The organism is Streptomyces armeniacus, assembly GCF_003355155.1.
Lineage (GTDB): Bacteria > Actinomycetota > Actinomycetes > Streptomycetales > Streptomycetaceae > Streptomyces > Streptomyces armeniacus.
In genome coordinates this window covers 6,064,516-6,121,799 of the sequence record NZ_CP031320.1, presented here as the reverse complement: position 1 = coordinate 6,121,799, position 57,284 = coordinate 6,064,516, and the positions used below count along the sequence as shown (strand labels likewise).

Annotated in this window: 47 protein-coding genes (2 of these 47 only partly in view); 26 read left to right on the top strand and 21 right to left on the bottom strand. The window is 73.1% G+C overall.

What is annotated here, in order from left to right; all coding sequences use genetic code 11:
• Both DVA86_RS26520 and DVA86_RS26515 read right to left on the bottom strand, forming a co-directional pair.
• On the bottom strand, positions 1–361 hold the 5' portion of the coding sequence (locus DVA86_RS26520; protein WP_208882025.1) for an RNA polymerase sigma factor. 194 nt of this gene lie to the left of the window's left edge; 361 of the gene's 555 nt are visible here — the first part of the coding sequence; it begins with the start codon at positions 359–361; its stop codon lies beyond the left edge, outside the window.
• A 29-nt stretch (positions 362–390) separates the two neighbouring features.
• Positions 391–558, bottom strand: a complete 168-nt coding sequence (locus DVA86_RS26515) for a hypothetical protein (protein ID WP_208882023.1) — start codon at positions 556–558, stop codon at positions 391–393.
• A gap of 670 nt (positions 559–1,228) precedes the next feature.
• Between DVA86_RS26515 and DVA86_RS26510 the strand changes: the two genes are divergently transcribed.
• The 6 genes from DVA86_RS26510 to DVA86_RS26485 all read left to right on the top strand — a co-directional run bounded on the left by DVA86_RS26510 (position 1,229) and on the right by DVA86_RS26485 (position 7,658).
• Positions 1,229–2,101: a S1 family peptidase gene (locus tag DVA86_RS26510; RefSeq protein ID WP_222623368.1), complete on the top strand. Its 873-nt coding sequence runs from the start codon at positions 1,229–1,231 to the stop codon at positions 2,099–2,101.
• Between the two features lie 236 nt (positions 2,102–2,337).
• A complete protein-coding gene (locus tag DVA86_RS26505; protein WP_208882021.1) occupies positions 2,338–2,979 on the top strand; it encodes an ATP-dependent Clp protease proteolytic subunit in 642 nt (213 codons plus the stop codon).
• Between the two features lie 166 nt (positions 2,980–3,145).
• The gene (locus tag DVA86_RS26500) at positions 3,146–4,135 is read left to right on the top strand and encodes a Ppx/GppA family phosphatase (protein WP_208882020.1); all 990 of its coding nucleotides are present in this window, start codon (positions 3,146–3,148) and stop codon (positions 4,133–4,135) included.
• A 114-nt stretch (positions 4,136–4,249) separates the two neighbouring features.
• Positions 4,250–4,795 (top strand): cysteine hydrolase family protein, encoded by a 546-nt coding sequence (locus DVA86_RS26495; protein ID WP_208882018.1) that lies wholly within the window; start codon positions 4,250–4,252, stop codon positions 4,793–4,795.
• Positions 4,796–4,883: 88 nt separating this feature from the next.
• Positions 4,884–6,539 carry an MGH1-like glycoside hydrolase domain-containing protein gene (locus DVA86_RS26490; RefSeq protein WP_208882016.1) on the top strand — a complete coding sequence of 552 codons (1,656 nt, stop codon included), beginning with the start codon at positions 4,884–4,886 and terminating at the stop codon, positions 6,537–6,539.
• 435 nt (positions 6,540–6,974) lie between these two features.
• Positions 6,975–7,658 carry a nuclease-related domain-containing protein gene (locus DVA86_RS26485; protein ID WP_245997200.1) on the top strand — a complete coding sequence of 228 codons (684 nt, stop codon included), beginning with the start codon at positions 6,975–6,977 and terminating at the stop codon, positions 7,656–7,658.
• 26 nt (positions 7,659–7,684) lie between these two features.
• Here the strand turns inward: DVA86_RS26485 and DVA86_RS26480 are convergent, their stop codons facing one another.
• A complete protein-coding gene (locus DVA86_RS26480; protein ID WP_208882012.1) occupies positions 7,685–7,900 on the bottom strand; it encodes a tautomerase family protein in 216 nt (71 codons plus the stop codon).
• Positions 7,901–7,971: 71 nt separating this feature from the next.
• Entirely contained in the window at positions 7,972–8,763 is a 792-nt protein-coding gene (locus tag DVA86_RS26475) for an SDR family oxidoreductase (protein WP_208882010.1), read from the bottom strand.
• Between the two features lie 167 nt (positions 8,764–8,930).
• Between DVA86_RS26475 and DVA86_RS26470 the strand changes: the two genes are divergently transcribed.
• Positions 8,931–9,800: a helix-turn-helix domain-containing protein gene (locus DVA86_RS26470; RefSeq protein ID WP_208882008.1), complete on the top strand. Its 870-nt coding sequence runs from the start codon at positions 8,931–8,933 to the stop codon at positions 9,798–9,800.
• A 768-nt stretch (positions 9,801–10,568) separates the two neighbouring features.
• Here the strand turns inward: DVA86_RS26470 and DVA86_RS35550 are convergent.
• Positions 10,569–12,977, bottom strand: coding sequence for an ATP-binding protein (locus DVA86_RS35550; RefSeq protein WP_245997197.1), 2,409 nt, complete (start codon positions 12,975–12,977; stop codon positions 10,569–10,571).
• A 204-nt stretch (positions 12,978–13,181) separates the two neighbouring features.
• Positions 13,182–13,736: a DinB family protein gene (locus DVA86_RS26455; protein ID WP_208882006.1), complete on the bottom strand. Its 555-nt coding sequence runs from the start codon at positions 13,734–13,736 to the stop codon at positions 13,182–13,184.
• Between the two features lie 170 nt (positions 13,737–13,906).
• On the opposite strand from DVA86_RS26455, the gene DVA86_RS26450 reads away from it, so the two are divergent.
• Complete coding sequence (locus DVA86_RS26450) at positions 13,907–15,388, top strand: hypothetical protein (protein WP_208882004.1); 1,482 nt, start codon at positions 13,907–13,909, stop codon at positions 15,386–15,388.
• A 189-nt stretch (positions 15,389–15,577) separates the two neighbouring features.
• Here the strand turns inward: DVA86_RS26450 and DVA86_RS26445 are convergent, their stop codons facing one another.
• A complete protein-coding gene (locus DVA86_RS26445; RefSeq protein ID WP_208882003.1) occupies positions 15,578–16,912 on the bottom strand; it encodes an SGNH/GDSL hydrolase family protein in 1,335 nt (444 codons plus the stop codon).
• A 747-nt stretch (positions 16,913–17,659) separates the two neighbouring features.
• Complete coding sequence (locus tag DVA86_RS35015) at positions 17,660–18,160, bottom strand: DUF6083 domain-containing protein (RefSeq protein ID WP_222623367.1); 501 nt, start codon at positions 18,158–18,160, stop codon at positions 17,660–17,662.
• A gap of 359 nt (positions 18,161–18,519) precedes the next feature.
• Here DVA86_RS35015 and DVA86_RS26435 point away from each other — a divergent pair, with 359 nt between their 5' ends.
• From DVA86_RS26435 to DVA86_RS26425, 3 genes are all read left to right on the top strand, one after another.
• Positions 18,520–19,080: an RNA polymerase sigma factor gene (locus DVA86_RS26435; RefSeq protein ID WP_208882001.1), complete on the top strand. Its 561-nt coding sequence runs from the start codon at positions 18,520–18,522 to the stop codon at positions 19,078–19,080.
• Complete coding sequence (locus tag DVA86_RS26430) at positions 19,077–19,937, top strand: zf-HC2 domain-containing protein (RefSeq protein WP_208882000.1); 861 nt, start codon at positions 19,077–19,079, stop codon at positions 19,935–19,937. The genes DVA86_RS26435 and DVA86_RS26430 overlap by 4 nt, the downstream gene beginning before the upstream one ends.
• Positions 19,938–20,438: 501 nt before the next feature.
• Positions 20,439–21,344 (top strand): sigma-70 family RNA polymerase sigma factor, encoded by a 906-nt coding sequence (locus tag DVA86_RS26425; RefSeq protein ID WP_208881999.1) that lies wholly within the window; start codon positions 20,439–20,441, stop codon positions 21,342–21,344.
• Positions 21,345–21,436: 92 nt separating this feature from the next.
• Here the strand turns inward: DVA86_RS26425 and DVA86_RS26420 are convergent, their stop codons facing one another.
• Positions 21,437–23,425 carry a SpoIIE family protein phosphatase gene (locus DVA86_RS26420; RefSeq protein ID WP_425470931.1) on the bottom strand — a complete coding sequence of 663 codons (1,989 nt, stop codon included), beginning with the start codon at positions 23,423–23,425 and terminating at the stop codon, positions 21,437–21,439.
• Between the two features lie 89 nt (positions 23,426–23,514).
• Between DVA86_RS26420 and DVA86_RS26415 the strand changes: the two genes are divergently transcribed.
• Positions 23,515–27,900 (top strand): HAMP domain-containing protein, encoded by a 4,386-nt coding sequence (locus DVA86_RS26415; protein ID WP_208881997.1) that lies wholly within the window; start codon positions 23,515–23,517, stop codon positions 27,898–27,900.
• A gap of 68 nt (positions 27,901–27,968) precedes the next feature.
• The gene (locus DVA86_RS26410) at positions 27,969–28,613 is read left to right on the top strand and encodes a response regulator (protein WP_208885196.1); all 645 of its coding nucleotides are present in this window, start codon (positions 27,969–27,971) and stop codon (positions 28,611–28,613) included.
• A 44-nt stretch (positions 28,614–28,657) separates the two neighbouring features.
• Here DVA86_RS26410 and DVA86_RS26405 read toward each other — a convergent pair whose 3' ends face one another.
• Positions 28,658–29,329 (bottom strand): pentapeptide repeat-containing protein, encoded by a 672-nt coding sequence (locus DVA86_RS26405; RefSeq protein ID WP_208881995.1) that lies wholly within the window; start codon positions 29,327–29,329, stop codon positions 28,658–28,660.
• 172 nt (positions 29,330–29,501) lie between these two features.
• Here DVA86_RS26405 and DVA86_RS26400 point away from each other — a divergent pair, with 172 nt between their 5' ends.
• The gene (locus tag DVA86_RS26400) at positions 29,502–30,491 is read left to right on the top strand and encodes a zinc-binding dehydrogenase (RefSeq protein WP_208881994.1); all 990 of its coding nucleotides are present in this window, start codon (positions 29,502–29,504) and stop codon (positions 30,489–30,491) included.
• Positions 30,492–30,563: 72 nt separating this feature from the next.
• Here DVA86_RS26400 and DVA86_RS26395 read toward each other — a convergent pair whose 3' ends face one another.
• Positions 30,564–31,121, bottom strand: coding sequence for a flavin reductase family protein (locus DVA86_RS26395; protein ID WP_245997195.1), 558 nt, complete (start codon positions 31,119–31,121; stop codon positions 30,564–30,566).
• 311 nt (positions 31,122–31,432) lie between these two features.
• On the opposite strand from DVA86_RS26395, the gene cdgB reads away from it, so the two are divergent.
• The 6 genes from cdgB (at position 31,433) to DVA86_RS26365 (ending at position 40,501) form a co-directional block, all read left to right on the top strand.
• Positions 31,433–33,115, top strand: a complete 1,683-nt coding sequence (cdgB, locus tag DVA86_RS26390; protein WP_208881992.1) for a diguanylate cyclase CdgB — start codon at positions 31,433–31,435, stop codon at positions 33,113–33,115.
• Between the two features lie 209 nt (positions 33,116–33,324).
• The gene (locus DVA86_RS26385) at positions 33,325–34,314 is read left to right on the top strand and encodes a carbohydrate-binding protein (RefSeq protein ID WP_208881990.1); all 990 of its coding nucleotides are present in this window, start codon (positions 33,325–33,327) and stop codon (positions 34,312–34,314) included.
• A 151-nt stretch (positions 34,315–34,465) separates the two neighbouring features.
• The gene (locus DVA86_RS26380; RefSeq protein ID WP_208881989.1) at positions 34,466–35,272 is read left to right on the top strand and encodes a response regulator transcription factor; all 807 of its coding nucleotides are present in this window, start codon (positions 34,466–34,468) and stop codon (positions 35,270–35,272) included.
• Between the two features lie 83 nt (positions 35,273–35,355).
• Positions 35,356–36,990 carry a sensor histidine kinase gene (locus tag DVA86_RS26375; RefSeq protein WP_245997192.1) on the top strand — a complete coding sequence of 545 codons (1,635 nt, stop codon included), beginning with the start codon at positions 35,356–35,358 and terminating at the stop codon, positions 36,988–36,990.
• A gap of 44 nt (positions 36,991–37,034) precedes the next feature.
• Positions 37,035–38,360 carry a bifunctional glycosyltransferase family 2/GtrA family protein gene (locus tag DVA86_RS26370; protein ID WP_208881987.1) on the top strand — a complete coding sequence of 442 codons (1,326 nt, stop codon included), beginning with the start codon at positions 37,035–37,037 and terminating at the stop codon, positions 38,358–38,360.
• On the top strand, positions 38,357–40,501 hold the full coding sequence (locus tag DVA86_RS26365) for a glycosyltransferase family 39 protein (protein WP_208881986.1): 2,145 nt from the start codon (positions 38,357–38,359) through the stop codon (positions 40,499–40,501). Before DVA86_RS26370 ends, DVA86_RS26365 begins: the two co-directional genes overlap by 4 nt.
• A gap of 190 nt (positions 40,502–40,691) precedes the next feature.
• On the opposite strand, the gene DVA86_RS26360 is transcribed toward DVA86_RS26365, so the two are convergent.
• From DVA86_RS26360 to DVA86_RS26350, 3 genes are all read right to left on the bottom strand, one after another.
• The gene (locus DVA86_RS26360; RefSeq protein WP_208881984.1) at positions 40,692–41,630 is read right to left on the bottom strand and encodes a 1-phosphofructokinase family hexose kinase; all 939 of its coding nucleotides are present in this window, start codon (positions 41,628–41,630) and stop codon (positions 40,692–40,694) included.
• A gap of 302 nt (positions 41,631–41,932) precedes the next feature.
• Positions 41,933–43,072: an N-acetylglucosamine-6-phosphate deacetylase gene (nagA, locus tag DVA86_RS26355; protein WP_208885189.1), complete on the bottom strand. Its 1,140-nt coding sequence runs from the start codon at positions 43,070–43,072 to the stop codon at positions 41,933–41,935.
• 5 nt (positions 43,073–43,077) lie between these two features.
• Positions 43,078–44,091 carry an ROK family protein gene (locus tag DVA86_RS26350; RefSeq protein ID WP_208885190.1) on the bottom strand — a complete coding sequence of 338 codons (1,014 nt, stop codon included), beginning with the start codon at positions 44,089–44,091 and terminating at the stop codon, positions 43,078–43,080.
• 383 nt (positions 44,092–44,474) lie between these two features.
• Between DVA86_RS26350 and DVA86_RS26345 the strand changes: the two genes are divergently transcribed.
• Positions 44,475–45,767 carry an extracellular solute-binding protein gene (locus DVA86_RS26345; protein ID WP_208881983.1) on the top strand — a complete coding sequence of 431 codons (1,293 nt, stop codon included), beginning with the start codon at positions 44,475–44,477 and terminating at the stop codon, positions 45,765–45,767.
• Positions 45,768–45,860: 93 nt separating this feature from the next.
• Positions 45,861–46,121 (top strand): DUF3263 domain-containing protein, encoded by a 261-nt coding sequence (locus tag DVA86_RS26340; RefSeq protein WP_208881981.1) that lies wholly within the window; start codon positions 45,861–45,863, stop codon positions 46,119–46,121.
• Positions 46,122–46,352: 231 nt separating this feature from the next.
• On the opposite strand, the gene DVA86_RS26335 is transcribed toward DVA86_RS26340, so the two are convergent.
• From DVA86_RS26335 to DVA86_RS26315, 5 genes are all read right to left on the bottom strand, one after another.
• Positions 46,353–48,308 carry an alkyl/aryl-sulfatase gene (locus DVA86_RS26335; RefSeq protein ID WP_208881980.1) on the bottom strand — a complete coding sequence of 652 codons (1,956 nt, stop codon included), beginning with the start codon at positions 48,306–48,308 and terminating at the stop codon, positions 46,353–46,355.
• A gap of 532 nt (positions 48,309–48,840) precedes the next feature.
• Positions 48,841–49,089, bottom strand: a complete 249-nt coding sequence (locus tag DVA86_RS26330) for a hypothetical protein (protein WP_208881978.1) — start codon at positions 49,087–49,089, stop codon at positions 48,841–48,843.
• 33 nt (positions 49,090–49,122) lie between these two features.
• Positions 49,123–49,902, bottom strand: coding sequence for a thioesterase II family protein (locus DVA86_RS26325; protein WP_208881977.1), 780 nt, complete (start codon positions 49,900–49,902; stop codon positions 49,123–49,125).
• 385 nt (positions 49,903–50,287) lie between these two features.
• On the bottom strand, positions 50,288–51,127 hold the full coding sequence (locus DVA86_RS26320) for a DUF4097 family beta strand repeat-containing protein (RefSeq protein WP_208881975.1): 840 nt from the start codon (positions 51,125–51,127) through the stop codon (positions 50,288–50,290).
• Positions 51,128–51,201: 74 nt separating this feature from the next.
• On the bottom strand, positions 51,202–51,735 hold the full coding sequence (locus tag DVA86_RS26315; RefSeq protein ID WP_208881974.1) for a hypothetical protein: 534 nt from the start codon (positions 51,733–51,735) through the stop codon (positions 51,202–51,204).
• Positions 51,736–52,251: 516 nt separating this feature from the next.
• Here DVA86_RS26315 and DVA86_RS26310 point away from each other — a divergent pair.
• The 4 genes from DVA86_RS26310 (at position 52,252) to DVA86_RS26295 (ending at position 55,499) form a co-directional block, all read left to right on the top strand.
• Positions 52,252–52,974 carry an LmbU family transcriptional regulator gene (locus DVA86_RS26310; RefSeq protein WP_208881972.1) on the top strand — a complete coding sequence of 241 codons (723 nt, stop codon included), beginning with the start codon at positions 52,252–52,254 and terminating at the stop codon, positions 52,972–52,974.
• A gap of 60 nt (positions 52,975–53,034) precedes the next feature.
• Positions 53,035–53,847, top strand: a complete 813-nt coding sequence (locus DVA86_RS26305; protein ID WP_208881970.1) for a dimethylarginine dimethylaminohydrolase family protein — start codon at positions 53,035–53,037, stop codon at positions 53,845–53,847.
• 175 nt (positions 53,848–54,022) lie between these two features.
• A complete protein-coding gene (locus DVA86_RS26300; RefSeq protein ID WP_208881968.1) occupies positions 54,023–54,793 on the top strand; it encodes an aminotransferase class I/II-fold pyridoxal phosphate-dependent enzyme in 771 nt (256 codons plus the stop codon).
• Between the two features lie 43 nt (positions 54,794–54,836).
• Positions 54,837–55,499 carry an aminotransferase class I/II-fold pyridoxal phosphate-dependent enzyme gene (locus tag DVA86_RS26295; RefSeq protein ID WP_208881966.1) on the top strand — a complete coding sequence of 221 codons (663 nt, stop codon included), beginning with the start codon at positions 54,837–54,839 and terminating at the stop codon, positions 55,497–55,499.
• On the opposite strand, the gene DVA86_RS26290 is transcribed toward DVA86_RS26295, so the two are convergent.
• Positions 55,472–56,128 carry a response regulator transcription factor gene (locus DVA86_RS26290; protein WP_208881965.1) on the bottom strand — a complete coding sequence of 219 codons (657 nt, stop codon included), beginning with the start codon at positions 56,126–56,128 and terminating at the stop codon, positions 55,472–55,474. The two genes, DVA86_RS26295 and DVA86_RS26290, sit on opposite strands and share 28 nt — an antisense overlap.
• On the bottom strand, positions 56,116–57,284 hold the 3' portion of the coding sequence (locus tag DVA86_RS26285; protein ID WP_208881963.1) for a sensor histidine kinase. The gene runs 106 nt beyond the window's last position; the window shows 1,169 of its 1,275 coding nt (coding positions 107–1,275); its start codon lies off the right edge, out of view; the stop codon is at positions 56,116–56,118. The genes DVA86_RS26290 and DVA86_RS26285 overlap by 13 nt, the downstream gene beginning before the upstream one ends.

The window sequence follows — 57,284 nt, the reverse complement described above, 5'->3', positions numbered from 1 at the left end:
GTTCGGGCAGCGCGCGGATGGCTTCGTAGAGGGCGAGGCTGACCTCGAGTTCGCCGATCGGGTCGACGGCGTGCCGCACCGCACGGGTCTCGAAGGCGGCGCAGTCGATCGTGGACTCCCTGCCCCGGCGGGCCCGTTCGTAGTCCTTGGTGCGATGCTTGGCGATCAGCCAGGCGTACGCGGTGGGGTTCTCGTGCCGTAGCAGCTTGTCCCACTTCAGATAGATCTCTTCGAAGGCCGCGTCCACGGCCTCCTCGGCGTCGCGGCGGTTGCGCAGATACAGCTCCGCCCAGGCTAGGTACTTCCTGCGGTAGTGCTCGTGGAACGCGCGGAAGTCGGCGGGGAGTTCGAGTTCTGTCATAGGGAGCACACCGGTGCGGTCGGGCCGCTTCACCTTCTCCCCCCTCGGCTTCGTCGGGCAGGGTCGTGCAGTTCGTTCACGCCGACGCGTACGCCCGCGGCGGCGGCACGGCGCAGCAGTGCCAGCGCGTCCCTGCCGAGGACGCGTACGGACACCGCGGCGATCAGCAGGTCTCTGGCGAGTTCATGGCTGGTCATCGGGACGTGGGATTTCCCCTCGGGTGTGCGGCAGGCACCTCCCCGATGGCGCCTCGGAGACCGCGGTGGTGCGCTCTCTGCCCCATACAGCGTGTGGCGGGACCGATTCGTGCAACCGACGGACCGAAAATCTTACGAATACGGGCTGTCGGGGGCGAGTTGATCTCCTGATCCGGCCAACACCTGCCGCAAGATGACCGGTTGGGACTGGCCGGCGGGTGATCGCGTACGCCGGTGCCGGTGCCGGTGCCGGTGCCGGTGCCGGTGCCGTCGGCGCGGGGGCCCGCCACCCGCGCGCGTACGTGCCCGCCCCCGCGCTCGGCGGTCCGGCGGCCCGGCTGTCCGGCTGTCCGGCGCCCGGATATGGCTGCGGCCGGCGCTCCGGGATGATGCCAACCGGCAATAGCGCGGCCGTATTACCCGTGCCCGGAATACGTCCGCCACCCACCCCGTACACCGGCCGTTTCGAGCGTCACCGCGCCAAGTGTCCGCAATGTCAGCGCGATTGTCCGGGGAGTTTTCCATAACGCCCGCGGGCATAGCCGGTTGTTATGCCGGTCCGGCATGCCCCGGCGCGTCCGGCGGCCGTTCATAGTGGGGTTTCCGGCCGGGCCGAGTACCGCCGGGCCGGAACACCCCCACCCCTCTCCCTCAAGGAGGGAAATACGGCATGAGATCACGTACCAGAATGCGTGCCTGGATAGGCGCGACCCTCACCGGACTGGTCGCGGCCGCGGCCGTGCTGGTGGCCCCCGCCGCGCAGGCGGCGCCACCGCCGGACGTACACCGGTCGGCAGAGAAGCCTTCCGCCGACCGGCCTTCCGCCGACCGGCCGCCGGCCGGAGCGCCCGCCGGGGCGCCCGGCACGAAGATCGTGGGCGGCCGTCCGGCCTCCGAGCCCTACCCGTACACCTCGTCGCTCCAGGTCGGCGGGCGGCACGGGTGCGGCGCCTCGCTGATCAGCGACCAGTGGCTGGTCACCGCGGCGCACTGCGTCCAGGGCCAGTCGCGGCTCAACGTGCGGATCGGCTCCCCGAACCGCTCCAGCGGCGGCACCCTCGCCACCAGCGCCCGGCTCATCCCGCACCCCTCGTACCGCGGGCTGCCCGGCAGTTACGACGTCGCCCTGGTGCAGCTGAGCCGGCCGGTGGCCGGGACGCCCGTCGCCATCGCCGACGCCTCGCCCGCGCAGGGCAGCGACGTACGGCTGCTCGGCTGGGGCCAGACCTGCCCGCAGCGGGGCTGTGACCAGGGCTCGGAGCAGCTCAAGGAGCTCGACACCCGCATCAACCCGGACAGCATGTGCTCGGGCGGCTTCGACCCGTCCAACGAGCTGTGCGTCTACAGCACTTCGCAGGCCACCGCCTGCTACGGCGACTCCGGCGGCCCGCTGCTCGTGCGGGCCGGCGGCGAGTGGCGGCTCGCCGGAGCCACAAGCCGCGCCGGGGCTAACAGCCCGACCTGCGGCGGCGGCAACTCGACCATCTACACCGACGTCACCGCGCACCGGGAGTGGATCGAGTCGACCGCGGGACTCCGCTAGCCGGTGTGGGGCCGGGCGCGCGGCAGGAGGGGCCGCCGCCCGGCTTCTCCATGCTCAACAAGCCGTGTTTCGGGGCCATCTGCTGTCAGCGAACGAGAAGCCTTTCCCGGTTCCGTTCCCGTGAATGCGTGTTAGCTTCGCAAAGAGTGAGAGTGGGAAGGCTGTTCACTCTCCCGCTGCGCGACCGGAATGACACTGACCCGGTTTTCCGGGATTCATGGAGGAGCAGGAGAACAATGGCCGACCTGACGCTTTCCCATGCCCGAACGCTGCCCCGCGCATACGGCGACTCCGTGCCCGCCGCCTCCGCCGACCCGGTATTCAACCGGCTGCTGAACGACCGCATCATATTCCTCGGCAAGGAAATCGACGACGACATCGCCAACCGCGTTACGGCACAACTCCTCATGCTGGCCGCCGACTCGACCGACGACATCTACCTCTACATCAACTCGCCCGGCGGCTCGGTCATGGCGGGCATGGCGGTGTACGACACGCTGAACTACATCGAGAACGACGTCGTCACCATCGCCATGGGGTTCTGCGCCTCCATGGGCCAGTTCCTGCTGACGTCGGGCACGCGGGGGAAGCGCTTCGCGCTGCCGCACACCCGCATCCTGATGCACCAGCCCTCCGCCGGACTCGCCGGCTCCGCCTCGGACATCAAGATCTACGCGCAGCAGCTGGTGCAGACGAAGCGGGAGGTGGCCGAGCTGACCGCGCAGCACTCCGGGCAGCCCGTCGAGAACATCATCCGTGACTCGGACCGCGACCGCTGGTTCACGCCGGAGGAGGCCCGGGAGTACGGGCTGATCGACGCCGTGATGAGCAGGGCCACGGGCACGATCGGCGGCAGGATGACCGAGCCCGCGGCCTGAGGCGGCGCAGCCTCCCCTTGCACGGTGCGCCGTGCAACGTTGCGCAGAATCGAATCCCTCTCCGGCAACGTTGCACGGCGCTGATTTTCCGAAACGCGTGTCCGAATCGGGCGGGTCGCCGGGAGCCGGGTGTTTCCGTACGACTCTGGTGGGGGACCGGGGAGGGATGCGACTTGCTGTGGTGGATGTGGGCTCGCACACGGTGCGGCTGGAGATCGCGGACAGCGGGGAAGCGGCGACGCTTCCGGTGCACACCGCGAAGTGGCGCCTGCGCCTGGCCCGCCGTGTGAAGGCCGACGGGCACATACCCGCAGGTGAGGTGGACCGCGTGTGCCAGGCGGTCGCCGCCGCCCGCGACGAGGCCCAGGAGTGGGGCGCACAGGAGGTGTTCGCGGTGGCCACGGCGGTCGTACGGGCCGCCCCGAACCGGCGCGAGGTGCTCGACGCCGTGCACGACCGCTCCGGGGTGCCGCTGCGCGTGCTGTCCGGGAAGCGGGAGGCCGAACTGGCCTTTCTGGCCGCACGCCGCTGGATGGGGTGGCAGGCCGGGCCGCTGGCCCTGGTGGACATCGGCGGCGGCTCCCTCGAGGTGGCCTTCGGCCGTACCGGCCTGCCGGACTTCGCGGCGTCCGCGCCGCTGGGCGCGGGCCTGGTGACACGTGAGTTCTTCGCCGGGCAGGACCCGCCCCGGCCGCGCCAGATCAAGGCCGTACGCCGCGAGGTGCGGCGGCAGCTGCGGGAGCCCGCCGCGCGGGTGCGCTGGGAGGCGCCGCGTACGGCGGTGGCCACCTCCCGCACCTTCGAGCAGCTGGCTCGGCTGTGCGGGTCCGCGCCCAAGTGCGAGGGCCCGTTCGTGCCGCGCCGCCTGGAACGGGGCGACCTGCGGCGCGCGGTGAAGCAGCTCGCGAGCATGCCGGCGGCGCAGCGCGCGAAGCTGCCGGGCATCTCGCGCGCCCGCGCCGAGCAGTCGCTGGCGGGCGCGGTCGTCGCGGACGTCACCATGGAGCTGCTCGGACTGGAGTCGGTCACGATCTGCCCGTGGGCGCTGCGGGAGGGCGTCTTGCTGCACCGTCTGGAGAGCGGCGACGCCGCCGGCTGGACGCCGCTGGAGCGGGTCGGCCGGGGCACGGAAGTGGGGGCGGGCAGACACGGCTGACACAGGTGACGTACGCGGTCACGCACGTACGCGATCACGCCGCATGCAACGTTGCGGCGGACGCCGTTGCGTACGGCACCGGTCACCGGAAGCGCGTACGGGAAGGGGCGAGCGATGGCGGACCGCACCGCGCTGGTCATCACCGACATGGTCAACACCTACGAGCACGAGGACGCCCACCTCCTCCTGCCCTCCGTACGGGAGGCACTGCCCGGCGTACGGCGGCTCATCGAGCGGGCCCGCGCCGGAGGCACCGAAGTCATCTACGTCAACGACAACTTCGGGCGCTGGCGCTCGCACCACGACGAGCTGCTCGACACCGTGCTGAGCGGCCCGTACGCCGACCTGGTCGAGCCGATCCGACCGGACGACGACTCGCTGTTCGTCGTGAAGGCCCGCCACTCGGCGTTCTACGAGACGCCGCTCGAATACCTGCTGCGGCAGCACGGCATCGGCCGGATCGTCCTCAGCGGCCAGGTCACCGAGCAATGCATCCTCTACTCCGCGCTCGACGCCCACATCCGCCATGTGGAGGTGAGCGTCGTGAAGGACGCGGTGGCGCACATCCATCCCGACCTGGCGTCGGCGGCGCTGCGCATGATGGAGCGCAACATGGGCGCGCACCTGGCCACTTCGGGGGACCCGGAGCTGCGGCTCTGATCCGCCGCAATCTGTTGACAGCGTCACGGGCCGTGGGAAGTATCCCTGTACCGACGGGAGTTGACAACGTTGTCGAATCGGAGTCCGCATGAGCCTGCCCGAACAGCGCCCGGCAACGCCCCGACGACGGCTGCTGCGCGCGGGCGCCGCCGCCGGACTGACCGTGGCGGGACTGGTCGCCGCCGGTTCGCGCGCACACGCCGCACCGCACCGTACGGCGGCCCCGGGCACACCCCTCGGGGCACCGTCCGCAGCACCGTACGGTGCGCCGCGCCGAACGGGGGCCGCGCGCCCCAGCGTTGAGTTCGGCGGCTCCCACGGCGCGCTGCTGAGCGGCGCGTACCAGGCGGCGCTGGAGAACCTGCTCGACATCAACACCGTCCCGTACGACCCCGACGAGTACAACCAGACCGGCCTGATGACCGATCCGCCCGGCACCTTCATCCGGGCCGGCGGCGGATACGAGCAGCCGTGGACCCGTGACGCGTCGGTCAACTCGTGGAACGCCGCCAGCCTCCTGTCGCCCGACGTGGCACGCAACACCCTGTGGTCCGTGTGCCGCCGCCAGGAGGACGGCGGCGGGGACGGAACCGGTGGCGGGCTGATCGTGCAGCAGGACAACCAGTGGTGGGACCAGATCATCTGGGCCGTCGCCGCCTGGCAGCACTGGCTGGTCACCGGCGACCGCGCGTTCGTCAACGACGCGTACGAAGCCGCCGTCAACACCCTCCGTGTGGACAAGGCCGAGCACTTCAACGCGGACTACGGGCTGTTCGAGGGTCCCTCCTTCATGCAGGACGGCATCGCCGGCTATCCGAGCCCGCCGTACGACCCGGGCAACGACTCCTCGTTCGTGCTCGACCACCCCGGCGCGGGCAAGCTCATGTGCCTGTCCACCAACTGCCTCTTCCACGCCGCCTGTCTGGCCTGCGCGGGCATGGCCGCCGTGACGGGTGACCGGCGGGCGGCGCGTGGGTTCCGCGCCGCCGCTGCCCGTCTGCGCGCCGCGATCAACCGCCACCTGTGGCGGCCCGAGGCGGGCTCGTACGGCTACCTCATCCACGGCAGCGGCGAACGCGCCGGCCGACTCGAGCCACACCAGGAAGGCAACGGGCTGGCGTTCGCCATCCTGTGCGGCGTGGCGTCCCGGCGGCAGACGGCCGCGATACTCGACAGCACGCACCGTGAGCCGCACGGTGTCGTCAACGTGTGGCCGCACTTCGAGCGCTTCGACGACGCGCACCCGGGGCGGCACAACGCGATCGTGTGGCCCATGACGGTCGGCATGTGGGGGCACGCGGCGGCGGTCGGCGGCCGCGTCGGCACGTTCGCCCAGGCGGTCACCGACATCGCCGGACTGCAGCGACAGGACGGCCACTTCTGGGAGCTGTACCACGCCAGGACGGGCGCCGTGGACGGCGGCTGGCAGAACGGCCGGCAGTGGCCGTCGCAGCCGGACCAGACGTGGTCGGCCACCGCGTACCTGCGGCTGGTCCACCAGGGGCTGTTCGGCCTCCGCCACGAACGGGACGGCCTGCGGTTCGCCCCGAGCCTGCCCGCGGGCTGGGGCCCGGTGACCCTGCGCGGCCTCACCTGCCGGGGAATGACGCTGGACATCACGCTCACCGGCAAGGGCAACCGGATGGCGTCCTGCACGGTGGACGGCCACCGCCGCAGCGGCACCCGTACGGTGCTGCCGGCCGGCCTGCGCGGACGGCACGAGGTGCGCGTCGAGCTGGTGTGAACGGCCCGGCGGCGTACGCCCCCGGCGTTCTTGTGCCCCGCTGCACCGGCTGCTCCCATGGGAGGAGAGACGGTCGGCGCGACACTCGGCATGGGGCGGTTGATGAGCGGTTTACGGGTCTCCCGGTGGAAACGGTACGGACACGACCGGCTGTATGTGAGTACGGCCGAAGGCGCCGCCGTCGCCTGGCTCGACTGCCGGAACGGCGAGGTGACCGTCCTTGCCGAGAGCCATCGGGAGGGCGCTCTGGAGGCGCTCAGGCCGTACCTCGCCGCCCGGAGACCGGAGCCGCCGCCGACGGAGTCCGGACCGGCCGCGGAACGCCCTACGGGTGAGCCTCCCGCTCCGTCCGCATCTGCCGAGCCGCCTGCACCTGCCGCGCCGCGTTCCCCCGACGCGCGGGCCGCACCCGGCAGATCGCCCGCACCCGACGGTGTGCGCCTGCCGTCCGCGCCGGAACGGGCGCGCGGGTCCGCCACCGCCGCGCCGCCGCTGAGTCCCGACGACGACCTTGCCCGCAACCGCCCCGGCGAGTCGTCGCAGCGGAAGCTGGACGAGCTCGGCGTGCACCCTGCGGCGCACCTCTTCCGTCGGCTGCTCCGGCTGCTCCGGCTGCGCAGCGACGCGGAATCATGGCACAGGGGCCTCCAGGGCGAACGCGCCGTCGCCGCCGAACTGCGCCGCCGCTGCCCGGACGGCTGGCGCGTCCTGCATTCGATACCGCTGCCCGGCGACGTGGCCCTCGACCACCTGCTGATCGGCCCTGGCGGCGTCTTCTGCGTCAGCACCGAGAGCCACCCCAAGGCGCAGATCCAGGTGGGCGACGACGTCGTGAAGATCGGCGGGCAGGACTATCCGTACGTGCGCGAGAGCCGCGGCGAAGCCGCCGGTGCCGCACGGGTCCTCTCCCGCGCCTGCGGCTTCACCGTGGAGGTCACGCCGCTCCTGGTCTTCGTGGGCGCGGCGAGCGTGACCGTGGAGCCGGCGCTGCTCGACGTACGGGCCGTGGAGCGGCGCCAGCTCGCCGCGCTCGTCGCCGCGAGCGGCGTGCTCGCACCGCAGCGTGTGGAGGAGGTCTACGCGGCGGCCCGCGACCGCCGTACGTGGGCGGACGCGTGACTCCGGCTCCGCCGCGCGCGCGGCGGTCATTCTTCCGGCAGCTCCCGGAGACGGGCGAGCGTCAGGACGTCGCCGCCGATGCCCCAGCCGCCGTCGGTGACCTCCTCGACGAGCACCAGGGTGGTGGCGCGGGCGCGTTCGCCGTACAGCTCGGCGTACAGGTCGGTGGTGCGCGTGATGAGCTGCTCCTTCTGCTCGGTGGTGAGGGTGTCGGCGGGGATCTTGAAGTTCGCGAACGGCATGGTCGTCCTCTGCGTGTGTGGTGGGTGCGGAGTGTCCGGTGGATGCGGAGTGGTGGTGCGGGGGCCCGCGGTCAGACGATGCCGCCGTTGGCGCGGACGACCTGGCCGTTGACCCAGTGCCCGGCCGGGGAGGCGAGGAACGCGACGACCTCGGCGATGTCCTCGGGCGTGCCGAGCCGTTCCAGCGGGGGCTGGGCGGCGAGGCGGGCGACGGTCTCCTCGTCCTTGCCGTCGAGGAACAGATCCGTGGCGGTCGGGCCGGGGGCGACGGCGTTCACGGTGACGTCCCGGCCGCGCAGTTCGCGGGCGAGGATCAGGGTGAGCGCCTCCACCGCGCCCTTGCTCGCGCTGTAGGCGCCGTAGCCGGGGAGGGCGAGGCCCACCACGGACGTCGAGAACGTGACGATCGCCCCGCCGCCGCGCACCGTACGGGCGGCCTGCCGGGCGACGACGAACGTCCCGCGGATATTCGTACGGTGCAGCGCGTCCAGGTCGGCGAGGTCCAGATCGGCGACAGGTGTCGTCAGCATCCGGCCGGCGGCGTGCACGACGACGTCGACGCCTCCGTACTCGGACTCGGCGGTGCCGAACAGGCCGGCCACCTCCTGCTCGTCCGCGACGTCGGCCCGGACGGCGACCGCACGGCCGCCCGCCGCGGTGACGTCCTTGACGGCGGCCTCGGCCAGGTCGCGGTTTCCGGCGTAACCGGCCACGACGGCGAAGCCGTCGGCGGCCAGCCGCAGCACCGCCTGGCGGCCGATGCCGCGCGAGCCGCCGGTGACGACGGCCACACGGGGGCGCCCGGACGCGCTGCCGGAGGAGGGTGCGGCGCCGCTGCCGGGCGCCGGGTCGGAGAGTGACATGAGGGCTCCTGTACGGGGGTGGTACGGGGATGGGCTGTCGGTCGGCTGGCTCCGGACCGGCGTCTCCTGCCACCATCGGCCGTTCCCGCGCCGTCAGCCACGGCTGCGGCCACCCAGGGGCCGGCAACCCCTGGCTACGGGCAGCCGCACGCGTGACGATGGGAGGCGTGAACCTTCCCGCGCTCGCCGCGTACCTCAAGTCCCGGCGCGACCGCGTCCGCCCGGACGACGTCGGTCTGCCCACCGGCCCCCGGCGCCGGGTGCCCGGACTGCGGCGGGAGGAGGTCGCGCAGCTGGCCGGGCTGTCCGCGGACTACTACACGGAGCTGGAGCGCGGCCGCAGCGCCCAGCCCTCGGCCCAGGTGCTGGCCGCCCTGGCCCGTGCGCTGCGCCTGGGCGGCGACGAGCGCGACCACCTGTTCCACCTCGCCGAGCGGCCCCTGCCGACAGCGGCGTACGGGCTCACCGCGCACGCGCAGCCCGCGCTGCTCGGCCTGCTGGACCGGCTCGGCACGACCCCCGCGCAGGTCATCACCGACCTGCACGAGACCCTCGCGCAGAACGAGCTGGCCGCGGCGCTCGTCGGCCGCCCTCCGGCGGTGAGCGGCCCGGCGGCGAGCCTCGTCTACCGCTGGTTCACCGATCCCGCCGCACGCGCGATCTATCCCTCCGGCGAGCACCCGCAGCACTCCCGCGCGTTCGTCGCGGACCTGCAGGCGGTCGCCGCCCGGCGCGGCCGTGACACCTTCGTGGCCAGGATGGTCACCTCCCTGCGGCGCCGCAGCGAGGAGTTCGCCGCCCTGTGGGACACCCACGACGTGGCGCTGCGCCGGAACGACCACAAGCGCATCGTCCACCCGGCGCTGGGCGTCATCGAGGTGGACTGCCACAGCCTGTTCAGCGAGGACGGACGCCAGCGCCTGCTGTGGTTCACGGCGCCGCCCGGCACCCGGGGCGCCGCTCAGCTGGAACTGCTCTCCGTCATCGGCACACAGGACATGGCCGCCGAGAACGCGCCCCGCGAGGAGCGGACCTGAGCACCACCTGAAGGCGCGCCCGCCTCGAAGTCCGCCGGGAAGTCCGCCCAGGGGGAAATCCGCCTCCCTAGGGGAGCCTCCGCGGTGGTCTCCGTACGGCAGCCGCGCGCGTACGCCCTCCCGGCCCGGAGGACGCACACGGCGGTGAGCGGGTGCCGTACGAGGCAGGCGCACAGGGGGGTTGTACGCAGCAGGCGGCTGCCCCTCCTCGGGGCAGCGGCCCGCTCCCACACCGCCCGAGGGGCAGGACAGCACGGGCGCCTCGCCATGACAGCCGTGGGGTTGACCAACAGGTGCCGGTGCCCGCCTGCCTCGGTCCCCCGGGCGGCGATTCCAGCCTGCCGTGCGGGCGGGCCGCACACATCGGTAAGCAGGGAAGATCGGTATACGGCTGCCGGGCGGACGCGCGTGTCCGTATACGTACACGGCCGGATCTCGTGGCAGACGGCGGCGAGCGGCCAGAGCCGGCCTGTCCGGCGTTTGAGGACGGCCCTCGGCCCGCGCCGAGCGGTTGCCGCCGGGAACGGGGCACCGCCTCTTGGCCGGGCGTCGCCCGGATGGACGGGCGTTCGTCCTCGACCATCGGACGGTCTACGTATGCGGTGCCGCCCGCGCGCGGATGGCGTACGTATCCGGTGGCGCGTGGCCGCCGCCGCGTACGTACGCCGTGCCGCGCGTACGTACCCGTGCTCCGTACGGACACGTCCGCGTCCGTACGTACCCGCCGCGCGGCGCCTCCGTCCGGCATCCCCGTACGGGGACGTCCGGCTACCCCTCCGGCACCGCCGCCGGGATCTCCGTACGGGAGGTGACGCCGAGCTTCGCGAGGATGTGCTCGACGTGCGCGTCGGCGGTCCGTTTGGAGATCACCAGCCGCTCCGCGACCTCCCGGTTGGACAGGCCCTGTGTCACCAGCGCGGCGACCTCCCGTTCGCGCCGGGTGAGGACGTCCGTCGCCGCCCGCTTGCGGGCGCGGGGGACGGAGGCGCCGCGGCCGGCGGTCAGCGGCTCGTCCGCGTCGGTGCGGACGGCCTCCAGCACGTCCGTACCGGACATCCGTGCGCCCGTCGCACGCCACCGGTCGAACTCCGTGTTCCCCAGCGCCGTCCGCACCAGCTTCTGCATGGACTCCTGCTCCTCCAGCAGCGACGGGAGCATGCCCACCGGGTCGCCGCTGAGCCGTCGCGCGTTCTCCGCGTAACCCAGCAGCCAGCCCGCCCTGACATACCTCTGCTGCCGTGCCGCGTGCCACGCCAGCACCAGGCACGCCAGCGCGGCCACCAGGACCTCGCCGACCTCGCTCGCCGCCTCCAGCGCCCGCCGCAGCGGCTCCGCGCTCTCCTCGCACTGGCCGGCCAGCCACAGGCAGATGCCCTGCACACCGAGTGTGGACGCGTAGAACTGGCGGTCGCCTGTGCCCTCCAGATACGACAGCCCGAGCTCGCACAGCTCCAGGGCGCCCGCCGAGTCGCCGAGCACGGCCCGCAGCAGCGCGCCCTCGTTGTGGATGACGGCCATGCCCAGGCCGTCGTTCGCGTCGACGATCCGGCGGCGCGCGTCCTCCATCGCGTCGAGGCCCTCGTCCAACTCGCCGCCGAGGGCGGTCATCGCGCCCAGATACGCGTCCGTGAACATCGTGACCCGTACGGTGCCGGACCGCTCCGCCACGGCATGCGCTTCCTCCACACGGACGGGCGCGGTCGCCAGGTCCGCTGTCCACATGGCGAACACGCCGGTCATGAACAGGCCCCAGGCGCGTTCGGCGCAGTCCTCCGGTACGAGGGCGAGGCCCTTGTCGATCCAGTGGCGCCCCTCGGACAGCGTCCCGGCCGCCCGCCAGTACGGCGCGAGCTGCGCGGCCATCCACAGGCCCGCCGCCGCCCTGCCGTCGGCGTCACCGTCCGCGCCGCCACCCTCTGCACCGGCACTCTCCGCACCGCCACCCTCTGCACCGCCACCGTCCGCACCGGCATTCCCGTCCGCGTCGCCGTCCGTACGGCGGGCAGCGGAGAACGCGTACTCCAACGCCGCCCGCACGTCGGCGATCTCGTTCCGCACCGCCCGGTGCAGCTCGACCTGTGCGGGTGTCAGCAGCTCGTCCCACAAGCGGTCGCACAGCCGCTGGTAGTACGCGAAGTGCCGCGCCCGTACGGTCTCCGCGTCGCCCGTCTCCGTCAGCCAGCCGGCGCCGTACTCGCGGATGGTGTCCAGCAGGCGGTAACGCTCGCCGCGTTCGCCTATCCGCTGCACCACGGACTTGTCGACGAGCCCGATCAGCGTCTCCAGCACCTGCTCGCGCGTCAGCCCGCCGCCCGCGCAAACCTGTTCCGCGGCGGAGAGTTCGAAGGAACCGGCGAAGACGGACAGTCGCGCCCACAGCAGCCGTTCCTCGGGCGTGCACAGCTCGTGCGACCAGCCGATGGCCGTACGCAGCGTCTGGTGCCGGTTCTGCGCCGTACGCCGGCCGCCCGTGAGCACCTCGAAGCGGTGATCGAGCCGGGACACCAGTTCGCCGAGGGACACGGCGCGCAGCCGTACGGCGGACAGCTCCAGCGCGAGGGGGATGCCGTCCAGCCGCTCCACCAGGGCGAGCAGCTGCTCCCTGCTGTCGTCGGTCGCGGCGAAGCCAGGCACGACCGTCCCGGCGCGCTGCACGAACAGCTCCAACCCGTCGTCCGCGCTGAGCGGCGCGACGTACACGCAGTGCTCGCCCGGCACGTCGAGCGGCTGCCGGCTGGTGGCGAGCACGCTGACCTCCGGAGCACCGCGCAGCAGGATGTCGGAGAGCATCGCGGCGGCGTCGAGGAGGTGTTCGCAGGTGTCGAGGATGATCAGCAGCCTGCGGTCCCTGAGGTGCGCGACGATCGCGTCGAGCGGCTCCATGCCGGACTGCTCGGGCAGCTCGAGGACGGCGGCGAGCGTCGACGGCACCAACTCGGCGTCGTGCAGGGCCGACAGCTCGACCAGCCACACCCCGTCCGCGAAGTGTCCGGCGAGCTCGGCCGCCGCCCGCAGCGCCGTACGGCTCTTGCCGACGCCGCCGGGACCGACGAGGGTGACCAGCCTGCCGCGCTCGAACTCGTCGCGGACCAGGGCGAGTTCCTTCGCGCGGCCGACAAAACTGGTGAGTTCCACGGGGAGTTCCCCGCCACGCCGCTGTCCGAACCCGAATCCCATGCCACTCCCGAGTGAAGAAACGATCCCGCCACAGCGTACGTAAGCGGATTCAGAGCGTGAACAACGCGTGAGTAGTGCCATTGGAGTCACACGCCCGGTAGCGGCGCCCTGCGCGCGTGCCCGACTCACCGCCGCCGGCCCGTGCCCCGCGTCCGCGCCTGCCGCACTCCGGCGCCTTTTCGCGCTGGTCCGGGCGCCGTACGGCTATTCGCCGGTGGCACCGTCCAAAGATTCCCGCAGGAGGTCCGCGTGGCCGTTGTGCCGCGCGTACTCCTGCGTCAGATGACACAGAATCCACCGCAGGCTGGGCGCCGTGCCGTTGGGCAGCACGCGCCTGCCCAGCCGCTCCAGCCCGCCGCCCTCGCCGTCGTCTTCGGACAGCGCCTCGGCGACGAGTGAACGGGAGCGGCTTACGGAGTTCCGCCACAGCGCCAGCAGTTCCGCGGGGCTGTCCCCGGCCGCCGAGCGCCAGTCCCAGTCGGGGTCGGCCGCCCAGTCGACGGCGTCCCACGGCGGCTGCCGGACGTGCCCGTGCAGCGCCCAGGAGCACCAGTGGTCCTCCACGTAGGCCAGGTGCTTGAGCAGCCCGCCCAGGGTCATCGCCGAGGCGGCCGTCGTCGCCCTCAGCGCGGTCGCGTCCAGCCCTTCGCACTTCCACTCCAGGGTGGCGCGCTGGAAGTCCAGGAAGCCCAGCAGGGTGGCGGGTTCGCCTGCGGCCAGGGGCGGTTCCGCGCGTCCCTGCGCGTCCACGTCGGTCATGCGCCGCAACCTATCCCGGCCCCGTACGGAGGCGGGCCCCGACGCCGTACGGAGGCGGGCCCCGCCACCGTACGGAGGCCGCGCGGTCCCCGTACGGCCTCGGGACCCGTCCCGGCACTCGTGCCGACAATGAGTGGCGGCCGTCTCCCGTTCCGTGAGAAGGGACCGCGATGGATCACCCGACGCCGGCCGCGCCGGAACCGGCCGCGCCGGAACCGGCCGCGCCGGAACCGGACCCGCCGGAAGTCCCGCCCGCGGCCCGCCACTCGTACGACCCGGCGGCCGTCGCCCTCGCCAACGCCTCGCTGCTCGGCGCCGGTTACCTCATGCTCGGCCGGCGCGGGCTCGCCGCCGCCACCGGCCTGGGCACCCTCGTCCTGCTCGTCCTCCTCGGGTCGGCCTTCGAGTCCGTGTGGCTCGAGTGCGTCGTGCTCCTGTGGTGGGCGGTGCTGGTCGCGCACGGGTGGTTCCTGGCCGGCGGCCGTACGCGGCGGGCCGCCGTACGGAGGCAGCGGGTGGTGGCCGTCTGCGTGACCGTCCCGGTGCTGCTGCTCGCGGGGCTCCTGCGGTTCGACGCGCACCGCATCGAGGAGTCCGTCGACGAGGCGCGCGACAGCGGCGACTGCGCGCGGGCGCTGGACGCCCAGGACGGCGTGTGGTTTGCCAACCGCGTCGCCGACGCGCCGGCGGCCGTACGCGGCGACGAGACCGTCCGGGCGTGCCGGCGGCTGGCGGAGGCCGGGCAGAGGCTCACGACCGGGCTGACGGGCGACACAGAGGCGTTGAGCGCCGGTTTCGACGGGCTCGCCGCGGTCCTGGAGAAGTGGGACGGGCACGAGCGGATGGCCGGCACGGTCCTGGACGGGTTCCTCGGCGGGCTGCCCGCCAAGGACCCGTGCGACACCGTCGCGGTCACCGAATGGCTGCGCAAACGGAACGCGAGCCACGACACGCTGGACCGCTCCGCGGGCGCCGTCCCGCGTACGGCGCCCGCCGCGCTCGTCGGCTGCGGCGACGACCTCATGGCGGACCACGACTGGAAGACGGCGCGTACGCGCTACGAGCAGCTGCTCGACCGGTACCCCGACTACAAGGAGAGCGCCAGGACACGCGCCCGCGCCGGCGCCAGGAAGGCCACGCTCGCCCTCGAACTCGCGCACGTGCGCGGCCTGCTCGGCGGTTCGGGCAGCGGCGCACAGCCCGAATACTGCGACAGGCCGGCGAAGTACAGCGGCGCCCCCGCGTACGGCAAGGGCGTCAACCGGGCACTGTTCTACGGCAACGACACGTACACCGGGAAGCTGCCGGGCTCGTGGCGGACGGACGACGCGGAGAAGGCCGTACTGGTGGTGTGCGCGGGCGAGAAGAAGTTCGGCGCCTCCGTACGGACCTGCCCGTACGAGAACAAGATCGGCCCGGGTTTCCCCACGGATGTGACGTTCCGGCGGATCGCGATTCCGGTGAAGGTGTACGAGCTGCGGACGGGCAGGCTCGTGGCCGACAGGAAGGTGGAGATCGGCGGTACGAGCTGCCCTCAGCGGCTCTCGTACACGACCCACGGGCCCACCGATTTCGGTCCGCCGTCGGAGGTGTACGTGAAGGCGTCCGACGGTGACGTACGGGATGCCTTCAGATCGCTCGTCCGCAAGTGAGCGCCGCCTGCGGACGGAGAGCGCGGGACGGAGAGCGCGGGCGGCAGGTCTCCGGGCGCTGAAAGGGCGCGCAAGCGGAGGGTGTTGGGCGTACGTTCCCGACGCCGGACAGGGGCCCGGAAGGGCGGCGTCGGACGGTGCGGTGCGGTGCACCGGGTGGTGCCGGACGGTGCTGCCCGGCGGCGGACGTCAGAGCGCGCCGACGTCGATCGCCTCGGCCATCGCGTGGTAGCCGGCGTCACTCGGGTGCAGATGGTCGCCGCTGTCGTACGCGGGCGCCAGCCGGTCCGCGTCGGCCGGGTCGGCCAGCACCCGGTCCAGGTCGACGACCGCGTCGTACGCGCCGGACGTACGGATCCACTCGTTGACCGCGTCGCGTTTCTCCTCGCCGCGCTCGGTGAAGTAGGACGCGCCCTCGAACGGCACCAGGGTCGCCCCGATCACCTTGAGGCCCGCGTCGTGCGCCTGGGCGACGACGTCGCGGTGCGCGGCGATGAGCTGCTCCACGGACACGTCCGGGATCTGGCCGCCCGGACGCCCGAGGCCGATGTCGTTGATGCCCGCCAGCACGATGACGGTGCTCACTCCGGGCTCGGCGAGCACGTCCTTCCGGAAGCGGTCGACGCCGCTCTCGCCCGTGCCCGGCGTGCCGAACGTGATCATGTTTCCGCTGATCCCGTGGTTGAGGACGCTGCGTGGCCGCTCTTCCGCCACGAACCGCTCCGCCAATTCGTCCGGATAGCGATTGTCGGCGTCGACCGTGGAGGCGAAGCCGTCGGTGATCGAGTCGCCGAAGGCCACCACTCCGTCCGCGCGTGCGCCGCCCTCGCCGCGTACCTCGACGTCCGAGAGGTAGTACCAGGACAGGGAGGTCTCGCCGAACGGCTCTCCGCTCTCGTCCGAACGGTGGTCGCCCGGCGCCCGGTAGCTCGTCGCCGAGGCCGCCATGTGGTACGTCGCCGGGCCGGTCGGCTCGGCGAGGTACAGGGTGACGGTCAGCGACTCCAGCTCCCTGACGCGCATCGGCACCGCGTCGCTGAACAGCTCGCCGCCCGCGGGGACCGTCACCGACTCCGCGCCCCCGAAGGTGACGGCCCGTACGGTGCCCTTCCGCACCGCCGCGCCCCGGTCCGTACGCCCGACGGTGGCGCCGGCGACGTTCAGGGCGGAGGTGCCGTAGCGGTTGGAGAGTTCGAAACGGGCGCCGGTGCCGCCGTTGCTCACGCGGACCACCTGGCGCAGCGTCTGCCGAGCGAAGCCCTGCTGCGACCAGTTCGGGAAGAGGCCGCGGCCCGGCGGCTGCACGGAGGCCGCCCAACCGCCGTGCCACTCCTGGCCGCTGGCCCGCTCCTGGCCGCCGCCGGGCCGCTCGGCGGCCGAGGCGGCCGCACCCGCCGCGCTCTCGCCGGACACCGGCAGGAGCGGAGCAGACAGCAGCGCGGCAGCGGAGAACAGCACCGCCAGCGGCCGCAGGGCGGTGCGTAACCGCCCGTGCGGAGGTCTGTCGTACGTGCGTCGTCTCATGCGTTCACTCCTCAGCTTGTCGTGTCGCCCGTGGTGTGCTGTGACGTGTTCGCCGTTCACCGCTCCGGCCCGGCCCGGCCCGGCCCGCTCCGGCCCGGCCCGGTCTGTCTGATCCCGTGCGTACGCGAACGGCCCTCCGTTCCCCTGTACTTCTTTCGTCTCCCCGCCCCCACAAACTGACCGCAGCACCCCGCACCCCGCGCTCCACCGCTATCCGGCCACGGCCCCTGCGGCCGGATGGTGCGGGCTCCGGCGCCATCACGGTCAGGTCCCCAGTCGGTGACAACGGACCGCCGGCGGGTGACAACGCGCGCGGTGGCGTCCACTGATGCCCGTGACGGGGATGCGGAACGGCGGCGTGTGGCCCGTCGCGCTTGCCGTCGCCGCCGCCCTGGCCGCCCGGCTGTGCGTCGCACTCGGCGGCGCACGCGTGGCCGACTGGCTCGCGTCGGTCGCCGCGCCCGCCGTCACCGCCGCGGCCGGCGCGGGCATCCTGTGCGCCGCGCTCCCCAGACAATCGCCGTACGGAGGCGTAACCGCCTCCGCGCGCGCGGACGTTGAGGGGGCGCCGTATGGAGGGGTGCCCGTACGGAAGCGTCCGCGCGTACGAGCGCACCGTACGGAGGTGCCGTACGAGTGCACCGTACGGAAGCGTCCGCGCGGCCGGGGCCTTGACCAGATTGAATCCCGGGGCCATGGCGCCGTCAGCAGCCGGGCAAGAGCCGCTCAGTGCCGGTTCCGTGCCCGCTACTGCTCCGCCTCCCGTACAGCGTCCGGAGAAAGGCAGACCGCCCGGTGCGCGGGGCGTACGAGTTCGCCGGGGAGCGGTTCGATGCCGCGGATGCGTACGGCAACGACCGCGACGCCGGCAGGGGAGTCCGGCCCCGTCACGGTCTCCAGCCGCCAGCGGTGGCGGGGAGGCACGTCCTTGGCCGGGAGATCGCGGAGGGCCAGATGGACCCAGCGGTCGTAATTGGTGGGGTAGTGCGCCATCGTGGCCCCGCAGTCGCCGCAGACCGGCGGCTCGTGCCACGTGACGTTCTCCGGGCCGCCGTACGGTCTGGGCGGCGCGGTGGCGCCCTCCTCCTCGGCGAGTTCGTTGGCGTATGCGTTCCAGCAGGCGTCGCAGAGCACGGCCATGAGGTTGATCCGGCCGCGCTCCCTGGCGGTCGGCCGCGGCCTGCGGCAGTGCAGGCACAGCCTCCGCCCGGTGGCCTCCGGGTGCCCCGTCTCCTCCGTCGCCGCCATGAAGTGCAGCGTGCGGGCGAGTCCGTGAGGGGAGTCAGGGCGCGAACGGGGCGCATCGTCGCAGGCGCGCGGAGTGGCGCCCCATCCGGCACGGGCGGCACACCGCACACTGCCGATCCGCTGCCGCACACCGTCCGCCTCCTCAAGCCCGTCCGGCGTTTGAGGACGGCCGTCGGCCACGGTGAACCTGCACTGTGGCAGCGCACTATTCGGCCCACTGGCGGGCTGTGGGGCCCGAGGGGTGTCCTCAAGCGCCGGACGGGCTGAGGTGCGTGGCTCGCCGTCGCCCGCGCAGCCCGTATGTGACGCGTATCACCCCCGGTGGAAAACCCGCGGCCCGTGCGCCGCGTCTTGCGGGTGTGGGATCAGCGAGGAAGGCACCGGGGGAGCCGGACGAGGAGCGTCTCGTGCGGCTCGTCGCCAGGGGCGACCGTGCGGCGTTCGAGGAGTTGTACCGGCGTACCGCGCCGTGGATGGCGGTGCGGCTGCGCCGCCGCTGCGCCGACGAGCAGATCGTCGCGGAGGTCATGCAGGAGACGTACCTCGCGGTGTGGCGCGCGGCGGGCGCGTTCGCGGGCTCCGCGGTGGGCGGGACGGCCGTCGGCTGGCTGTGGACGATCGCGGCGCGCCGCCTCGTCGACGCCTTCCGGCGCAGGGCCCACCACGCCGAGCCGCCGCCGGCGGCCGCGCTCCCCGCCGTGGCGGCGCCCGCCGAGGAGGAGGCGCTCGCGGCGACCGTCGGCGGCGACGTCGGCGACGCGCTGCGCCGCCTGGCGCCGGAACTGAGGCAGGTACTGCAGGCCATGGTCCTCGACGGGCTGTCCGTACGGGAGACCGCGGTCCTGCTCGGGCTGCCCGAGGGCACGGTCAAGACCCGTGCCCGGCGGGCCAGGATCGCGATGCGGGAGGCGCTGGCATGAGCGGGGAACACGCGTCGGAGCGGATCATCGGCGGCTACGCGCGCGGCGGTACGGACCTCCCCGCCGACGAAGTATGGGCCCTGGAGGCCCACTTGGAGGCGTGCGCGGTGTGCCGCGAACGGCTGTCGGCGGCCGTCACGGCAGAGGCGCCCGCCGTCGCGTCGCTCGTGGACACCGTCTGGTCGGAGCTGGCACCGCAGTTGGCCGCCACTGCCACGATGCCGCCGCGGCGGCGCTGGTCGGTGCGGCTGTCGGCGTGGCTGACGCCGGTGATGGCGCCGTGGCTGGCCATGACCGCGGCCGTGACACTGATCGCGCTGCTGCTCGACATGGCCGGTCCGGGCCCCATCGGCCCCGGTACGGGCACGGACTCAGGCTCGGGCTCCGGCGGCGACGTGTCGCTGCTGCTCCTGCTCGCCCCGGTGCTGCCGGTGTGCGGCGTCGCGGCGTCCTGGTCGCGCGGCCTGGACCCGGCGTACGAACTGACCGCCGCCGCTCCGAGAGCGGGCCTGTACCTGGTGCTGCGGCGCACCGCGTCCGTCCTCGCCGTGGTCGTCCCCGCGCTGCTGGCTGGCGGCCTCGTGACGGGGGTGACGGCCGTGCAGTGGCTGCTGCCCTGTCTGGCCTTCACCTCGGCGACCCTGGCGCTCGGCGGCGTCATCGGCGTGACCCGCGCCGCCGTCGCGCTGGTGGCGGTGTGGGCCGCGGTGGTCGTGGCGCCGACCCTGGCCGCCGACCGTACGACCTTCGCCCTGCAGACCGGCGGTCTGCCCGTGTGGGGGCTGGTCCTCGCGCTCGGCACCGCGGTCGTGATCGCCCGCAGGGGCGCGTACTCCGTGCTGGCCGCCCACCGTTGACCACCCCCGCACCCCCGCGCCCGCCACCGCCCATGCCTGCGGCGTGGAACGGCGCCGCACCCACCCCTCCAGTGCCGCCCGCTCCTCCTCCGACAGAATCAACTCGGCCTTCGGCCGCCCAATACGCGCCACCAGGCAACCCTACACATCTGAACAGAATTCCCGACTCAGAAGACTAGGGCCTGTCGTCAAAGTCCCGCCTTGCCCACGACGCCCTGCACGCACATCTGCTGCGTTGTCGCACCGTCCGAGTAGCCCACTACGAGGACGGCACTCCGCCTTGCAGCTGCACGCACCGGACGCCGTGGGCACCGCCTTCGGCGGACGGCGCTACTTTGACGACAGGCCCTAGCCCGGGAGGTGGGCCCGTACGGCGCGCACTACGCTGCTCGTACCGGAACACACCCGTGGAAACCCCTGCGGATCACCGCCCTCTCCCGCTCGCTCGTTTTCGGTGGCACGAAGCAGACGGAGCGCGACGAGGAAAGGTGACCGTGACCGATGCACGAGCACGACAGTGACCGGCTGGCCGAACGGTTCGAGGCGCACCGCGGGCAGCTGCGCGCCGTGGCCTACCGGATGCTCGGTTCGCCCACCGAAGCGGACGACGCCGTACAGGAGGCGTGGCTGCGCCTCAGCCGCACCGGCCCCGGTGGCATCGACGACCTGGAGAGCTGGCTCCGTACGGTCGTGGCGCGGCTCTGCCTCGACATGCTGCGTACGCGTACGTCGCGCCGCGAGGAGCCGCTGGACGGGCCGCTGACGGAGCGTACGTCGGGCGGCGGGCCGGGTGCCGAACCGGAGGACGAGGCGGTGCTCGTCGAATCCGTCGGCCGGGCGCTGCTCGTGGTGCTGGACAGGCTGAAGCCCGCGGAGCGGGTCGCGTTCGTGCTGCACGACCTGTTCGCGATGCCGTTCGAGGAGATCGCGCCCATCGTGGACCGCACCCCGGTGGCCGCGAAGAAGCTCGCCAGCCGGGCGCGGCAGCGGGTGCGCGGCGGCGACGCCGTGCCGCGCGCGGAGCGCGCCGGGCCGGCCGAGCAGCGGCGGGTCGTCGACGCGTTCCTCGCCGCCGCGCGCAGCGGCGACCTCGGCGCGCTGCTCGCCGTACTGGCCCCGGACGTCGTACGGCACGCGGACCCCGCGGTGCTCCCGGCGGGCCGTGCGGCGGTCGCACGCGGTGCGGACGTCGTGGCGCGCGAGACGCTGGTCTTCGGGCGACGGTCGCGGCTGGCGGCACCGGCGCTGGTGAACGGGGCGGTCGGCGTCGTCGTCGCACCGCACGGGCGGCTGCTGCTGGCCCTGGCGATCACGGTGGAGGGCGGGCGCGTCGCCGCGTACGACGTGATCGCCGACCCCGAGCGGCTGCGGCGGCTCGACCTGGCGGTGCTGGACGGCGTGTACTGAGCGGGCGGGCGTACGGGCGGGCGTATGGGCGGGCGCGCATACGGGCGTACGGGCGTACGGGCGCAGATACGCGCCGTGCCCGCGGCCGGCCGTCAGGCGCGGGGCACCGCCTGGAGCACCAGCACCGAGAGGTCGTCCTCGATCGGTGTGTTGCCGAAGTCGTGCGCCGCCCGCCGTACCTGCTCCGCCACCGACTTGGCGCCCAGCCCCGCGCACCCGCCGAGCACCGCCGCGAGCCCGTCGTTGTCGTCCAGCTCCCACCGCCCGCTGCGCCGTTCCGTCACCCCGTCGGTCACGCACAGCAGGGTGTCACCCGCCGCGAGGTCGAACGCGGACGCGCTGAACTCCACGCTCTCGTCGATCCCCAGCAGCATCTGCGGCTCGGCCGCGGCCCGTACGGCGCCGTCCGCCGACAGCAGCAGCGGCAGCGGGTGCCCGGCGCTGGCGACCGTACAGCGCGTGGCGGCCGTGACCGGATCGACGTACAGCTCGCCGTACAGCAGGCTCAGGAAGCGCGGCCCGGCCTTCTCGCCGCCCGAGGAGGCCAGCGCCTCCGCGCCCTCCTCGGCCATGGCGACGTTCAGCCGGTCCAGCACGGACTCGACGCTGTGGCCCTCGCGCGCCAGGAGCCGTACGAGATGCCGGGCGAGGCCGGTGATGGACATCGCCTCGGGGTCCTTGCCCTGGACGTCGCCCAGCAGGAAGCACCAGCGGTGGTCGCCCTTGGGGAACAGGTCGTAGAAGTCGCCGCCGACGGTCTGGCCCTCGCCGTGCGGCTCGTAGACGATCGCCGTGTCGACGCCGGGGATGCTGGGCAGGAAGCTGGGCAGCTGGCGGCGCTGGAGCGCGCGGCTGATGGTGGCCTGGCGCATGTACTGGCGGGCGGTGAGCACGGCCTGCGCCACCCGCCGTGCCACGTCCTCCACCATCCGCGCGACGGACACGGTCGTCTGCAGCTGGCCCTCGCGGCCGAGCAGCAGCACCCCGACGGTGACGCCGCTGCCCGCGATCAGGGGGAAGGTGAGGGCGGAGCCGCCGGTGCCGTTCCTGCTCCCGAGCCCGTCACCGCCGCCCCCGTTCCCGTCGCCGTTCGCGTCGCCGTTCGCGTCGCCGTTCACCGCCGCTCCGCCGCCCGCGCTGCGCGGCCACGGCCAGGGGACGCCCGCGGTACGGGACCGGGCGGGCGGCGCGCTAGCCTCCAGCTCGTGGCGGAGCGCGCCGATGCGCCGCTCATCCGCGTGCAGGACGCGGGCCAGCCGCATGCCGCCGCTCTCGGTGGTCAGCCACACGCTGCACCAGTCGGCGATGCGGGGGACGAGGAGCTGGCAGGCGAGTACGGCGACCATGTCCTCGTCGAGCTGTCCGGCGAGCAGCTCGCTGGTCTCCGCGAGGAACGACCGCCCGCCGCGGTCTGTCCACGGGGGGAGCTGCCGCGGCTCCTGCGGCGCGGCGGCCGTGGGTGGCCGGGGCGCGGGCTCCGCCGGTACGGGCTGGGGCGCCCGTACGGGCTCCGGTACGGACACGGGCCGGGGCACGGGCTCCGGGGGCGCGCCGCCCGCCGTGCCCGCCCCGTACTCCGCGGGGTCCAGCCGGAACCACACCGTCTTCGCGGTCCGCCGGTACGTCACCCCCCACGACTCCGCGACCGCCCCCAGCAGGGGGAGCCCGAAGCGCCCCTCCTGCGGCTCGTCCGCGTCGCCGCCGCCGGCGCTCCCCGTATGCCGGTGCAGGTGGCCGTCCGTGTGCCGGTCCGCCACCTCGATCAGTACCCGTACCGGCGGGCCCGGCTCCAGCGCGCAGGTGACGTCGATGTCGGTGCCCGCGTGCACCAGAGCGTTCGTGACCAGCTCGCTCACCAGCAGCAGGGCGTCGTCCACGAGCGCGTCCGGCACCTTACGGACCCCCGCCGACCCCGGTCCCGTACCGGCACCCGTACCGGCACCCGTACTGGCACCCGCGGCTGCCCGCGGTGCGGCCTCCAGCACGGCGCGTACGAAGCCGCGGGCGCGGGAGGGGGCGAGCTGGTTCGCCGACAGGCTCATCCGCGGTACGGACCCGGACTCCCGCGCGTGAGTGGACAAGGGCTTCACCGGCGATCCATGGTTGCATCTGTAGATGGCTCTTATAGTAGGACATGCCCGAATTCATTGATCAGGGGAAATGGGCTGCCATGGCTCTCGACCCGGCCGACGATGGACTGTGGGTGCGCGGACGACAGCTCCGCGCGCTGCTCGCGGCGGTGAATGCGTTGTCGGAGGGCGACTTCACCGTCCGTCTTGAGGACGCCGAGGGCGCCGAGGACGTGCGGTACGGGACGGCGGACAGCGTGGGCGACGCGCTGCTGGCCGACCTCGCCGGCGCCGTCAACCAGGTCGCCGCGCGCAACGAGCACCTGTCGGCGGAGCTGCGCCGCGTCCGCCGCGAGATCGTACGGCAGGGCCGTATGGACGAGCGGATCACCGCGAGTCCGGGCCGCGGTGGCTGGGCGGCGAGCGTAGACGACGCGAATACGCTGCTCGACGCCGTGCTCGTACCCGTCGCGAACGTCTCCCGGGTGCTCGACGCCATCGCCGACGGCGACCTGAGCCAGCACGTCGAACTCCACGACGGCACCCGCCGCCTCCAGGGCGACCTGCGCCGCCTCGGGCGCGGCGTCAACCGTGTGGTGGACCAGCTGGCACAGTTCACCGGCGAGATGACGCGGGTCACCCACGAGGTCGGAACGGCGGGCCGGCTCGGCGGGCGCGCGAGCGTACGCGGCCTCTCCGGCGAGTGGCGCCAGGTGACGGAGGCCGTCAACAAGATGGCGGCGCGCCTGACCGACCAGGTGCGGGACATCGCCGGAGTGACCACGGCGGTCGCGCGCGGCGATCTGACGCAGCAGGTCACCGTGGACGCCGCCGGCGAGCTGCTGGAACTGAAGCTCACCGTGAACACGATGGTGGATCAGCTGTCGGCGTTCGCGGACGAGGTGACGCGGGTCGCGCGCGAGGTGGGTACGGAGGGGCAGTTGGGCGGGCGCGCCCAGGTGCGGGGCGTGTCCGGCGTGTGGCAGGACCTCACCGACAGCGTCAACTCCATGGCCTCGAACCTGACTTCGCAGGTCCGCAACATCGCGCAGGTCACCACCGCCGTCGCACAGGGCGATCTGTCGAAGAAGATCGATGTGGACGCGCGCGGGGAGATCCTGGAGCTGAAGACGACGGTGAACACGATGGTGGATCAGCTGTCGGCGTTCGCGGACGAGGTGACGCGGGTCGCGCGCGAGGTGGGTACGGAGGGGCAGTTGGGCGGGCGCGCCCAGGTACGGGGGGTCTCCGGCGTGTGGCGGGACCTCACGCAGAGCGTCAACTTCATGGCCGACAACCTCACCCAGCAGGTCCGCAACATCGCGCAGGTCGCCACGGCGGTGGCGGGAGGCGATCTGTCGAAGAAGATCGACGTGGACGCGCGTGGCGAGGTCCTGGAGCTGAAGACGACGGTGAACACGATGGTGGATCAGCTGTCGGCGTTCGCGGACGAGGTGACGCGGGTCGCGCGCGAGGTCGGCACGGAGGGAAACCTGGGCGGGCAGGCGCGCGTACGGGGTGTCTCGGGCGTGTGGAAGGACCTCACCGAGAGCGTCAACTCCATGGCTGTCAACCTGACTTCGCAGGTCCGCAACATCGCGCTCGTCACCACCGCCGTCGCCAACGGCGATCTGTCGAAGAAGATCGACGTGGACGCGCGTGGCGAGATCCTGGAGCTGAAGACGACCGTCAACACCATGGTCGAGCAGCTGCGCGCCTTCGCGGACGAGGTGACGCGGGTCGCGCGCGAGGTCGGCACGGAGGGGAACCTGGGCGGCCAGGCGCACGTACGGGGTGTCTCGGGCGTGTGGAAGGACCTCACCGACAGCGTCAACTTCATGGCGTACAACCTGACCGGGCAGGTACGGAACATCGCGCAGGTCGCCACGGCGGTGGCGGGCGGCGATCTGTCGAAGAAGATCGACGTGGACGCGCGCGGCGAGATCCTGGAGCTCAAGACCACCATCAACACCATGGTCGACACGCTCTCCTCGTTCGCCTCCGAGGTGACAAGGGTCGCGCGCGAGGTCGGCAGCGAGGGGCAGTTGGGCGGCCAGGCGCGCGTCGAGGGCGTCTACGGCACCTGGAAGCGACTGACCACCAGCGTCAACGAGCTCGCCCTGAACCTCACCACGCAGGTACGCGCCATCGCCGAGGTCGCCAGCGCCGTCACGCAGGGGGACATGTCCAGGTCCATCTCGGTGGAGGCGCAGGGCGAGGTCGCCGCGCTCAAGAACAACATCAACCTCATGGTCGCCAACCTGCGCGAGACCACCCGCGCCAAGGACTGGCTCGAGTCCAACCTCGCCCGCATCGCGGGCATGATGCAGGGCCACCGGGACCTGGACGAAGTCGCCGACCTGATCGTGAGCGAGCTGACGCCGCTGGTCAACGCGCAGTACGGCGCGTTCTTCCTGAAGGAGGAGGACGCTCCGGCGGAGGAGGGGCTGCGGTACATCGCCGGCTACGGCATCGGGGCTCCGGGCGAGGAACGGCCGCTGCCGCGCCCCGGCGCCCCCGTCTGCGGCCTGACCGCGCAGGCGGCGCTGGAGAAGAAGCGCATCCTGGTCGACTCCGTGCCGGACAACTACTTCGACATCAGCTCCGGCCTCGGCGCCGCCAGGCCCGCCAGCATCGTCATCCTGCCCGTCCTCTTCGAGGACCAGGTGCTGGGCGTCATCGAACTGGCCTCGCTGAGCGGGTTCAGCGACGTCCATCTCGCCTTCATGGACCAGTTCATGAGCACGATCGGCGTCTCGATCAACACCATCCTCGCCAACGCCCGTACGGAATCGCTGCTCGCCGAGTCCCAGCGGCTCACCGCCGAACTCCGCCAGCGCTCCGACCAACTCCAGCGCTCCAACGCCGAACTCGGCGAACAGGCCGCCCTGCTGGCCAGCTCGTCGCAGTACAAATCGGAGTTCCTCGCGAACATGTCGCACGAGCTGCGCACCCCGCTCAACTCCCTGCTCATCCTGGCCCGGCTGCTCGCCGACAACCCCGACAGCCGGCTCAGCGAGCAGGAAGTGGAATTCGCGCTCACCATCCACCGGGCGGGCACGGACCTGCTCCAGCTGATCAACGACGTCCTAGACCTGTCGAAGATCGAGGCGGGCCGGATGGACGTACACCCCAGGACACTGCGGCTGACCACGCTCCTCGACTACGTGCGCGCGACGTTCCGGCCGCTCGCCGCCGACCGCGGGCTGTCCTTCGACATCGCGGTCGGCGAGGACGTACCGGAATCGCTGTTCTCGGACGAGCAGCGGCTCCAGCAGATCCTGCGCAACCTCCTGTCGAACGCGGTGAAGTTCACGACGGACGGCGGCATCGAGCTGCGGGTCGAACGGGTGCCGGGCGTGCGGTTCGAGGAGGAGACGCTGCGGGAGGCGGACGCGGTCGTCGCGTTCGCCGTCCAGGACACCGGGATCGGGATTCCGCGGGAGCGGCTGGCGGAGATCTTCGAGGCGTTCCGGCAGACGGAGGGCGACGTCAACCGGAAGTACGGCGGCACCGGGCTCGGGCTGTCGATCAGCAAGGAGATGGCGGCGCTGCTGGGCGGCCGTATCGACGTGGAGAGCGAGCCGGGCGCGGGCTCGCGGTTCACGCTGACCGTGCCCGCGCGGTATCCGGGCCCGGCCGGGCCCGGCGCGGACCGGCCCGGCGCGGGCGCGGGCGGTACGGGCGGGAAGGCGCTGCCCGGTACGGGCGGGCTGCCGGCCTCCGCCGCCCCGGCGGTCTCCGTGCCCGCCGCGCCGCCGGAACGGCCGGACACGCCGTCCGGCGCGGGGGCACCGGCAGGCGCGGGGGCGCTTGCCGAACCGGCCGTGCTCGCCGGGCCGTTGAGGCCCGCGAGCGGCACGGCGGCGGAGGAGCGCGCACCGGCGGCGGAGCCGGCGCGTACGGCCGGAGCGGACGACGCCGGGGAGGGCTCCTGGGGCGAGGCCTGGGACCGCGGCGGGGACAGCGGCACCGGTGGCGGCATGGGCGACGCGGCCTGGCCGGAGACGACACGGCTCGACGAGTGGCTCAGCGGGCGGCCCGGAGAGCTGCTGCCGGGCCTCCGCATCCTCATTGCCGACGACGACATCCGGAACGTCTTCGCGCTCACCCATGTCCTGGGGCGCGTCGGGATCACCGTGAAGTACGCCGAGAACGGCCGCGAGGCGCTCGAGGTGCTGGCCCGCTCCCCGGACACCTCGCTGGTCCTGATGGACATCATGATGCCGGAGATGGACGGGTACGAGACGATCCGCGCCGTCCGGCGCACGCCCCGCCTCGCCGCGCTGCCCATCATCGCGCTCACCGCCAAGGCCATGCCGGGCGACCGCGAACGGGCGCTCGAGAGCGGCGCCGACGAGTACGTGCCCAAGCCGGTGGACGTGGACCGGCTGCTGTCGGTGATCTGCGACCTCATCGACCGGGGGGACGGCGGGCCGGACTCCGCGGGGGCGGACCGCGGCGGGACGCGGGGGCGGCAGCCGTGACCGCGGGACCCGGTCCCACGGTCGGCGCGGGCACGCCCGAGCGGTCCAGCATCCTGCTCGTCGACGACATGGAGGACAACCTGATCGCGCTGGAGGCCGTGCTCAGTTCGCTCGGCCCTCACCTCGTACGCGCCGACTCGGGGGAGGAGGCGCTGAAGGCGATGCTGCGGCAGGAGTTCGCGGTCGTGCTGCTCGACGTGCTGATGCCGGGCATGGACGGCTTCGAGACCGCCGCCAACATCAAGCGCCTCGACCAGACCAAGGACGTCCCCGTCATCTTGCTGACCGGGAACGACGCGGGCCCGGACTACGCCTACCGCGGCTACACCGTCGGCGCCGCCGACTTCCTCACCAAGCCCTTCGACCCCTGGCTGCTGCGCACAAAGGTGAGCCTCTTCCTGGAGCTGGACCGCAAGAACCGCCAACTCGCCGCGCAGAGCGAGCAGCTGCGGGGGCTGTCGGCCCGGGAGGGCCGGGCCGACAGCCCCCGGGCCGCCGCCGCATCGCGCACGACGGAACGGGCGTCGGCGGCGCGGGAGGAACAGCTCGTGGAGGTCGCCGAGCAACTCGCCCGGCTCGAACGGCTCCTGCGCGAGAACGCCGCCGCACCAGGCGACGAACGGACCGGGCTCGCCGACCGCGTCGCGGGCCTGGAGCGCGCGGTCGCGGGCCTGCTGACCCCGTACGAGACGCGGCCTCCGTACGAGACGTGACGCCCCGTACGTGACGTGACGCCCCGTACGTGACGTGCAGCCTCTCAGTCCTCCACTCGTACGCCCAGCTGGGCCGCGAACGCCGGTGCCAGGTCCATCAGCTGGGCGGTGCTGATGACCGCGCCGGCCAGCCGGTCGATGCCCGTCCTGATGTCCAGCTCGGCGACGGCGCGCAGGTCCACGTCCCGCATCGTGACGCCGTTGAAGTCGGCCTGGCGCAGGGAGCAGTCGGCGAAGCTGACCCGTTCCAGCCGGGCGCCCCCGAAGTCGGGCTCGACGAGCACGCAGCCCTCGAAGGCGACGTCCGTCAGCACGGCCTGCCGCATGTTGAGGAAGTCGATCTTCCCGCCGCGTATGACCGTACGGGTGAGCCGCGCGCCGTGCAGCTGCGTCCCGCCCAGCCGGGCGTCGGACAGCTCCACGTCGCGCAGCTCCGCGCCCGCCAGGTCCGTGCCGACGCCCCAGATGCCCGTCAGCTCCGAGTCGAGCAGGCGGGCCCGCGTGAGTCTGGTGCCCTCCAGGCCGCAGCGGCGTATCGCGCACTCCAGGAAGGTGCTGCCCCCGCCGTCCGCGCCGCTCAGGTCTAGGTCGGTGAAGGACGTGCCGTCGTGGTCGCCGTCGGGGTGCAACTCGTCCGTCTCGTGCGGCCGCAGCTCGGGCAGGGAGAGCTCCGGACGCCGGACCGGAGCCACCTTGCGTGCCGTGGATTTCGCCATGCACCCAGAGTGCACCGTGCCACTGACAACGGGGACGGGGTTGACTTCAACGTGGCTTCAAGTTGCACGATCGGGCCCCGCGAACGGCACGAGTCCGCGAACGGCACGAGCCCCGCGAACGGAAAGAGCGACACGTACGGGCCGCGCACCGCCCCGAGACAGGAGTCCCGCCATGCACGCCATCCGTCTGCACGCCTTCGGCCCCGCCGAGAACCTCGTCTACGAGGAGGTCGCGGACCCCGAGTCGGGCGCCGGGCAGGTCCGGATCGCCGTCGCGGCGGCCGGCGTGCACCTGATCGACACGGCTCTGCGCGAGGGCCTGCGCCTCGGCCCCATGCCGCTGCCCGAACTGCCCACCGTCCCCGGCCGCGAGGTCGCGGGTACGGTCGACGCCGTCGGGGCCGGCGTTCCGGACAGCTGGCTGGGAACGCGCGTTGTGGCGCATCTCGGCCAGGCGCCCGGCGGGTACGCGGAGCGCGCCGTCGTGGGTACGGACGCCCTGCACGTGCTCCCCGACGGGCTCGGCGAGCAGCACGCCATCGCCATGATCGGCACCGGCCGTACGGTCCTGGGCGTCCTCAGCGGCAGCACGCTCGGCCCGTCCGACACCGTGCTCGTACTGGCCGCGGCCGGCGGCATGGGCGCGCTGCTCGTGCAGTACGCCAAGCACGCGGGCGCCCTCGTCGCCGGTGCGGCGGGCGGGCCGGCCAAGACGGGGGCCGCGGCCAAGCTCGGCGCCGATCTCGCCGTCGACTACAACCGGCCCGGCTGGCCGGAACTTCTCCGTTCGGAACTCGGCACGGACCGCCCCTTCAGCCACGTCTTCGACAGCGTCGGCGGTGAACTCGGCCGTGCCGCCCTCGATCTGGTCGCCCCCGGCGGCGTCCACCACGCGTACGGCAGCGCCGCCGCCGGCTTCGCCGCCGACGGTGCCGTGTCCTCCGGCGACGCGGAGGCGGCGGCTCGCGGGATCACCGTACGGGGGCTCGACGGGGCCCGGATGCTGGAGCGCAAGCGGGCCCTGGAGGAGGAGTCGATGGCGTACGCGGCGGCCGGGACGCTCGTGCCGCTGGTCCAGCCCTTCCCGCTGGCGGAGGCCGCCCGCGCGCACCGCGCGCTTCAGGAGCGCGGCACGATCGGCAAGGTCGTACTGGTGCCGTGACGCACGTACGGGGGCGGGTGCCGTGACACCGCCGCACACGGCGGCCCCGCCTATGACAGCGAGCGGTACCGCCTATGACAGCGAGCGGTACCGCCCCCGGTAGTACGTCAGCGGCTCGGCGTCCGGCGCGTGCGGCAGGGCGGCGCCGAGGACGCGGGCGATCACCAGCGTGTGGTCGCCCGCCCGCACGCGCTGCTCCGTACGGCATTCCAGCACCGCGAGCGCGTCGTCCACGAGCGCTGCCCCGGAGTGCTCGCCGCGCGTGTGCGGCACCTCCTGGAAGAGCAGCCGGTCGCTCAGCCGTCCCTTCATGGCGAAACGGCCCGCGGTCTGCCGCTGGCCGTCGGTGAGCAGCGAGGCGGCCCACAGGGGCTGCCGTTCGAGCAGCTCGTCCATGCGGGAGCCGTCCCGGACGCTGACCATCACCAGCGGCGGGTCCAGGGAGACGGACATGAAGGCGGTCGCCGTCATGCCCACGTCCTCGCCGTTCGGCCCGTCGTCCGGGTCGTACGCCGTCACCAGCACCACGCCCGCTGCCAGCCGCGCCATGGCGGCCCTGAATTCGTCCTCGCTCACCCCTTCAGCATGGGGGATTCCGGTTGGCGCCTGGCCTTGCACTGCGTGTGACACATCGAGAAAGCTATAGGCCGGTCGGTGGTCCCCGCATCGGGCTGGAGGACCAGCCCTTGCCGCCCCCGACCTAGGTCGCCGGGCGTCGTACGGGCTCCGGTCGGACTTCGGGCCGGTAGGAGCGCTCCCACGGAGCGGAGTCAATTATGCGCGTACAGTTGTGACTTGAGTCACAGACGGCATTTAGCGTTGACCCTGTGTACCGGGGGAGGAGCTGACTGTGATTCAGTGGCCTTGCACGTGCATGTGCACGTGGAGGTTCGACCGGAGACGGGATCTGGAAGCCGAGGAACGACGCTCAGGGGGAGGCGATGGAGACCGAGTCGGAGCCCTATGTCCGCCTCGCCAGCCTGCGGAAGCTGCACCAGGTCGTGGCGCAGCTGAACACCGCGCGCAGCCTCGCGGACACCCTGCAGGCCATCGCCGACGGCGTGGTCGAAGGGCTGGGCTTCCGGCTGTGCGCCGTGAACCTCGTACGCGGTGACGGCGACCTCGTGGTCGCCGCGGTCGCCGGGAGCGAGGCCGCCGAGGCGACCATGGCCGGGCGCATAGGCTCCCGCGCCTCCTGGGACCGGCGGCTCTCGATGGGCGAGCGGTGGGGCGAGCTCCGCTTCATCCCGTACACCGAGGGCTGGGTGCTGGAGGACGACGACGTCCCGCAGTGGTACGCCACCGCGCCCGCGCCCAGCACCCCCGACGAGTGGCACCCCTCGGACCTGCTCCTCGCACCCCTCTACGACTCGGCCGGCGAGCTGCTCGGCGTCATCTCCGTCGACCGGCCCGACAACGGCCGCCGCCCCGGCGCCTGGCGCCGCGAGGCCCTCCAGATGTACTCGTCGCAGGCCGCCATCGCCCTCAGCAACGCGCGGCTGCGCGCGAACATGCAGCGCGCCCTCGTACGGCTCGAGCGCGAGCAGCAGGCGCTGCGCTCCAGCGAGGAGAGCTTCCGGCAGGCCTTCGAGTACGCGCCCAGTGGCATGGCCGTCGCGGAGATGGGCGGCGACCAGCACGGCCGCCTGGTGCGGACGAACGACGCGCTGTGCCGGCTGCTGGGACGGCCCGCGTCGGCGATGCGGCGGTACTCGTTCTCGGACCTCGTGCACCCGGAGGACATCGGCACGCTGCTGCGCACCTCCGCCGAGGGCGGCCGCGCCGAGCTGCGGCTCGCGCGCCGCGACGGCTCGTACGTGTGGGTCTCCCTCCGCAACTCCGTGGTGGCCGACGCCGCCGACGGGCCGCGCTTCCTGCTCACCCACGTCGAGGACATCGAGGAGCGCAAGCGGCACGAGCTGCAGCTCGCCCACCGCGCCAGCCACGACTCCCTGACCGGCCTGCCCAACAGCGCCGAGCTGCGCGCCCGGTTGAACAGCAGGCTGTGCGCGAACCCGGAGCCCGCCGTGTCCGACCTGTCGCGGCCGGGCGCCATGGGCCTCGGCGGCGCCGAGGGCCTGGGCGAGGACTTCGACGGGTACGCGATCGACGACCCGTTCGCGGGCACCCCGCCGGACGGCCTCCCCGCCGTGTCCGGCGCGGGCGCGCCGCCGTACGACTCGCACCACGTGCACGCCGTGCCGCCGCAGGGAGACGGGCCGGGTGAGAAAGGTCTCGCCGTCCTCTTCTGCGACCTGGACGGCTTCAAGTCGATCAACGACCGCTTCGGGCACCACTGCGGCGACGCCGTGCTGATCGAGGTCGCGCGGCGGCTCTCCGGACTCGTCCGCGACAACGACACCGTGGCGCGGCTGGGCGGCGACGAGTTCGTGGTCCTGGCGGACGGCGTCGGCCCGGCGGAGGCACAGGACCTCGCCGTCCGGCTGCGGAACGCGATCATCCCGCCGATCCGTGTGGACGGCCGTGCCGTTCGGGTCGGCGCGAGCTTCGGCATCGGCTGGGCGGGCTGCGGGATGACGGCGGAGGAAGTGCTGCAGTCGGCCGACCAGCGGATGTACGTGGAGAAGCGGTCGCGGTCCAAGGGGCAGCGCCGGGCGGGGTAGTCGGCCGCCGTATGGTGCGCGTTACGGGTGTCGGTTACGCGCTCCCGGACCGGGCACGCGACCGGTCACGGACCGGGCACGGAGCGGGCGCACCGCGGGGCGGAAATCTTCACCTGGAGTCCAGTCTCTGATCATTTCGACACTGGCGTACGGGACACCCCATGGATGTAGGCTCGGCCGGATACCTGAGCAGTAGGGAGTGACAGGGCATGACCGCCGAGAACAACGGCACGGGTGCGCCGCAGGACGACGACCCGTTCGCCTATCTGTACCGCCCGGAAGGCGGCGGTGCGGACGGCGGTGCGGCCCCAGCGCAGCAGCAGCCCGGCGTTCCCCGGCGCTCGTACAACCAGGTGCGCGCCGTCGGCGAGCGGCAGTACGGCGCGCAGCAGGGGCAGCACTACGGGCAGACCGTAGCGCAGCCCGGCGCCTTCCCGCAGCAGCAGGGCGGGCCCGGCCCGGGCGTTCACGGCCAGCCGCAGGGGCACCCCAACGCGCACTACGCCGCTCCCGAGACGATGCCCGGCGGCCGTGCCGCGCTGCGCCGGCAGGGCGGGCCCGGCGGGCCGCAGGGCGGCCGCGGCGGCAACCGCAACGGGCTGCTGATCGGCGCCGTCGCCGTGGTCGCCGCCGTCGTGCTGGGCATCGGCGCCGCCATGCTCTTCAACAACGGTGGCAACGCGCAGGCCGGCGGGGCGGATGAGAGCCCCAGTGCCGGCCAGGACACCGGCAAGCCGACGGAGCCGGACGGCGAGAAGTCGGAGAAGCCGGACCCGAAGCTGCCTCCGAAGGAGGACGCGGCCACGCTCCGGCTGGAGGGCGGCGCACACGTCGAGAAGGCGGTGCCGGGCGCGAAGGGCAAGGACGGCACGTACGTCGGCGGGATGAACACGCCCGGCGCGACGGCGAAGTGGACGACGAAGGTCCCCGAGAGCGGCACGTACAAGCTCTACGTCGGGTACGGCGTGCCCGGCGAGGACATGCACCTCTCCCTCGGCGTGAACGGCAAGCCGCACGCCACCGGGCTGAAGATGAAGAACTACGCGAAGGCCAAGAAGGGCGACTGGGAGAAGGGCTGGACGTACACCTGGTCCACGGTGCAGGTCGACAAGGGTGAGAACACCTTCGTGATCAACTGCGCCGAGGGCGACAAGTGCGCGGTCAACCTCGACCAGGTGTGGCTGAAGCCGGGCGGCTGACGACGAGTCGGGGGCGCGCGGGCCGCTGACGGCGTACGGGGGCGGCGTACGGGCACGGGACCGGCGTACGGTGCCGGGCGCGCGACAGTTCTCAGCAAACGCACAGGGAACGGAAAGCCTCCTCTCAGGCCGCCCCGGGAAGCTGTCCGGCATGACCACCGGCACTCCGCGCCCGCCCCACGCACCACCCGGCGCCTCCGCGGCTTCCGCCGCCTCCGCGTCCTCCGCATCGGTCTCCGCATCCGCCTCCGTGCAACTGCGCCCGGACGGCAGCGCCGTGCGCCTGCTCGTCGTGGAGGACGAGGCCGCACTTGCCGAACTGCTCTCCATGGCCTTCCGCTACGAGGGCTGGGACGTACGCAGCGCGGGCGACGGCGCGGGCGCCGTGCGCGCGGCGCGCGACTTTCGGCCGGACGCCGTGGTGCTCGATGTGATGCTCCCCGACCAGGACGGGCTGACGGTGCTCGGACGGCTCCGCAGGGCGCTGCCCGAGGTGCCGGTGCTGTTCCTGACGGCGCGCGACTCGGTCGAGGACCGGATAGCCGGACTGACGGCGGGCGGCGACGACTACGTCACCAAGCCGTTCAGCCTGGAGGAGGTCGTGGCACGGCTGCGCGGCCTGCTGCGCCGGTCGGGCGCGGCAGCCGCGCGCGCGGAGTCGACGGTCGTCGTCGGCGATCTGGTGCTGGATGAGGACAGCCACGAAGTGGAACGGGCGGGCGAGCCCGTGGACTTGACCGCGACCGAGTTCGAGCTGCTGCGCTATCTGATGCGGAATCCGCGCCGGGTGCTCAGCAAGGCGCAGATCCTGGACCGCGTCTGGTCCTACGACTTCGGCGGCCAGGCCAACGTCGTCGAGCTCTACATCTCGTATCTGCGGCGGAAGATCGACGCCGGACGCAGCCCGATGATCCACACCCGGCGCGGGGTGGGCTATCTGATCAAGCCGGGGGAGTGAGCGCGCCAGTGCGCGTGCGCCTTCCCCGCGTACGCCTCCCCCGCGTGCGCCTTCCCCGCATACGCCTCCCTCGCGTACGCCTCGTGTCCCGCGCCGTGCCGCGCTCCGGGGCGCCGTGGCGGCGCTGGTCGCTGCGCGGCAGGCTGGTGGTCTCCTCCGTCGTACTGACCGCCGTCGTCTGCGCGGTGATCGGCACGGTGACGACGATCGCCCTGCGGTCGTACCTCTACGGGCAGTTGGACGACCGGGTCCAGGCGTCCGCCGTACGCTCCGCCGGCCTGCCGCCGCACGGGCCCGAGGGCGCGCTGGACTTCGTCGCGATGCCGGGCCAGGAGCTGGGCACGGTCGGCGCCCGCGTGTCCGGCGGTTCCGCCGCCGGAGAGGGCGGCGGTGGCGGCGAGGTGCTCCGCGGCGCGATCTTCACCGACGACACCGCCCGTTCGGCCCCCGGCGAGCGCGCCGACCCCCTCACGCCCGCGCAGACCGCCGCACTGAACGACGTGCCGCGGGACGGCCGGCCGCACACGGTGGACCTTCCGGGCCTCGGTGCGTACCGCGTGGACTCGGCCCGTACGCCCGCCGGCGCGATCCTCGTCGGCCTGCCCCTGGACTCCGTCCAGGACACCCTCGGCACGCTCGTCGTCGTGGAGTTGTGCGTCGCCGCCGGCGGTGTCGTCGCGGCGGGGGTGGCGGGCGCCGCCATGGTACGGATCGCGCTGCGGCCGCTGCGCCGGGTCGCGGCCACCGCGACCCGGGTGTCCGAACTCCGCCTCGACCGCGGCGAGGTCGTCCTGCACGAGCGGGTCCCCGCGTCCGATACCGACCCCGGCACGGAGGTCGGGCAGGTCGGCGGCGCGCTCAACAGGCTGCTCGGGCACGTCGGTTCGGCGCTCACCGCGCGGCACGCGAGCGAGGTGCAGGTGCGCCAGTTCGTCGCGGACGCCAGCCACGAACTGCGTACGCCCCTCGCGTCGATCCGCGGCTACGCGGAGCTGACGCGGCGCGGGCGCGAGCCGACCGGCCCCGACACGCGGCACGCACTGGGCCGTATCGAGGCCGAGGCCGCCCGGATGACCGGCCTCGTGGAGGACCTGCTGCTGCTCGCGCGGCTCGACGCCGGACGGCCGCTGTCCCGCCAGGACACGGACCTCTCCCCGCTCGTCGTCGACGCCGTCAGCGACGCGCGCGCCGCCGCCCGCGACCACGCGTGGCACCTCGAACTCCCCGACGAGCCCGCGACGGTCACCGGCGACACCGCGCGGCTGCACCAGGTGCTGGTCAACCTCCTCGGCAACGCCGCCGCGCACACCCCGCCCGGCACCACCGTCACGGCGCGCGTACGGCGCCGCGGCGCGCACGTGCTGCTGGAGGTCGCCGACGACGGGCCCGGCATCCCGGCGGCGCTGCTGCCGCACGTCTTCGAACGCTTCGCGCGCGGCGACGCGGCACGTACGAGGGCGGGCGACGCCGTACGCCCCACGGCGGGCGACGCGGCGCCCTCCACGGCGGAGGCCCCCGCCAGCACCGGTCTCGGGCTCGCCATCGTGGCCGCCGTCGTCACCGCGCACCGCGGCGAGGTGACCGTACGGAGCGCCCCCGGCGACACCGTGTTCGCCGTACGGCTGCCCGCCGCGCGCCCGCCTTCCGCGGCGCCGTCCGCCCCACTGCCGCCGTCGCCCCGGCTCACGGGCGGTTCCCGGCTCACAGGCGGCGCATAGCTTCAGCACACGGCCCGTACAGGCTCGTTGGCGAGTGTCGCGGCATGGAAACGAAACCCCCCGATCGGCTCCCCGCCCTCAGCCGCGGCGAGCCCGGCACGCTCCCCGCCCGTGCCCCGGTGCTGGCGGCGTACGGACCGTACGACCCGGTGCTCGACGTCGTGATCCCCGTCCACAACGAGGCCCGCACCCTCGAACACAGCGTGCTCCGCCTGCACGAACACCTCGCCACCGGCTTCCCGTACCGCTTCCGCGTCACCATCGCCGACAACGCCAGCACGGACCGTACGCCCGAGATCGCCGCCCGGCTCGACGACCGGCTGGAGGAGGTCACCGCCGTACGGCTGGAGGCGAAGGGCCGCGGACGCGCGCTCCGTACGGTGTGGTCGCGGTCTCCGGCGCCCGTACTCGCGTACATGGACGTCGACCTGTCCACGGATCTCAACGCGCTGCTGCCCGTCGTCGCGCCCCTGCTGTCCGGGCACTCCGACCTCGCCGTCGGCTCGCGCCTCGCGCGGAGCGCCCGGGTGGTGCGCGGGCCGCGCCGGGAGCTGATCTCGCGCGCGTACAACCTGATCCTGCGGGGGAGCCTCGCGATCCGCTTCTCCGACGCGCAGTGCGGGTTCAAGGCGATACGGAAGGACGTCGCAGAACGGCTGCTGCCGCTCGTCGAGGACACCGGCTGGTTCTTCGACACCGAACTGCTCGTGCTCGCGGAACGCGCCGGACTGCGCATCCACGAGGTGCCCGTCGACTGGGTGGACGACCCGGACAGCCGGGTGGACGTCGTACGCACCGCGATCGACGACCTCCGCGGCGTATGGCGCGTCGGCGGCGCGCTCGCCACCGGCGCACTCCCACTCGCGCGCCTGCGCCGCCCCTTCGGGGACGACCCGCGCGACCGCGAACTCTCCGGCGTGCCGCGCGGGTTGGCGCGCCAGCTCGTCGGATTCTGCACGGTCGGCGCCCTCAGCACCCTCGTCTACCTCGGCCTCTACTCCCTGCTCCGGCTCGGCACCGGAGCCCAGACCGCCAACGCGCTCGCGCTGCTGCTGTCCGCGCTCGGCAACACCGCCGCCAACCGGAGGCTCACCTTCGGCGTACGCGGCCGGGCCCGCGCCGTACGGCACCAGGCGCAGGGGCTCGTCGTGTTCGCCGTCGGACTCGCACTGACCAGCGGCTCGCTCGCCGCCCTGGAGCTGGCGGGCGGCACCGTCTCGCACAGCGCCGAACTGGCGGTGCTCGTCGCCGCCAACCTCGCGGCGACGGTGGTGCGGTTCCTGCTGCTGCGGGCGTGGGTGTTCCCGGCCCGTGCGGACGGGTGGGCGGCGGAACGTGCCGCCGCGCCGGAGCGGGGAGGTGCGCGATGACCGCGCCCACGTCTGCGCCCGCGCCCGCGCCCGCGTACGCCGCGCGCCTCCGTACGTACGCCCGCGGCCGCGGGCGTACCCGTGCCTGTGCCCTTGCCCGGCGCCCGGGTGAGCCGCGCTGGGCGCGGCCCGGACTCCTCGCCCTGCTGCTGGGCACCGCGCTCCTCTACGCCTGGCACCTCAGCGCCTCCGGTTACGCCAACTCCTTCTACTCCGCAGCCGTTCAGGCGGGCAGCGTCAGCTGGAAGGCGTTCTTCTTCGGCTCGCTCGACGCGGGCAACGCCATCACCGTCGACAAACCGCCCGCCGCCCTCTGGCCCATGGCCCTCTCCGTTCGGCTGTTCGGCCTCGGCTCGTGGCAGATCCTGCTCCCGCAGGTGCTGATGGGCGTGGCGGCGGTCGGCGCCCTGCACGCCTCCGTACGGCGCCACTTCGGCCCGGCGGCCGGGCTGCTCGCGGGCGGGGTGCTGGCGCTCACACCGGTGGCGGCGCTGATGTTCCGTTTCAACAATCCGGACGCGCTGCTCGCGCTGCTCATGACCGTCACCGTGAGCTGCGTGCTGCGCGCGCTGGAGGACGCGCGGACCAAGTGGCTGCTGTGGGCGGGCGCGGCGGTCGGTGCCGCGTTCCTGACGAAGACGCTGCAGGCGTTCCTGATCCTGCCGCCGCTCGCGCTGCTGTACGCGGTGTGCGCGCCGACGCCCGCACGCAGGCGCCTCGTTCAGCTGGCCGCGGCCGGACTCGCCGTCGTCGTCGCGGGCGGCTGGTGGGTCGCGGCCGTGGAGCTGTGGCCCGCGTCGTCCCGCCCGTACGTCGGCGGCTCGCAGCACAACAGCTTCCTCGAACTCACTTTTGGCTACAACGGGCTTGGCCGCCTCAACGGGGAGGAGACCGGGAGCGCCGGTGGTGGTGGGGGTCGCGGCGGGCCGCCCGGCGCCGGCGGGGGCGGGGGCGCGTGGGGTGAGAGCGGCCTCGGGCGCATGTTCAACGAGACCGTCGGCGGCCAGATCTCGTGGCTGCTGCCCGCCGCGCTGATCCTGCTCGCGGCCGGACTCGTCGCCACCCGCCGCGCCCCGCGCACGGACGCGCGGCGCGCGGCGTTCCTCGCCTGGGGCGGCGCGCTGCTGATGACGGCCGGTGTCTTCAGCTTCATGGCCGGGATCTTCCACGAGTACTACACGGTCGCGCTGGCGCCGTACATCGCGGCACTCGTCGGTGCGGGCACGGCCGTGCTGTGGGACGCGCGGCGCACGGGCCGTGCCGCCGCCCTGACGCTCGCCGGAACGGTCGCGGCGACCGCGGCCTGGTCGTACGTCCTGCTGGCACGCAGCCCGGACTGGCTGCCGTGGCTGCGCTGGGCGGTCCTGGGGGGCGGCTTGGTGGCGGCGGCCGTGCTGGCGCTTGCGCTTGCGCTGCCGTTTGCCGTGCGGTTGCGGCGCCTCGCCGGGCCGGTGGCCGTGGCGGCCGCGTGTCTCGGCCTGGCGGCCGCACTGGCCGGGCCCGCCGCGTACACGCTGAACACGGTCGCCACCGGCCACCGGGGCTCGATCGTCACGGCCGGACCGAGCGGGGGAGGCCCGATGGGCGGCCCCGGCCGCCCGGACGGTCCCGCGCGCGACGGGGGCCGGCAGGGCCAGGCCCCGCCTACGCCGAACGATGGCCCGGCGGCGGGCGCCCCGCCGGGGGGCGGTCCGGCGGCGGGCGGTCCGCTGGCGGGCGGACGCGGTGGCGGTCCGGGTGGCGGTCCGCGTGGCGGCGGCACGGGCGGCCTGCTCGACGGCCAGACGGTCAGCGACAGGACGGCCGACACCCTGTCCCGCAACGCCGCCGACCACACGTGGATCGCCGCGGCCGTCGGCGCCCAGAACGCCGCCAGCTACCAACTCGCCACCGGCCACCCGGTGATGGCCCTCGGCGGCTTCAACGGCAGCGACCCGTCGCCGACACTCGCCGAGTTCAAGGAGTACGTGGCGGACGGCCGTATCCACTACTTCGTCGCGCCCGAGTCACGAGGGGGCCCGGGCAGCGGGGGCCCGGCGGGCGAGATCGCCTCGTGGGTGGAGTCGACCTTCAAGAAGACGAAGGTGTCCGACACAACGCTCTACGACCTGACCCGCCGTTCAAGCCTGTCCGGCGTTTGAGGACGGCCGTCGGCCACGGTGTGCGTGTGCTCGGCTGGGCACGGTGACTCGTCTCCGGCCGTGGTCGCCCAGGTTCGTCCTCAAGCGCCGGGCGGGCTGGATTGGGCTGGACTGGCTGGAGCAGCTGACCGGTGGATTGGGCCGGGCTGCCCAAGGAGCGGCTGGCCGGAGGGGCCGCGCCCGCGGCGCGTCAGGCCGCCAGTGGCTGGTCGGTGACGACGACCTGCGGGAGCAGTTCCGCGTACGCGTCCGCGTCGAACTCGCCCGCCACCCGGGCCCGTACGCTCGCCGCCGAGAGCGCCACCGCGCGGGCCAGTCGGTCCGGCCAGGGGAGGTTCTCGACCAGGCCCGAGAGGAGGCCGGCGACGGCCGAGTCGCCCGCGCCCGTCGGGTTGCCGGAGAGGCGGGCCGGTGGGGCGGCGCGCCAGGCGGCGTCAGGGGTGACCGTGAGCATGCCGTCGGCGCCCAGCGACGCGGCGACGGCGTTCGCGCCGCGCCTCCGCGCCTCGCGCGCGGCGCGCAGCGGCTCGCTCGTGCCGGTGATCCCGGCGAGTTCGTCGATGTTGGGCTTGACGACGTCGGGCCGGGCGGCGAGCCCGCGCAGGAGCGGTTCGCCGCTGGTGTCCAGCAGCACCGGTACGCCGGCGCCGCGTGCCTCCCGTACGAGCGTCGCGTACGCACCGACCGGTACGCCCGGCGGCAGGCTGCCGCAGAGCGCCACCGCGGTGGCGCCGGGCAGCAGCTCGCCGTACGCGGTCAGGAACGCCGCCCACTCCTCCGGAGTGATGTGCGGGCCGGGCTCGTTCAACTGGGTGGTGTCGCCGGTGGCCTCGTCGACGACGGCGACCGTACGGCGCGTGCTGCCGCCGACCGGGACGAGCGCGTCGGTCAGCCGGTTCGAGCCGGGCGCGGCGCTGAGCAGCGCGCGCAGCTCCTCGCCCGTACGGCCGCCCACGAAGCCCGTCACGACGGCGTCGTGGCCGAGGGCGGCGAGGACGCGGGCGACGTTCAGGCCCTTGCCGCCGGGGCGCTCCGTCACCTCGCGGATGTGGTGGGAGCCGTGCTGCTCCAGGCGGGGGACCCGGTAGGTGAGGTCGACAGCGGTGTTGAGCGTCACTGTCAGGATCACGCGGATCAACCCCTCACGGACCACACCTGGCCCTCCGCGGGCGGGAAACTGCGCGAGTGATCATGCCATCCGGCGGGACCGCCCGCCCAGACCCCCGGGCCTGGCATCTTCGCGGCTCCGCCGTGCGTCCGCCGTGCGTCGGGGTGCGTGATGTACGTGATCCCTCGGCCGTATCATCCCCGCCGCGCGCCGTCTCCGCCGCCGGAACGTCCGGCTCCGCCGGAGAAGCCCCGGCGCCGACGCCCGCGCCCCGGCGGCGGCACCCCCGGCGCCCGCGCGCACCCGCACCCCCACCGCGGCCGTCACCCCGGCTGGACGATCCACTCCCCCTTGCGCATCACGCCCACCGCCGCGAACCCGCTGTCCAGCACCACCAGGTCGGCGTCCTTGCCCGGCTCCAGGCTGCCCACCCGGTCGGCGACGCCCAGCAGCCGCGCCGGGTTCCACGACAGGGCGCGCACCGCGTCCGCGACCGGCAGCCCGTCCACGGTCACCGCCCGCCGGAACGCCTGGTCCAGGGTGCACGTCGAGCCGGCGATCGAGCCGGTCTCGACGACCCGGGCCACTCCGTCCAGGACCTCCACCTTCAGCGGCCCCAGCGGGTACACGCCGTCGCCGACGGCTGCCGCGCCCATCGCGTCCGTGATGAACGCCACCCGGTCCGCGCCCGCGTGACGGAACGCCATCTCCAGGACGGCCGGATGCAGATGGGTGCCGTCGTTGATCAGCTCGACCGTGATCCGCTCGTCCTCCAGCAGCGCCGCGATCGGTCCGGGCACGCGGTGGCCCAGCCCCGGCATCGCGTTGAACAGGTGCGTGGCGACCGTCGCGCCCGCGTCGACCGCCTGCCGCGTCGCCTCGTACGTCGCGTCGGTGTGGCCGACCGCCGCGATGACGCCGCTGTCGGCCAGCAGGCGTACGGAGTCGAGGCCACCGCGCAGTTCGGGGGCGAGCGTCATCATGCGGGCCGCGCCGCGCGCGGCGTCGAGCAGCTTCCGTACGTCCGCCGGGTCGGGGTCGCGCAGCAGCGTCGGGTCGTGCGCGCCGCAGCGCCCGGGTGCGATGAACGGGCCCTCGAAGTGGATGCCGGCAAGGTCGCCCTGTTCGACGAGTTCGCTGAGTACGCCGGCCTGCTGGGCCAGGTCGTCCAGTTCGCCGGTCACGGTGGAGGCGACCATCGTGGTGCTGCCGTGCCGCCGGTGTGCCTCGATGACCTTCAGCGCTTCTTCGGCGGTGCCGGCCGAGAACGACGCGCCGCCGCCGCCGTGCAGGTGCATGTCCACGAAGCCGGGCACGATCCAGTGCCCGGACAGCTCGTGCGTGGCCGGTTCGGCGGGGTCGGGGACGGCGAGCGTACGGCCCTCGACGGCCACCCGGGCGTCCTCGGCCACGCCGGACGGGAGCACCACCCGTGCCCCGGTCAGCACCTTGCGCTGTGTCATCGCCGTCATCGGCTCGAAACCTCCGCGGAGTGTTGGTCCCAGGCGAGAAGTCCCGCGCCCAGGCAGCCGGCTGCGTCCCCGAGGGCGGCCGGGACGATCGTGGGGAGTCGTTGGAACGTCGCCCGCTCGCGTACGGCCTCGCGCAGCGGCGCGAACAGCGTCTCGCCCGCCTCGGCCAGGCCGCCGCCGATGATCAGCGTGCGCGGGTCGAGCAGCGTGAGGCCGGTGACGAGCCCGGCCGCGAGCGCGTCGATCGCGCTGTTCCACACGGCGGCGGCGCGCGGGTCGCCGGACTCGACGGCCTTGGCGGCGTCCGCGGCCGTCGCCTGCGGGTCGCCGCACGCCTCGGACCAGGCGCGGCCGACGGCGGCGGCGGAGCACAGCGTCTCCATGCAGCCGCGCTGTCCGCAGCCGCAGAGGGGGCCGTCGGCGCGTACGACGATGTGGCCGATCTCGCCGGCGCCGCCGTGCGCGCCGGGTTCGACCTTGCCGTCGATGCCGATGGCGCCGGCGATGCCGGTGCCGAGCGGGACGAAGAGGAACCGGTCGACGCCCTTGCCCGCGCCGATCCGGCCTTCGGCGAGGCCGCCCGTACGGACGTCGTGGCTGAGGACGACGGGGATGCGGGCGCGTTCCGGGGTGGCCTCTGCGGACGGGGTGGCCTCTGCGTACGGGGTGTCCGCGGCGTACGCAGTGTCCGCGGCGTTTGGGGCCGCGGCGTCCGCCGCCGGATCGCCGTTGAGCCGTTCGCTGAGCAGCTGCCGCAGCGGTACGTCGCGCCAGCCGAGGTTGGCGGCGAACAAGGCGACCCCGGCGGCCTCGTCGATGATCCCGGGCAGGCACACGCCCGCGGCGACCGGCTCGGTGCCGTACTGCTCGACGCCGTACGCGCGCAGTTCGGCCGCGAAGGCGAGCACGGACTCCACGACGGCGTCCGGGCCCTGCTCGCGGGGCGTGCTGCGGCGTGCCTCGTACAGCGGGCGGTGCTCCGGGGCGGGACCGATGAGTGCGGCCTTCATGCCGGTGCCGCCCACGTCGAGGGCGATGACGTAGGGACTCACAGGGCACAGTCTCGCGCGCGGACCGCAAAAAGGTCTAGTCCACTTGCGTGATCTTTCTCGTCGGAATGACGATCTCCGCTTTCAGTCCGGGCGGTTCGGATTCGCGCCGTCCGCCGTTCACTCCAGCGTCATGCCTGGTCAGAGCGGAGTACGACCCCTCGATGCCGAAGCGATACCGACAGTGGTGTAGACCTTAGAGGGCGAGCGGAGGACACTCGGGCTCTGTTGAGCACAGGGCCGATGGGGTGGGCCCCGCACCGGAACGGACAGCGAAGAGCACGGGACCGGGCGGCGCGGGAGACCGCCCGGTCCGCGGAAGACACCCGGAAGGGGGGAACGCGGTGCAGCGGCGTCGGTTCCTGGGCCTGGCGGCCACGGGCATGGCGGGAGCCGCGGGCCTGACGGCCTCGGCGTGCAGCGGCGGTACGGGTTCCGGTGACGGCGTCACGCTGAAGCTCGTCGCCGCCGACTACGGCGACCCCGGAGGCGACAACGGCTCCCAGGCGTACTGGGACGGCCTCGCCCGCTCGTTCGAGAAGCAGCACCCGGACATCGCGGTCGACGTCTCCGTCCTCAGCTGGAACGAGGTCGACAAGAAGGTCGCCGCCATGGTCGCCGACGGCACGCCGCCCGACATCGCGCAGATCGGCTCGTACGCCGACTACGCCGCCCGCGGCCGCCTCTACAGCGTCGGCGAACTCCTCCCCATACCCGTACAGGCCGACTACCTCCCCTCGCTCGCCGAGGCGGGCGAGGTGAACCGCATGCAGTACGGGCTGCCGTTCGTCTCCAGCACCCGGCTGCTCTTCTACAACAAGGCCCTCTTCGCCCGCGCCGGACTCGACCCCGAGGAACCGCCCGGCAGCTGGGCCGAGCTCAGGAAGGCCGCGCGCGCCCTGAAGGCCGCCGACGTGCGCATCCCGTACGGGCTGCCGCTCGGGCCCGAGGAGGCACCCGCCGAAACCATGATGTGGCTCCTCAGCGGAGGCGGCGGCTACACCGACAACGGCGACAGCTACGTCCTCGACTCCCCCGAGAACATCGCCACCTTCGAGTGGCTGCGGGACAGCCTCGTCGGCGCCGGCCTCACCGGCGACGCCGCCCCCGCCGACACCAACCGGCAGGACCTCTTCGACGCCTTCGGCCGCGGCGAGGTCGGCATGCTCAACGGCCACCCCACGCTGATGCAGCAGGCCGACCGCAAGCACGTCGAGTACGGCACCGCGGTGCTGCCCGGCAAGAACGGACCCGCCTCCTCCACCATGGGCGTCGCCGACTGGGCCATGGCCTTCAAGCAGAACGGGCACGGGGAGGCCGCCGGCAAGTTCCTCGCGTACGCCTTCGACGTGGACCGCCACTACGACTTCGTCAGCCGCTACGACCTGCTGCCCGTCACCACCTCCGCCTCCGCGCGGATGCGGTCCGACGGCTCGCAGAAGAAGCTGCGCAAGTTCCTCGACCAGCTGCCCAGGGCCGAGTTCTACCCGGTGGGCAAGGTGTCCTGGGGGAAGGTCAGCGCGGAGATCAAGCGGAAGATCGGCCGCGCGGTCGCGGAGAACGGCGAACCGGCGAACGTACTCGGTGCCCTCCAGCAGACGGCCGAGGCGGAGGAGTCGGCGGGCGGCGGGCGCTAGCGGGCGGTGCCGTTGGCGGGCGGCGCGTACGGTTCCGGGCCGGGCCTGTCCGGGCCGGGCCGGGGTGTCGGAGGGGGCCGGTAGCGTGGAGACATGGCTGAGGAGGACCGGGAAGGCACCACGGACGGGGAGCTGTCCGAACGGGACAGGGCGATCCTCGCGGTGGAACGCCGCGGGTGGTCCGGGCCCGGCACGAAGGAGCGCGCGATACGGGAGCGGCTCGGCCTCTCCCCGACCCGCTACTACCAGCTTCTGAACGCCCTGCTGGACGATCCACGCGCGCTGGCCCACGACCCGGTGACCGTCAACCGCCTCCGCCGCCGCCGCACCACCCACCGCACCCGCCGCGCGTAGGTTCCCAGCCCGTCCGGCGTTTGAGGACGCCGGCGCCCCCACTCCCCAGCCCGTCCGGCGTTTGAGGACGGCCCTCGGCCACGATGCGCGTGTGCTCGGCCAGGCACGGTGCCTTGGCTCCGGCGGTGGCCGCCCCGGTCTGTCCTCAATCGCTGGACGGGCTTGATGCGGTGGCCGCTCCGGTCTGTCCTAATCGCCGGTCGGGCTTGATTGGGCCGTCCGGCCCGGCCGTCATGGCGTGACGATCGCGAAGTCCGGATCCGGCGCACTGAGACAGCCGAAGAGTTCCGCCAGTTTCGACGCGTCCCCCGTGACCTCCGCGCGGTCGCGGACTTCCGGCGGCAACGGCTCGCCGGGCGCCGTACGGCCCAGCAGGACCGCCCGCAGGTCCGGCTCGTCGAGCGTGACCTCGACGTCCGGCGCGCCTCCCACCGCGTCACCGTCGCCCGCCGCGTCACCGCCGCCCGCGACGTGGGTGAGCACCCCGTTCCGCAGCCGCACCGTGACCGTGTCCGGGCCCCGGCCCGGACGGCGTTCGCCGCCGCGGATGTGCCAGCGGACCATGATGTCGGCGTCCCAGCTGCGCGGCCCGTCCACGCGGATCGCGAGTGCGTCGAACAACTGCTCCAGCGTCAGCGCGCTCATCAGGTCGGGGGACGCGGTGACGGTCGGGGTGCCGACGGAGCCGTGCCGCAGCTCGTAGGCGCCCATCAGGTAGAAGTTGCGCCAGGGACCGTTCTCGCAGCCGTAGCCGAGCTGTTCCAGGGCGTCCGCCTGCAGGGCGCGCGCCTCCGCGTGGTCGGGCTGGGCGAACAGCACGTGGTGGACGACCTGGGCGACCCAGCGGAAGTCCCCGCTGTCGTACGAGGCGCGGGCACGGCGTACGACCTCGTCGGCGCCGCCCATGAAGTCCACGTACCGGCGCGCGGCCTCGACGGGCGGGTGCTCCCACAGGTGCGCGGGGTTGCCGTCGAACCAGCCCATGTACTTCTGGTAGACGGCCTTGGTGTTGTGGCTGACGGAGCCGTAGTAGCCGTGCGTGTGCCAGGCCCGTTCCAGGGCCGGGGGCAGCTCCATGCGTTCGGCGATCTCCAGCGCCGTCATGCCCTCGTTGAGCATGCGCACCGTCTGGTCGTGCAGGTACGCGTACAGGTCGCGCTGCTCGGACAGGTACGCCACCATCCGCTCGCGGCCCCAGACCGGCCAGTGGTGCGAGGCGAAGGCCACGTCGGAGGAGTCCCCGAACAGCGCGATGGCCTCGGTCAGATACCGCGCCCACTCGTGCGGGTCGCGGACCTCCGCACCGCGCAGGGTGAGGAGGTTGTGCAGGTTGTGGGTCGCGTTCTCCGCCATGCACAGGGCCGCGTGGCCGGGGAAGTGGATGTTGAGCTCCGCCGGTGCCTCGGTGCCGGGGGTCAGCTGGAACACCATGCCGATGCCGTCCACGGTCTCGGTCTGGCCGGTACGGGAGATGTCGGCGGTCGGCGGAATGAGGCCGACGGACCCCGTCGACGTCGTCTGGCCCAGGCCCGCGCCGATCTGCCCCCGCGGGCCCTTGGCCAGCGCCGCCCCGTACATGTAGGCGGCGCGGCGGGCCATGGCCGTACCGGCGTAGATGTTCTCGCTGACGGCGTGCTCCAGGAAACCGCGGGGAGCGAGGACGGGGACTCCGGCCGCGACCTCGTCCTCGGTGACCACTCCGCGTACGCCGCCGAAGTGGTCGGCGTGGCTGTGCGTGTACAGGACGCCGGTGACGGGACGGTCGCCGCGGTGGGCGCGGTACAGCGCGAGCGCCGCGGCGGCGGGCTCGGCGGACAGCAGCGGATCGACGACCAGGATGCCGCGCTCGCCCTCGACCACCGTCATATTGGACAGGTCGAAGCCGCGGACCTGGTAGATGCCCTCCACGACCTCGAACAGCCCGTGCCGGGCCGCCAGCCTGCTCTGGCGCCACAGGCTGGGATTGGCGGTGCCGGGACAGTCCCCGGCGAGGAACCCGTACGCCTCCAGGTTCCACACGACACCGCCGTCGGCCCCCCGGATCACCGGCTCCTGCGCCGTACCGAGGAAGCCGCGGCGGGCGTCGTCGAGATCGCGGGTGTCGTCGAAGGGGTAGCGGGAGCGGACGGCGTTGTTCTGGGCCGCGACCAGTGGTTCGGCGGGCCTGGGGTCGGAATTCTGGGACATCGCGTTCTCCCTCGCCGCCGGGTCTTTCCTCGGGCCGCCGCCACGGTGGTGCGCCGGGCGCGGAAGCGCCGGTTGTCACCTTGGCCCGCGGGGGGCGGGCCCACCATCTGGTCTGCGCCATCCGGGGCCCTTTCAGCAGCTGCGCCTGCACTTCGGGTGGTGGGAAGCGGCCACTCCCCAGCCTGTCCGGCGTTCGAGGACGGCCGTCGGCCGCGATGCGCGTGTGCTCGGCGAAGCAGGGTGACTTGGCTTTGGCGTTGGCCGCTGCGGTTCGTCCTCAAGCGCCGGACGGGCTGGATTCCGTGCGCGTGCTCGCCACGCAGCAGCTGCGTGGCGGCTGAGACCGGCATCGCCGAGTGCGCGGCCGACCGGCCAGACAGGGTGGCCGTACATGCCTGGTGGCAGGGTAAGGTCCGCCGCATGGGCAGCGACTCTCCCCCCGGCAACCCGTCCCCCGCGGGCCAAGGTGTCAACCGGCCGTGCCGCGCCCGGCGAACCACCGTGGCGGCGGCTCGCAGCAAGACACTGTGCCTCATACACATCTGACGCTTCGGACGATGCGCGAGGTGTAAATGAACACCAACACCGCCGCAAGCCGGTCCGACCACGCCCCCAACTCCCCATACGTCAACGACGCCCCACCGCACACCACCGCCACCTCATCCGGCACCGCGGCCACCCGCGCACCGAACAACTCCGGGATCGAGCCTGAAATCCCGGCGCCGGTGTCGTTCAACTCGCCGAAAGCGGAGGGCGAAATACCAACGTCAAAGGAACGCAAAGGAACCACCTCAGGTGTCTTCTGGGCAGGCCGTCAGGCCAGCAGGGTCCGGCCGAGGAATTCGTAGAGCTCCGCACTGGTCTGCTCGTCGGAGAAGTAGAAGTGACCGCCGGGATAAACCAGGGTCTCGAAACGTGCGCTGGTGTACGTGCGCCAGCCCTGCACACTCTCCACCGAGACCCGGCTGTCGTCCATGCCGACCATCGCGGTGATCGGACTGTCCACCCGGGGAACGGGGCTGATGCGGTGCTGTTCCCAGAGCCGGAAATCGGCGAGAACGCTGGGCAGCAGGGCCTCCATGGCGTCCTCGTCGTCGGCGATCTCCGCCTCGAATCCGCCGAGCCGCAGCACCGCCGCGCGGAATTCCGCGGCCGACAGCTCGTGCATCTTCGGTCCCTTGCCGATCTCCTCGGGCGCGGCCTGCGCGGAGAGGAACAGATGGGCGGGCTGCGGAAGTCCGCGGGCCCGCAGTGCCTGCGCCACCGCGTGGGCCAGCAGCGCGCCGCAGGAGTGCCCGAAGAAGGAGAACGGCCCGGTCAGCAGGGGTCGCAGGGCCTGCGTCATGGAGCGGACCAGCGGCGGCACCCGGGTGGGGAAGTCCTCGTCGACGCGGTTCTGCCGGCCCGGCAGCTGAACGGCCGTCACCTCGATGCCGTCGGGCAGTCCGAATGCCCAGTCGGCGTACGCACTGGCGCCGCCACCCGCGTGCGGAAAGCAGATCAGCCGGTGACCGCAATGGGTGCGCCGGGCGCGCCAGAGCGCGGAACTCTCCGCGACCAGCCCCGCGCTGGATCCGCGCGTACCTGTTCCCATTTCTCCTCCGCGATGGGTTGAGCGAAATACAGGGAAAGCACAGGAATTACAGAAGGCGCCCGGCGGTCAGAGAGATGGGGCGACGGCCTTGCTGCCGTAATCAATGCCTGAGCGAATGTCACCGTAACGCGGCGCGGCGGAGATTCGGAAGCCTGAAGTGCGGCGCCGAGAAAAGGGACCGCAAACGGGTGCCGCCAGGTGTCCTGTCGGCAGGACAGCATGCGCCCGGCACACCTGAAATCGGCTGGTGGCAGGAGCGTAACGGGCACCGCCACGGGTGCCGTGAGTACGTACTCCGCCGGGACGGCAACTCCGCCCGGAGGATGTCACGCAAAAGAGCGTCGCGGGGAGTGTCCCCGCGACGCGGTGCCGCCGAACCGGCGGTTCAGGCGCGCCGGATGACGATGTCCCCGAGCGACGTACGCGCCCGCACCTGGGCCGTCTCCTCGGCGGCCTCGGGTCCCTCGGCGGACGTGAGCCCGTTGCGTACGGAGCCCCGCCGCGTACGGACGTCGAGGCGCGCCGCCGTGCCCGCGCGGATGCCCAACTCCAGCTCGCCGACGCCCGTTTCGACGCTGGTGGAGCCGCGCACGATGCCGCCGACCCGAATGCTGCCGTTGGCGGCCTTGGCGACGACGGAGGACTCGGCCTGGTCGACGGAGATGGGGCCGTTGCCCGCGGTCAGCCACGCGTCGTCGTGCGCGAGGCCGACCCAGATGTCGCCGTTGGTGTTCTTCGCCACCACCGAGCCCACGACCTCGACCAGCCGGGCGGAGCCGCTGCCCAGGACGACCTCGGCGTGCCCGTTGACCCGTTCGGCGACGACGTCGCTTATGCCCGCTTCCACATGGAGTGCGTCCGTCTCGGCCAGCTCGATGTCGCCCATGCCGGACTTGAACCGGCAGGCGCCGAGGCGGCCTTCGCAGCGCAGCGCGGCGGAGGTGACGGTGCCGCGCAGCTGTGATCCGGTCGGCAGCTCGATGTGCACGTCGGCCGAACCGCTCTCGCCGAACCGCAGATACTGCTTGGGGGCCTTGACCAGCAGCCGTCCCCCCGAGTAGTCGACGCGCACCCGCTCGGCCGCCTTGACGTCCGAGTCGCGGTCCGCGTCGGTCGGCGCCACCGTGACGGTGGTGTCGGCACGGTCGCTGGCGATGATCCGCACGTCACCGACGGGGAGTTCGATCGTGACGGAGATCGGCTCGGGGGTGTCGAAAGCGGGCATGGCCCTCTCCTGATGGGGGCGCTGTACGTCCCCGCTCGCGGGACGATGAGTGTCCATGACGGGTGGACGCCGGGTCAGCGGACCCAGCCGGAGTAGCGCTGCTCGCCGCGCGGGGCGCGGCGGTCGATGCGCCGGCTCTCGGACGCCAGGACGGCGTTGCAGGCGCGGACGAGCCACGCGTTCACGGAGAGGCCCTGCTTGCTGGCGGCCTCGTCGATCAGGAGCTTGAGGTGCTCCGGCGGCCGGAAGTTGATGCGCGCGGTGCCGCTGCTCTCGGCGGCGGACTCGGGCTGGCGCGCGGCCTGCGCGCTCTCGGAGACGAACTCGTAGCCGTGCTCGTCCTCGTCGTCGTACGACTCGTCGGACGGCGGCAGCGTGACGACGAAGTGCGGCTCGAGGCCGCGCAGTCGGACGTCGACGGAGCCGGGCGCCAGGTCGCGGGTGATCTCGTCGGCCGCGGCCGAGAGGGCCTTCAGCAGCGTGAGACGCGTGGCCGACTCGAGCGGCCCGATGAGCCGCTCCGCGAGCACACGGGCGTCCTCGCCGCCTCCTCCGGCGGCAACCATGAACTCGTGGCAGAGCTCGTCAACATACGGCCGCATTTCCATGGCTTCATTATGGCACAACGGTGTCACCTGACCGCACCGTCATGACCCTGCGTGACGCCACTCGATGAAGAAGCCGCTGGTGGCGCTGCTATAGCGCAGTCTAATTCTTCTTTGCCGGGGACGGCAGAGACAGCAGTAAGCGGTCTCTTGGATTCCACTTATTACACACTGTTCTTGATTCACTACTCACCGATTCCTGACTGTCCCGTCAGCAGGACAGCCAGGCGCCAAGGGCACCATAGTGGTGCCGTTCTGGCTCAATCTGCGTTACGTTCTGTTCGTCGGCGGTCACTTCACCGCACAGACGATCTTCACGGCTTAGCGCGACCGAACACGGCAGCTTTCCGACCGGCGCCCCGGGCGCTTCGTCCCTGCCAGGTGCACCAGTCTGCACACGACCGCTGGCGGGGTCTCCGGCGGTTCACGGCCGGTCGCTGCCAGAGAGCTCATAGCGGAATTTGTCATTCCAGGCCAGAACGAGCACTGAACGTCCGTTCACCACAAACGAGGGGTTCAATGGACGCGGCAACGGAAACGCAGGTTGCGAAAGACACGCGGCCCAAGAAGCCGCTCCCGCTGCTGCCCGAGCAGCGGCGAGCCGCAAGCGCCCGGCACCCCGGGCGCAGCCAGGTGCTCACCACGGGGGTGGGCCTGCAGATGCCGGCTGAACTGACCTTCGAGGACTGGCAGCGCGCCGGCCTCCAGATATCGGGGCTCATCAATTCCTCGGTCTGGTGGCTCGGCGACTGGCTGGTCTACGGAAAGGACCATTTCGCGGACCGCTATCAACGCGGGGTCCGCGCGGCCGGTCTGCAGTATCAGACACTGCGCAACTACGCCTGGGTTTCCCGGCGTTTCGAGCTGCACCGGCGCAGACCGCAGCTGAGTTTCCAGCACCACGCCGAGGTCGCTTCCCTTCCGGTGCCGGAACAGGAATGGTGGCTCGACCGGGCGGAGCAGCAGAACTGGAGCACGAAGCAGCTCAGGAACTCCATTCGCGACGCCCAGGGCGAGAAGGACCCGGACGGAAAGCCGGAGTCGGAGATCCAGCGGCTGCCCGTTCCGGGAAACCGGCTGTCGCATTGGCGCCGTGCCGCGGAACAGGCCGGCGTGGACCTCAACAAGTGGGTCCTGGCAACGCTCGACAGAGCCGCCCGCCGGACGCTCGAGGAAGCCGAGCCGGCCGCCGCCGGCGCGGAGAACGACCGGACACGGGCGAGGGAACTCTCCGTTCGCTGAGGTCCGCCAGCGGCCACCGGGCCGAAGCAGCATCCCCACCCGCCTTCAGGGAGAGCCTTCATGAACCGCGACGTGATGATGTCCGACGCTGCCCATTTCCGGATCATCTATGAGATCAACCCCTATATGGACACGGGGTGTCAGCCGGACGCCGCGCTGGCCGCCGCCGAGCACAAGGCGATAGCGGCCGCACACCTGGCAGCCGGCCGCACCGTGCGCCACATGGAGTCGGCGCCCGAGTGCCCCGACATGGTCTACACGGCCAACGGCGCCTTCGTCTGCGACGGCCGCGCCGTGCTCGGCGACCCGCCCGCCATGCGGCAGGCGGAGATCCCGTACTTCCGCTCCTGGCTCAAGGAGAACGAGTTCGACGTCTTCGACCCGCCCTACGACTTCAGCGGCCAGGGCGACGCGCTGGCCTGCGGACGGTTCCTGCTCGCCGGGTACGGGCGGCGTACGGACCGGCGGATGCACGGCTTCCTCGGCGACCTGTACGGCCACGAGGTGGTGCCGCTGCGGACGGTGAGCGAGGAGTGGTACGACCTCGACCTGGCAGTCGCCGTCATCGACGAGCACACCGTCGCGTACCACCCGGAGGCGCTGGACCCGGCCAGCGCCGGCCGGCTGCGCGGGCTGGGACTGGAGCTCGTCGAGGTGTGCGCGGAGGACGCCCGCGCGTTCGCGCTCAACCTGATCAGCGACGGCAGCACGGTGACGATGACCCGCGGCGCCCCGCGGCTCGCGGCGGAGCTGCGCGAACGCGGCCTCGCGGTGGAGGAGTTGGACACCACCGAACTGCGCAAGGGAGGCGGCGGCGTGCGGTGCACCGCCCTCACCCTCGACAACCCCGCCCCGGACGGCGCGACCCGCTGACCGCCCGCCGACCAGCAGCCCCGCCCCGCCGGTTCGATCCCGGCGGGCCGGGGCTCGCTCATGCCACGGCCCGCCCCGGTTGCCGCCCCGGCAACCACCGGATGGCGCGGGGCCCCGCCCGGGTAGTGGGGCGCAGCAGTCCCAAGACGACGTGACGACGTAAGGACCCAGCGGCATGCATCCGGGAGAGGACATCATCGGGGACGGGCAGCTGCCCAACCCGTACGGCGACGCGGAACTCCTCCGCCGCTACGCGGCACTCGGCCACGATCCGGCCGGAGTCAGCTATCTCAGCCTCGGCGAGACCTGGCACTCGGCGGCGCCCGGGCTGGTCGCCGCGCTCGGCGAAGTCCCCCCGCACAGCCACGGATACCTGCTCACGCCGTACGGGCTCCCCGCCCTCCAGAGCGTGCTGCGCGACTACATACCCGCCGACCACGGCCTGCCGCCCGCGGGGCCCGGCGCGGACTACGACGTCGCCGTGTCCCAGCACAGCACGCGCAGCAGCATGTACCACTACGGGCGGCTGCTGCTGGAGGAACAGGACGCCGCCGCGTCCCGCCCCGTCGCCGTGTGCTCCTCCCCCGGCTGGGACTACCCCGGCGTCTACTCCGCGCTCGGCTACGACATGCGGCACTTCGAGGTCTCCCCGGGACGCGGCTACCAGCCGGACCCGCGGGACGTCGAGGAACTGCTGCTGAAGGCCCGCCGGGACACCTCCGGGCCCGTGCTCCTCATCCTCAACGCGCAGCACAATCCCACCGGTGCCGACGGGGAGGCCGCGGCCGTACGCGCGATGGTGCGGGCCGCCCTCGCGTACGACGCCGCGCTGCTCGTCGACGACGCCTACTACGCCGTGCACGACCCCGGGACCTCCCCCACACCCACCCTCCGCATCCTGCTGGTTCCCCTCGTGAGCCAAAGGGTGCGCCGGTGTCGAAAGTGACGAGACCAAGCGAGCGAGGGGCGAGCGAGCGCAGTGTCGAGGAGTGTCGACGCCGGGCTCAAGCGCCCGGAGGCGAACGAGGAGTAGCGGGCTCGCCGCCCTCGCCCCGCAGCGGCGTCCGCGCTGGCTGGCGGTACGCAGCCTGGGCAGGCAGTTCGGCTGCAACGGCTGGGGCATCGGGGCCGTCACCGGCGCCCCGGACACCCTGGAGGCGCTGTTCGGGCGGCTGCTGCCGCAGCACACGTACGCCACCGCCGTGCCGCTCCAGGCCGCGATGGCCGCCTGGCTGCGGGACGAGGCCAGCGCCGCGCACCTGGCCGCGCAGCGGGCCCGGTACGCGGCGGCCCGCGCGGAGGCCGTACGGCGGCTGCGCGAGGAGCTGCGCTGCCCGGACGACGCGTACGTCGCGGGCAGTTGCGCCGCCTACCTGCTGCTGCGCGTGCCGCCCTGGTACGCCGCCGCAGGGCACCCGGACGGCGACTACCGGCGGCACTGCCTGCTGCCCGCCGGGGTGCTACTCGGCGAGGGGCACATGAGCACGCCGGGCCTCGCGCCCCGCGACCCGCACGGGCACGTGCGCCTCTACCTCGGCCCCGGCGAGGAGGCCGTCGGCGGCGCGCTCGGGCGGCTGGCGGCCCGGGAACTCGGCTGGTACGGGCCTCGGTCCGGTACGGCGCCTCAGTCGCGGCGCGTGTCGTCCAGGTAGCGCAGGACGGCCGTGACACGGCGGTCCACGCGGTCCGTGGGGGCCAGGTCGAGCTTCGCGAAGATCTTGCGGATGTGCTTGTGCACGGCGCCGTCCGTGACGACGAGGCGTTCCGCGATGGTGGTGTTGCCCAGGCCCTCGGCCATCATCGCGAGTACCTCCCGCTCCCGCGGGCTGAGCCGTTCCAGCGCGGAGTCCTCGCGCGTACGCGTGAGCAGCTGCGCGACGACCTCCGGGTCGATGGCCGTGCCGCCGTCCGCCACCCGGTGCAGCGCGTCGAGGAACTGCTCGACGCGGCCCACCCGTTCCTTCAGCATGTAGCCGAGCCGGTTGGCGCCGCCGGAGAGGAGTTCGGTGGCGAAGGCCTGCTCGACGTACGCGGACAGCACCAGCACGGCCAGGCCGGGCCGTCGCCGGCGGGCCTCGACGGCCGCGACGATGCCCTCGTCGGTGTGCGTCGGCGGCATCCGTACGTCCACGATGGCGACGTCGGGCCGGTGTTCCTCGACGGCCGCGAGGAAGGCGTCCGGTCTGTCGGTGGTCGCCACCACGTCCAGGGACTCCGCGCGCAGCAGCAGCGCGACGCCCTCCCGCAGCAGAGGGTCGTCCTCGGCGATCACGATCCGCATGGCAACTCCACCTGGAGTGTGGTCGGCCCACCGGGTGGGCTGGTCAGGACGAGGCGCCCGTCGTGCGCCTCGATGCGGCGCCGGACTCCCGTGAGTCCGGAGCCGAGTTTCTCGTCGGCGCCGCCGTCGCCGTCGTCGTCGATGCGCAGCAGGAGCCGGTCGCCCTGCCTGCGTACGGTCACGCCGGCGTGCCGGGCACCGCTGTGCCGGGAGATGTTGGTGAGCGCCTCGGCCACCGCGAAGTAGGTGGTGGCCTCGACGGAGGCGGCGCACCGGCCCGGTACGTCGACGTCCGCGCGGCAGGGCACCCCGCAGTTCGCGGCGAGCCCCGCGATCGCCCCGGCCAGTCCGCGGTCGGCGAGGACGGGCGGCAGGATGCCGCGTACGACGGTACGCAGCTCGGCCAGGGCCTGTTCGGCGGCGTCCTGGGCGCGCTCCAGCACGGCGTCGGCGCCGGCCGGGTCGCGGGCCAGGGCGCGGCGGGCGGCGCCGAGCAGCACGGAGACGGCGACGAGCCGGTTCTGCGTACCGTCGTGCAGCGACCGTTCGATGCGCCGCAGTTCGGTCGCGTGCGCGTCGAGGGCGGCGGCGCGGGTCGCGGTGAGCTCCGCGACCCGCAGCGACAGGTCGGTGTCACGGGCGGCGGGCAGCAGGCGGCGGCCCGGCCACGCCTGGAGCCGCGCCAGCGAGGGCCCGAGCCCGATGAGGACGGCGATCCAGCCGAGGCCCACGAGCACGACGGCGAACACGCCGTACCAGTCGTGCACGGCCCAGAACTCCGGTGCCGCACTGGCCTCGCCCTTGGGCAGCAGCTGCCAGTACAGCGGGTACGTGATGTCGCGCACCGCCCAGAACGGCAGCGTCGCGCCCAGCAGGCCGACGAGCAGCCCGAAGGTGCCGTGCGTGGCCACCCAGCCCAGTTCACGCCGTACGGACCGGTCCGCCAGGACCGCGCGGGGCCCGTACGGCACCGGACCCGGCCCGATGAGCTCCACCGGCCCCCAGCGGGACAGCCGGGCGCGCTCCCGGTTGGCCACGGCCCGCACCGCGCGCGCCGTGGTCGGCACCAGGAACAGCCCCACGCCGACGAGGCAGGCGAGCGCGACGCCGATCATCCAGAGCAGCACGACCACGGCCAGGATGGCGGTGCCGAGGC

Excerpts from the sequence above, each read along its gene's own strand:
- DVA86_RS26515 (WP_208882023.1), bottom strand. The coding sequence starts at position 558 with ATGACCAGCCATGAACTCGCCAGAGACCTGCTGATCGCCGCGGTGTCC.
- DVA86_RS26510 (WP_222623368.1), top strand. The coding sequence starts at position 1,229 with ATGAGATCACGTACCAGAATGCGTGCCTGGATAGGCGCGACCCTCACC.
- DVA86_RS26505 (WP_208882021.1), top strand. The coding sequence starts at position 2,338 with ATGGCCGACCTGACGCTTTCCCATGCCCGAACGCTGCCCCGCGCATAC.
- DVA86_RS26500 (WP_208882020.1), top strand. The coding sequence starts at position 3,146 with ATGCGACTTGCTGTGGTGGATGTGGGCTCGCACACGGTGCGGCTGGAG.
- DVA86_RS26495 (WP_208882018.1), top strand. The coding sequence starts at position 4,250 with ATGGCGGACCGCACCGCGCTGGTCATCACCGACATGGTCAACACCTAC.
- DVA86_RS26490 (WP_208882016.1), top strand. The coding sequence starts at position 4,884 with ATGAGCCTGCCCGAACAGCGCCCGGCAACGCCCCGACGACGGCTGCTG.
- DVA86_RS26480 (WP_208882012.1), bottom strand. The coding sequence starts at position 7,900 with ATGCCGTTCGCGAACTTCAAGATCCCCGCCGACACCCTCACCACCGAG.
- DVA86_RS26475 (WP_208882010.1), bottom strand. The coding sequence starts at position 8,763 with ATGTCACTCTCCGACCCGGCGCCCGGCAGCGGCGCCGCACCCTCCTCC.
- DVA86_RS35550 (WP_245997197.1), bottom strand. The coding sequence starts at position 12,977 with ATGGGATTCGGGTTCGGACAGCGGCGTGGCGGGGAACTCCCCGTGGAA.
- DVA86_RS26455 (WP_208882006.1), bottom strand. The coding sequence starts at position 13,736 with ATGACCGACGTGGACGCGCAGGGACGCGCGGAACCGCCCCTGGCCGCA.
- DVA86_RS26450 (WP_208882004.1), top strand. The coding sequence starts at position 13,907 with ATGGATCACCCGACGCCGGCCGCGCCGGAACCGGCCGCGCCGGAACCG.
- DVA86_RS26445 (WP_208882003.1), bottom strand. The coding sequence starts at position 16,912 with ATGAGACGACGCACGTACGACAGACCTCCGCACGGGCGGTTACGCACC.
- DVA86_RS35015 (WP_222623367.1), bottom strand. The coding sequence starts at position 18,160 with ATGGCGGCGACGGAGGAGACGGGGCACCCGGAGGCCACCGGGCGGAGG.
- DVA86_RS26430 (WP_208882000.1), top strand. The coding sequence starts at position 19,077 with ATGAGCGGGGAACACGCGTCGGAGCGGATCATCGGCGGCTACGCGCGC.
- DVA86_RS26425 (WP_208881999.1), top strand. The coding sequence starts at position 20,439 with ATGCACGAGCACGACAGTGACCGGCTGGCCGAACGGTTCGAGGCGCAC.
- DVA86_RS26415 (WP_208881997.1), top strand. The coding sequence starts at position 23,515 with ATGGCTCTCGACCCGGCCGACGATGGACTGTGGGTGCGCGGACGACAG.
- DVA86_RS26410 (WP_208885196.1), top strand. The coding sequence starts at position 27,969 with ATGGAGGACAACCTGATCGCGCTGGAGGCCGTGCTCAGTTCGCTCGGC.
- DVA86_RS26405 (WP_208881995.1), bottom strand. The coding sequence starts at position 29,329 with ATGGCGAAATCCACGGCACGCAAGGTGGCTCCGGTCCGGCGTCCGGAG.
- DVA86_RS26400 (WP_208881994.1), top strand. The coding sequence starts at position 29,502 with ATGCACGCCATCCGTCTGCACGCCTTCGGCCCCGCCGAGAACCTCGTC.
- cdgB (WP_208881992.1), top strand. The coding sequence starts at position 31,433 with ATGGAGACCGAGTCGGAGCCCTATGTCCGCCTCGCCAGCCTGCGGAAG.
- DVA86_RS26385 (WP_208881990.1), top strand. The coding sequence starts at position 33,325 with ATGACCGCCGAGAACAACGGCACGGGTGCGCCGCAGGACGACGACCCG.
- DVA86_RS26380 (WP_208881989.1), top strand. The coding sequence starts at position 34,466 with ATGACCACCGGCACTCCGCGCCCGCCCCACGCACCACCCGGCGCCTCC.
- DVA86_RS26370 (WP_208881987.1), top strand. The coding sequence starts at position 37,035 with ATGGAAACGAAACCCCCCGATCGGCTCCCCGCCCTCAGCCGCGGCGAG.
- DVA86_RS26365 (WP_208881986.1), top strand. The coding sequence starts at position 38,357 with ATGACCGCGCCCACGTCTGCGCCCGCGCCCGCGCCCGCGTACGCCGCG.
- nagA (WP_208885189.1), bottom strand. The coding sequence starts at position 43,072 with ATGACACAGCGCAAGGTGCTGACCGGGGCACGGGTGGTGCTCCCGTCC.
- DVA86_RS26350 (WP_208885190.1), bottom strand. The coding sequence starts at position 44,091 with ATGAAGGCCGCACTCATCGGTCCCGCCCCGGAGCACCGCCCGCTGTAC.
- DVA86_RS26340 (WP_208881981.1), top strand. The coding sequence starts at position 45,861 with ATGGCTGAGGAGGACCGGGAAGGCACCACGGACGGGGAGCTGTCCGAA.
- DVA86_RS26335 (WP_208881980.1), bottom strand. The coding sequence starts at position 48,308 with ATGTCCCAGAATTCCGACCCCAGGCCCGCCGAACCACTGGTCGCGGCC.
- DVA86_RS26325 (WP_208881977.1), bottom strand. The coding sequence starts at position 49,902 with ATGGGAACAGGTACGCGCGGATCCAGCGCGGGGCTGGTCGCGGAGAGT.
- DVA86_RS26320 (WP_208881975.1), bottom strand. The coding sequence starts at position 51,127 with ATGCCCGCTTTCGACACCCCCGAGCCGATCTCCGTCACGATCGAACTC.
- DVA86_RS26315 (WP_208881974.1), bottom strand. The coding sequence starts at position 51,735 with ATGGAAATGCGGCCGTATGTTGACGAGCTCTGCCACGAGTTCATGGTT.
- DVA86_RS26310 (WP_208881972.1), top strand. The coding sequence starts at position 52,252 with ATGGACGCGGCAACGGAAACGCAGGTTGCGAAAGACACGCGGCCCAAG.
- DVA86_RS26305 (WP_208881970.1), top strand. The coding sequence starts at position 53,035 with ATGAACCGCGACGTGATGATGTCCGACGCTGCCCATTTCCGGATCATC.
- DVA86_RS26300 (WP_208881968.1), top strand. The coding sequence starts at position 54,023 with ATGCATCCGGGAGAGGACATCATCGGGGACGGGCAGCTGCCCAACCCG.
- DVA86_RS26290 (WP_208881965.1), bottom strand. The coding sequence starts at position 56,128 with ATGCGGATCGTGATCGCCGAGGACGACCCTCTGCTGCGGGAGGGCGTC.